This window comes from Corynebacterium macginleyi (assembly GCF_003688935.1).
GTDB classification, from domain to species: domain Bacteria; phylum Actinomycetota; class Actinomycetes; order Mycobacteriales; family Mycobacteriaceae; genus Corynebacterium; species Corynebacterium macginleyi.
The window spans coordinates 115,343-172,728 of the sequence record NZ_REGE01000003.1; the positions used below are offsets into that span (position 1 = coordinate 115,343).

56 protein-coding genes and 1 tRNA gene (2 of these 57 running past the window's edge) are annotated in these 57,386 nt (G+C 57.3%); 28 read left to right on the plus strand and 29 right to left on the minus strand.

Going from position 1 to position 57,386, the window contains the following annotated elements:
• Nucleotides 1–359, plus strand: the 3' portion of a protein-coding gene (locus tag D9V82_RS03845) for a transcriptional regulator (RefSeq protein WP_121911076.1). It extends 115 nt beyond the left edge of the window; 359 of the gene's 474 nt are visible here — the last part of the coding sequence; the start codon falls outside the window, past its left edge; it ends in the stop codon at nt 357–359.
• Between the two features lie 362 nt (nt 360–721).
• On the opposite strand, the gene D9V82_RS03855 is transcribed toward D9V82_RS03845, so the two are convergent.
• From D9V82_RS03855 to typA, 7 genes are all read right to left on the minus strand, one after another.
• Nucleotides 722–1,282 (minus strand): GtrA family protein, encoded by a 561-nt coding sequence (locus D9V82_RS03855; RefSeq protein WP_121911078.1) that lies wholly within the window; start codon nt 1,280–1,282, stop codon nt 722–724.
• 378 nt (nt 1,283–1,660) lie between these two features.
• On the minus strand, nt 1,661–2,749 hold the full coding sequence (dapC, locus tag D9V82_RS03860) for a succinyldiaminopimelate transaminase (protein WP_121911079.1): 1,089 nt from the start codon (nt 2,747–2,749) through the stop codon (nt 1,661–1,663).
• Nucleotides 2,750–2,752: 3 nt separating this feature from the next.
• Nucleotides 2,753–3,076, minus strand: coding sequence for a ferredoxin (gene fdxA / locus D9V82_RS03865; RefSeq protein ID WP_121911080.1), 324 nt, complete (start codon nt 3,074–3,076; stop codon nt 2,753–2,755).
• Nucleotides 3,077–3,130: 54 nt separating this feature from the next.
• Nucleotides 3,131–3,508 (minus strand): hypothetical protein, encoded by a 378-nt coding sequence (locus tag D9V82_RS03870; RefSeq protein ID WP_121911081.1) that lies wholly within the window; start codon nt 3,506–3,508, stop codon nt 3,131–3,133.
• A complete protein-coding gene (locus D9V82_RS03875; RefSeq protein ID WP_121911082.1) occupies nt 3,508–4,377 on the minus strand; it encodes a PIG-L family deacetylase in 870 nt (289 codons plus the stop codon). The genes D9V82_RS03870 and D9V82_RS03875 overlap by 1 nt, the downstream gene beginning before the upstream one ends.
• Nucleotides 4,367–5,986 carry an ABC transporter family substrate-binding protein gene (locus tag D9V82_RS03880; protein ID WP_121911083.1) on the minus strand — a complete coding sequence of 540 codons (1,620 nt, stop codon included), beginning with the start codon at nt 5,984–5,986 and terminating at the stop codon, nt 4,367–4,369. The genes D9V82_RS03875 and D9V82_RS03880 overlap by 11 nt, the downstream gene beginning before the upstream one ends.
• 351 nt (nt 5,987–6,337) lie before the next feature.
• Nucleotides 6,338–8,248 (minus strand): translational GTPase TypA, encoded by a 1,911-nt coding sequence (gene typA, locus D9V82_RS03890; protein ID WP_121911084.1) that lies wholly within the window; start codon nt 8,246–8,248, stop codon nt 6,338–6,340.
• A gap of 269 nt (nt 8,249–8,517) precedes the next feature.
• Here typA and D9V82_RS03895 point away from each other — a divergent pair, with 269 nt between their 5' ends.
• The 4 genes from D9V82_RS03895 to D9V82_RS03910 all read left to right on the plus strand — a co-directional run bounded on the left by D9V82_RS03895 (nt 8,518) and on the right by D9V82_RS03910 (nt 11,481).
• A complete protein-coding gene (locus D9V82_RS03895) occupies nt 8,518–9,246 on the plus strand; it encodes an Rv1157c family protein (protein WP_204084038.1) in 729 nt (242 codons plus the stop codon).
• Nucleotides 9,246–9,782 carry a ribonuclease FAU-1 family protein gene (locus D9V82_RS03900; RefSeq protein ID WP_121911085.1) on the plus strand — a complete coding sequence of 179 codons (537 nt, stop codon included), beginning with the start codon at nt 9,246–9,248 and terminating at the stop codon, nt 9,780–9,782. The genes D9V82_RS03895 and D9V82_RS03900 overlap by 1 nt, the downstream gene beginning before the upstream one ends.
• Nucleotides 9,783–9,785: 3 nt before the next feature.
• Nucleotides 9,786–10,727 carry a DUF808 domain-containing protein gene (locus D9V82_RS03905; protein ID WP_121911086.1) on the plus strand — a complete coding sequence of 314 codons (942 nt, stop codon included), beginning with the start codon at nt 9,786–9,788 and terminating at the stop codon, nt 10,725–10,727.
• A 508-nt stretch (nt 10,728–11,235) separates the two neighbouring features.
• A complete protein-coding gene (locus tag D9V82_RS03910) occupies nt 11,236–11,481 on the plus strand; it encodes a hypothetical protein (RefSeq protein WP_121911087.1) in 246 nt (81 codons plus the stop codon).
• A gap of 61 nt (nt 11,482–11,542) precedes the next feature.
• Here the strand turns inward: D9V82_RS03910 and D9V82_RS03915 are convergent, their stop codons facing one another.
• Nucleotides 11,543–11,722 carry a hypothetical protein gene (locus D9V82_RS03915; RefSeq protein WP_121911088.1) on the minus strand — a complete coding sequence of 60 codons (180 nt, stop codon included), beginning with the start codon at nt 11,720–11,722 and terminating at the stop codon, nt 11,543–11,545.
• A gap of 36 nt (nt 11,723–11,758) precedes the next feature.
• Nucleotides 11,759–13,642, minus strand: a complete 1,884-nt coding sequence (locus D9V82_RS03920) for a BCCT family transporter (protein WP_375231823.1) — start codon at nt 13,640–13,642, stop codon at nt 11,759–11,761.
• Between the two features lie 284 nt (nt 13,643–13,926).
• On the opposite strand from D9V82_RS03920, the gene D9V82_RS03925 reads away from it, so the two are divergent.
• Nucleotides 13,927–15,144, plus strand: coding sequence for a hypothetical protein (locus tag D9V82_RS03925; protein ID WP_121911089.1), 1,218 nt, complete (start codon nt 13,927–13,929; stop codon nt 15,142–15,144).
• Between the two features lie 15 nt (nt 15,145–15,159).
• On the opposite strand, the gene selB is transcribed toward D9V82_RS03925, so the two are convergent.
• From selB to D9V82_RS03940, 3 genes are all read right to left on the minus strand, one after another.
• Nucleotides 15,160–16,944: a selenocysteine-specific translation elongation factor gene (gene selB, locus D9V82_RS03930; RefSeq protein ID WP_121911090.1), complete on the minus strand. Its 1,785-nt coding sequence runs from the start codon at nt 16,942–16,944 to the stop codon at nt 15,160–15,162.
• Complete coding sequence (gene selA, locus D9V82_RS03935) at nt 16,945–18,273, minus strand: L-seryl-tRNA(Sec) selenium transferase (protein WP_259466242.1); 1,329 nt, start codon at nt 18,271–18,273, stop codon at nt 16,945–16,947.
• A gap of 23 nt (nt 18,274–18,296) precedes the next feature.
• A tRNA-Sec gene (locus D9V82_RS03940) sits at nt 18,297–18,391 on the minus strand.
• A gap of 76 nt (nt 18,392–18,467) precedes the next feature.
• Here D9V82_RS03940 and selD point away from each other — a divergent pair.
• Both selD and D9V82_RS03950 read left to right on the plus strand, forming a co-directional pair.
• Complete coding sequence (gene selD / locus D9V82_RS03945; protein WP_121911091.1) at nt 18,468–19,457, plus strand: selenide, water dikinase SelD; 990 nt, start codon at nt 18,468–18,470, stop codon at nt 19,455–19,457.
• A gap of 1 nt (nt 19,458) precedes the next feature.
• A complete protein-coding gene (locus D9V82_RS03950) occupies nt 19,459–20,040 on the plus strand; it encodes a hypothetical protein (protein ID WP_121911092.1) in 582 nt (193 codons plus the stop codon).
• A 17-nt stretch (nt 20,041–20,057) separates the two neighbouring features.
• Here D9V82_RS03950 and nrfD read toward each other — a convergent pair whose 3' ends face one another.
• From nrfD to pcp, 4 genes are read right to left on the minus strand one after another with little or no spacing between them, the layout of a single operon-like run.
• A complete protein-coding gene (gene nrfD / locus D9V82_RS03955; RefSeq protein ID WP_121911093.1) occupies nt 20,058–21,173 on the minus strand; it encodes an NrfD/PsrC family molybdoenzyme membrane anchor subunit in 1,116 nt (371 codons plus the stop codon).
• Nucleotides 21,170–22,228: a 4Fe-4S dicluster domain-containing protein gene (locus tag D9V82_RS03960; RefSeq protein WP_121911094.1), complete on the minus strand. Its 1,059-nt coding sequence runs from the start codon at nt 22,226–22,228 to the stop codon at nt 21,170–21,172. Before D9V82_RS03960 ends, nrfD begins: the two co-directional genes overlap by 4 nt.
• Entirely contained in the window at nt 22,229–25,504 is a 3,276-nt protein-coding gene (gene fdnG, locus D9V82_RS03965) for a formate dehydrogenase-N subunit alpha (protein WP_239088588.1), read from the minus strand.
• A 47-nt stretch (nt 25,505–25,551) separates the two neighbouring features.
• Entirely contained in the window at nt 25,552–26,148 is a 597-nt protein-coding gene (pcp, locus tag D9V82_RS03975; RefSeq protein WP_121911097.1) for a pyroglutamyl-peptidase I, read from the minus strand.
• A gap of 362 nt (nt 26,149–26,510) precedes the next feature.
• Between pcp and D9V82_RS03980 the strand changes: the two genes are divergently transcribed.
• On the plus strand, nt 26,511–27,872 hold the full coding sequence (locus D9V82_RS03980; RefSeq protein WP_121911098.1) for a dicarboxylate/amino acid:cation symporter: 1,362 nt from the start codon (nt 26,511–26,513) through the stop codon (nt 27,870–27,872).
• Between the two features lie 45 nt (nt 27,873–27,917).
• Here the strand turns inward: D9V82_RS03980 and D9V82_RS03985 are convergent, their stop codons facing one another.
• The gene (locus D9V82_RS03985) at nt 27,918–28,832 is read right to left on the minus strand and encodes a cation diffusion facilitator family transporter (protein ID WP_121911099.1); all 915 of its coding nucleotides are present in this window, start codon (nt 28,830–28,832) and stop codon (nt 27,918–27,920) included.
• 271 nt (nt 28,833–29,103) lie between these two features.
• Between D9V82_RS03985 and D9V82_RS03990 the strand changes: the two genes are divergently transcribed.
• Genes D9V82_RS03990 through D9V82_RS04015 form a run of 6 tightly spaced genes read left to right on the plus strand, consistent with a single transcriptional unit; the run spans nt 29,104 to nt 34,171 of the window.
• The gene (locus D9V82_RS03990; protein ID WP_147444089.1) at nt 29,104–29,799 is read left to right on the plus strand and encodes an HAD family hydrolase; all 696 of its coding nucleotides are present in this window, start codon (nt 29,104–29,106) and stop codon (nt 29,797–29,799) included.
• Between the two features lie 16 nt (nt 29,800–29,815).
• Complete coding sequence (locus tag D9V82_RS03995; protein WP_121911101.1) at nt 29,816–30,808, plus strand: phosphate/phosphite/phosphonate ABC transporter substrate-binding protein; 993 nt, start codon at nt 29,816–29,818, stop codon at nt 30,806–30,808.
• Between the two features lie 37 nt (nt 30,809–30,845).
• A complete protein-coding gene (gene phnC / locus D9V82_RS04000; protein ID WP_121911102.1) occupies nt 30,846–31,646 on the plus strand; it encodes a phosphonate ABC transporter ATP-binding protein in 801 nt (266 codons plus the stop codon).
• On the plus strand, nt 31,643–32,440 hold the full coding sequence (phnE, locus tag D9V82_RS04005) for a phosphonate ABC transporter, permease protein PhnE (protein WP_121911103.1): 798 nt from the start codon (nt 31,643–31,645) through the stop codon (nt 32,438–32,440). Before phnC ends, phnE (D9V82_RS04005) begins: the two co-directional genes overlap by 4 nt.
• Complete coding sequence (phnE, locus tag D9V82_RS04010) at nt 32,437–33,258, plus strand: phosphonate ABC transporter, permease protein PhnE (RefSeq protein WP_121911104.1); 822 nt, start codon at nt 32,437–32,439, stop codon at nt 33,256–33,258. The genes phnE (D9V82_RS04005) and phnE (D9V82_RS04010) overlap by 4 nt, the downstream gene beginning before the upstream one ends.
• 13 nt (nt 33,259–33,271) lie before the next feature.
• Nucleotides 33,272–34,171 carry a MurR/RpiR family transcriptional regulator gene (locus D9V82_RS04015; RefSeq protein WP_167449723.1) on the plus strand — a complete coding sequence of 300 codons (900 nt, stop codon included), beginning with the start codon at nt 33,272–33,274 and terminating at the stop codon, nt 34,169–34,171.
• Between the two features lie 18 nt (nt 34,172–34,189).
• Here the strand turns inward: D9V82_RS04015 and D9V82_RS04020 are convergent, their stop codons facing one another.
• On the minus strand, nt 34,190–34,723 hold the full coding sequence (locus D9V82_RS04020; protein WP_121911106.1) for a type 1 glutamine amidotransferase domain-containing protein: 534 nt from the start codon (nt 34,721–34,723) through the stop codon (nt 34,190–34,192).
• A gap of 97 nt (nt 34,724–34,820) precedes the next feature.
• On the minus strand, nt 34,821–35,906 hold the full coding sequence (gene ychF, locus D9V82_RS04025; RefSeq protein WP_121911107.1) for a redox-regulated ATPase YchF: 1,086 nt from the start codon (nt 35,904–35,906) through the stop codon (nt 34,821–34,823).
• A 29-nt stretch (nt 35,907–35,935) separates the two neighbouring features.
• Here ychF and D9V82_RS04030 point away from each other — a divergent pair, with 29 nt between their 5' ends.
• The 3 genes from D9V82_RS04030 to D9V82_RS04040 all read left to right on the plus strand — a co-directional run bounded on the left by D9V82_RS04030 (nt 35,936) and on the right by D9V82_RS04040 (nt 39,405).
• Nucleotides 35,936–37,423, plus strand: coding sequence for an AI-2E family transporter (locus D9V82_RS04030; RefSeq protein ID WP_121911108.1), 1,488 nt, complete (start codon nt 35,936–35,938; stop codon nt 37,421–37,423).
• Between the two features lie 36 nt (nt 37,424–37,459).
• Nucleotides 37,460–38,530 carry a DNA recombination protein RmuC gene (locus D9V82_RS04035; protein WP_121911109.1) on the plus strand — a complete coding sequence of 357 codons (1,071 nt, stop codon included), beginning with the start codon at nt 37,460–37,462 and terminating at the stop codon, nt 38,528–38,530.
• Nucleotides 38,531–38,595: 65 nt separating this feature from the next.
• A complete protein-coding gene (locus D9V82_RS04040) occupies nt 38,596–39,405 on the plus strand; it encodes a DUF6542 domain-containing protein (protein ID WP_239088589.1) in 810 nt (269 codons plus the stop codon).
• Between the two features lie 75 nt (nt 39,406–39,480).
• On the opposite strand, the gene D9V82_RS04045 is transcribed toward D9V82_RS04040, so the two are convergent.
• On the minus strand, nt 39,481–40,431 hold the full coding sequence (locus D9V82_RS04045; RefSeq protein WP_121911111.1) for a 4-hydroxy-3-methylbut-2-enyl diphosphate reductase: 951 nt from the start codon (nt 40,429–40,431) through the stop codon (nt 39,481–39,483).
• Nucleotides 40,432–40,584: 153 nt separating this feature from the next.
• Between D9V82_RS04045 and xseA the strand changes: the two genes are divergently transcribed.
• The 3 genes from xseA to D9V82_RS04060 are packed head-to-tail and all read left to right on the plus strand — an operon-like array spanning nt 40,585 to nt 42,509.
• Complete coding sequence (xseA, locus tag D9V82_RS04050; protein ID WP_121911112.1) at nt 40,585–41,826, plus strand: exodeoxyribonuclease VII large subunit; 1,242 nt, start codon at nt 40,585–40,587, stop codon at nt 41,824–41,826.
• 24 nt (nt 41,827–41,850) lie between these two features.
• The gene (locus tag D9V82_RS04055; protein ID WP_121911113.1) at nt 41,851–42,129 is read left to right on the plus strand and encodes an exodeoxyribonuclease VII small subunit; all 279 of its coding nucleotides are present in this window, start codon (nt 41,851–41,853) and stop codon (nt 42,127–42,129) included.
• Nucleotides 42,129–42,509, plus strand: a complete 381-nt coding sequence (locus D9V82_RS04060; protein WP_121911114.1) for a hypothetical protein — start codon at nt 42,129–42,131, stop codon at nt 42,507–42,509. The genes D9V82_RS04055 and D9V82_RS04060 overlap by 1 nt, the downstream gene beginning before the upstream one ends.
• Here the strand turns inward: D9V82_RS04060 and D9V82_RS04065 are convergent.
• Nucleotides 42,493–43,062: a DUF4245 domain-containing protein gene (locus D9V82_RS04065; protein WP_121911115.1), complete on the minus strand. Its 570-nt coding sequence runs from the start codon at nt 43,060–43,062 to the stop codon at nt 42,493–42,495. The two genes, D9V82_RS04060 and D9V82_RS04065, sit on opposite strands and share 17 nt — an antisense overlap.
• A gap of 216 nt (nt 43,063–43,278) precedes the next feature.
• On the opposite strand from D9V82_RS04065, the gene glpX reads away from it, so the two are divergent.
• The 4 genes from glpX to D9V82_RS04085 all read left to right on the plus strand — a co-directional run bounded on the left by glpX (nt 43,279) and on the right by D9V82_RS04085 (nt 48,208).
• Complete coding sequence (gene glpX / locus D9V82_RS04070; RefSeq protein ID WP_121911116.1) at nt 43,279–44,292, plus strand: class II fructose-bisphosphatase; 1,014 nt, start codon at nt 43,279–43,281, stop codon at nt 44,290–44,292.
• A gap of 108 nt (nt 44,293–44,400) precedes the next feature.
• Nucleotides 44,401–45,801 (plus strand): class II fumarate hydratase, encoded by a 1,401-nt coding sequence (locus tag D9V82_RS04075; protein WP_121911117.1) that lies wholly within the window; start codon nt 44,401–44,403, stop codon nt 45,799–45,801.
• A 221-nt stretch (nt 45,802–46,022) separates the two neighbouring features.
• Nucleotides 46,023–46,646: a TetR/AcrR family transcriptional regulator gene (locus tag D9V82_RS04080; protein ID WP_121911118.1), complete on the plus strand. Its 624-nt coding sequence runs from the start codon at nt 46,023–46,025 to the stop codon at nt 46,644–46,646.
• The gene (locus D9V82_RS04085) at nt 46,640–48,208 is read left to right on the plus strand and encodes an MDR family MFS transporter (RefSeq protein WP_121911119.1); all 1,569 of its coding nucleotides are present in this window, start codon (nt 46,640–46,642) and stop codon (nt 48,206–48,208) included. Before D9V82_RS04080 ends, D9V82_RS04085 begins: the two co-directional genes overlap by 7 nt.
• Nucleotides 48,209–48,506: 298 nt before the next feature.
• Here D9V82_RS04085 and D9V82_RS04090 read toward each other — a convergent pair whose 3' ends face one another.
• The 5 genes from D9V82_RS04090 to glyA all read right to left on the minus strand — a co-directional run bounded on the left by D9V82_RS04090 (nt 48,507) and on the right by glyA (nt 53,659).
• Nucleotides 48,507–49,085 (minus strand): GNAT family N-acetyltransferase, encoded by a 579-nt coding sequence (locus D9V82_RS04090; protein ID WP_183122418.1) that lies wholly within the window; start codon nt 49,083–49,085, stop codon nt 48,507–48,509.
• 81 nt (nt 49,086–49,166) lie between these two features.
• The gene (phoH2, locus tag D9V82_RS04095; protein WP_121911120.1) at nt 49,167–50,531 is read right to left on the minus strand and encodes an RNA 5'-3' helicase PhoH2; all 1,365 of its coding nucleotides are present in this window, start codon (nt 50,529–50,531) and stop codon (nt 49,167–49,169) included.
• 237 nt (nt 50,532–50,768) lie between these two features.
• Nucleotides 50,769–51,377: an LGFP repeat-containing protein gene (locus D9V82_RS04100; protein WP_121911121.1), complete on the minus strand. Its 609-nt coding sequence runs from the start codon at nt 51,375–51,377 to the stop codon at nt 50,769–50,771.
• Nucleotides 51,378–51,524: 147 nt separating this feature from the next.
• Entirely contained in the window at nt 51,525–52,199 is a 675-nt protein-coding gene (locus D9V82_RS04105) for a LysR family transcriptional regulator substrate-binding protein (RefSeq protein WP_121911122.1), read from the minus strand.
• A gap of 176 nt (nt 52,200–52,375) precedes the next feature.
• The gene (glyA, locus tag D9V82_RS04110; RefSeq protein WP_121911123.1) at nt 52,376–53,659 is read right to left on the minus strand and encodes a serine hydroxymethyltransferase; all 1,284 of its coding nucleotides are present in this window, start codon (nt 53,657–53,659) and stop codon (nt 52,376–52,378) included.
• A 116-nt stretch (nt 53,660–53,775) separates the two neighbouring features.
• Here glyA and coaA point away from each other — a divergent pair, with 116 nt between their 5' ends.
• A complete protein-coding gene (gene coaA / locus D9V82_RS04115) occupies nt 53,776–54,702 on the plus strand; it encodes a type I pantothenate kinase (protein WP_121911124.1) in 927 nt (308 codons plus the stop codon).
• 3 nt (nt 54,703–54,705) lie between these two features.
• Here the strand turns inward: coaA and D9V82_RS04120 are convergent, their stop codons facing one another.
• From D9V82_RS04120 to mca, 3 genes are read right to left on the minus strand one after another with little or no spacing between them, the layout of a single operon-like run.
• On the minus strand, nt 54,706–55,476 hold the full coding sequence (locus tag D9V82_RS04120) for an isoprenyl transferase (protein WP_121911125.1): 771 nt from the start codon (nt 55,474–55,476) through the stop codon (nt 54,706–54,708).
• 18 nt (nt 55,477–55,494) lie between these two features.
• A complete protein-coding gene (locus tag D9V82_RS04125; RefSeq protein WP_121911126.1) occupies nt 55,495–55,806 on the minus strand; it encodes a hypothetical protein in 312 nt (103 codons plus the stop codon).
• A gap of 3 nt (nt 55,807–55,809) precedes the next feature.
• Complete coding sequence (gene mca / locus D9V82_RS04130; RefSeq protein WP_121911127.1) at nt 55,810–56,700, minus strand: mycothiol conjugate amidase Mca; 891 nt, start codon at nt 56,698–56,700, stop codon at nt 55,810–55,812.
• A gap of 92 nt (nt 56,701–56,792) precedes the next feature.
• On the opposite strand from mca, the gene D9V82_RS04135 reads away from it, so the two are divergent.
• Together D9V82_RS04135 and greA are read left to right on the plus strand one after the other, a co-directional pair.
• Entirely contained in the window at nt 56,793–57,263 is a 471-nt protein-coding gene (locus tag D9V82_RS04135) for a DUF4307 domain-containing protein (RefSeq protein WP_121911128.1), read from the plus strand.
• Nucleotides 57,264–57,383: 120 nt separating this feature from the next.
• Nucleotides 57,384–57,386, plus strand: the 5' portion of a protein-coding gene (greA, locus tag D9V82_RS04140) for a transcription elongation factor GreA (protein ID WP_121911129.1). The gene runs 519 nt beyond the window's last position; the window shows 3 of its 522 coding nt (coding positions 1–3); it begins with the start codon at nt 57,384–57,386; its stop codon lies beyond the right edge, outside the window.

Consider the following 57,386-nt stretch of genomic DNA (forward strand, 5'->3'; position numbering starts at 1 on the left):
TTCTCGAGCTCATCGTCGCCGCCGTCTTCGCGTGGTCCCTCCCTGGCCGCCTCAGCCTCCTCGCCCTCCTTGCCATCGTCCCCTCCATGGCCGGCGCGTCCCTCAGCGCCGCCTGGATGCGCAGACACATCGCCACCCCTACGGTACGCCCCAATTGGACCTTAATCGCCCTTTACCTAATCCCGATGTTTGTCTGCTTCTCCGGCATCGCTTACCGCGGCTTCGCGCCTTCCGATGCCGCCCCCTACCTTATCGGCTCGGCCGTAGGTGCGATCACGGCCATCCTCCTCTCCCCCGCGCTCCGACGTAAGCAAAACCGCCGGGACCAGTCCCGCCTTGACGCCGAGCTCGAGGATTAGTTACCCACCGACCTCCATAGCACCACCCACCACCCGCCCTTCGCGCTCACCGCGGACGGCGGGTGGCCTTCATTTGCTCCTCTCCGTGAGAGCGAAGGGGCGGGTGTCGCGCACGCACTTGCTTGGCGACGCCCCTCCCCACCCTTGCCGCTCACCAGCGGCATAACGCAACCCCTGCATCCCGCGCGGGTGAGCGCGAAGGGCGGGCTGGGCAAGGGGCGGGCTGGGCAAGGGGCGGGCTGGGCAAGGGTCGGCTGGGCGACGAGGAGGGGGCGAGCGGAGTGTGCGGAGTGGTCGGGCCAATCGAGGCGAAGCGGCGGGTAGCTAGGGCGGCAGCGCCAGGCCGAGCTAAGAGCAGGTAGTTAAACCGGCGCAACCTCGTCGACAACGACCGGCTTATTCGGTGTAGACCGAAACGTCCAGATTTTGTTAATGATGAAGTTGATGGGCATCGCAACGACAATAGAGATGGCTTGCGCCCAATAGGACTTGGTCCGCAATCCAGTGGAGTTATCAAAGACATCTGTTGGCAGGCCCAGAGGCGAGTTGGGGTTCATGAGCAGCGTCAGGATGACCTGACTGACAATAAACGCCCCGATTCCGGTCAAAAGGAACGGGAAGAAACCGCGAATCCAGGACACTTTAGACACGGTCCGGAAGGTCCATATGCGGTTGAGCTGGTAGTTCCAGGTATTGGCCACGAGGAAGGAAATGGTGGCAAAGACGTGGTACCAGCGGATATGAAATTCAGAACCGAAGAGGTTCATAAAGGGATCCTCGGCAAAGATATCCGCCGCGCCGCATAGTTTCTGCGCAAGAAAGTATACAAAAAGGTTGACAACGGTACCCGAGCCGCCGACAAGACCAAATTTAAGGAATTGCCCAAAATTCGACGCAAAGCGCGCAACGCTGAGGTCTGCCATGGGCCGCCTTTCATGCCTAAGATTAATAATTACCTGATTGTAGTTCCTCAGCCCTGTGAACTGAAAAACTGACGCCCCGAATGTGATGAAGGATCTATAAAAGATATAGCTTCGTGCAGCTATTGAAGCGGACGAGAAAAAGTCATAGAGGGCAACCAGACGCGCCGTGGGATAGGTGTCAACGCCGATGAGCAAATGAACAAAACGGATCAGCCGCCCTACAGCTGGTGCGAGTCCTCTCAAGGAAGATCCGCTGGTACACCGGCCGAATGGCGGAATCGCGCGAGCAGAAAACCAGGCTGCCTGATAGGTGGTCACGGCGGTAGAGCGGCACGATATCGGCGTCACCAAAGTCCACGCGAAGGCGGGCGAGGAGCATCAAGCACCAGCGAGGCGTTTGATGGCGGCGCGCACCCGCTCATCGGTACCGTTCAAGCCGATTCGCACGTGTTGTGCGCCCGAGGGACCATAAAAATCGCCGGGGGCGGCGAGGATGCCAAGGGAAGCTAACCAGTCGATGGTCTCGCGACAGTCTTCACCGCGGGTGGCCCACAGGTACAGGCCGGCATCGGAATGGTCGATGGTAAAGCCCGCCTCGATCAGCGCTTGGAGCAGTTCGGCGCGGCGCGCGGCGTAGCGCTGGCGTTGGAGGGCTTCGGTGGGGTCATCGTCAAGCGCGGCAACCATCGCCTCCTGAATCGGTCCTGGCACGATGAGCCCGGCGTGTTTGCGCAGCTCTAAGAGCTCTGCGATGAGGTCATTATCCCCGGCAAAAAAACCGGCGCGGTAAGAGGCCATATTCGCGGACTTGGACAGCGAATGCATGGCGATAAGGCCGGTATTATCGCCGTCAGTCACACGCGGATCCAGGATGGATACCGGCGGGTTGTCGTCGTTCCAACCCAAGCCCATATAGCACTCATCGGAGGCGATGATGGCACCCGTCGAGCGGGCCCAGGCCACGATGCGGCGCAGCTCCTCTACCCCGGCGACGCGACCGGTGGGATTGGACGGGGAGTTGATAAATACCAAGGAGGCATCTTGAAAATCGTCGTCGGCGCGCAGCGGCGTAGCCCCGGCAAGGAGGGCACCGACCTCGTAGGTGGGATAGGCAACCGAGGGGAAAGCGACGGTCTCGCCGCGCATGCCCAATAAGGTGGGCAGCCACGCGATGGCTTCCTTCGTACCTACCACCGGCAGGACGCGGTCAACGTCCATGCGATAGCGGCGGTGAAGGGCGGAGGCGATGGCTTCGCGCAACTCTGGCGTGCCCTGTGTTTGCGGGTAGCCGGGGGCCTCGGCGGCTGAGGACAGCGCCAACTGGACGCCGGGCGCGACCGGATCTACGGGGTTGCCCACCGAAAGGTCAACGATTCCTTCTGGATGCTCTTGAGCCTTCTTTTTGGCGCCAGCCAGCGAGTTCCAGGGAAAATCTGGAAGCGATTGTCCTAGCGGTGTGCGGGCCATGAATTACTCCTGATTCTGTGGGGGCAGCGCGGCTATCATTGACGCATCGAAATCCTGCGGGCCAAGGGCTGCCGCTCCACCGGGAGAGCCCAAGTCATCGAAGAATGCTGCGTTAGCATCGTTGTAATCGATCCACTCATCGGGAACGTCATCCTCGTAGAAGATGGCTTCTACCGGGCATGCGGGCTCGCAAGCGCCGCAGTCCACGCACTCATCTGGGTGGATGTAGAGCATGCGCTTGCCTTCGTAGATGCAATCGACGGGGCATTCCTCAACACAGGCGCGGTCCATTACATCAACGCAAGGTTGAGCAATTGTATAAGTCATGGAGAATCCTTGAATCTTCCTGATCTCATGGGTGTGGGGATGGAATATAGTATGTCACTTCTGCTTGAGGAAAGGCCAAACGCCTCCGCCCATTCCCGCCAAAAACAGGAGCAGGCTGAGAATATCATTGCCCACTATGACATCTCCGGTAATCGGCACCAAGAGCATCAGCCCGAAAAATACCAGGCCCCAAACGATGACCGGGATAGCCGCGATGTACGTACTATCACTCCACAGCCGCGCGGTGCGAGTTAACACCACATTGAATGCGGCAGCGATGACGATAGTAATCGGGAATGCGATGCTCGCACCATTGGCCAGCGGGATCCGGGCGGTCAAGTAAATGACCTCCAGAAACAGCGAGAGCAGCGCGCCCAATGATAGCCAGATAAGCCCTGCAACTTGCTCGCCGCGGCTAAAATTCGTGCGCACTATAGTCCACCTAAAAGCTCGCGGGCGCCCTCGCCTCGACCGAGTTGGAAATATTCGGCGCACAATAAAGGCATGAGCAATCTATTGGATAAGCAATAGGCCCCGGGCACCGCGAGGGGTTCGTGCAGGGCGGCCACGGCGGCAGCGGGGTTGGTGGCAGAGGTTGTGCCGTCGGCCAGCCAGATTTGCGTGGCGTGGGCACGCATGGCGGCGCGTTTCGCGTTTAGGGCGGCACCGTCAAGCGCGAAGGTCAGATCTGCGTCGGCGGTGGTGAAATTGTCCAAGTACGCGGCATCGGGTTTGCACCAGCCCGCAGGCGCTTCGAGCTTATCCAGCCCGGCGTAATTAGCAGCACGGTCAAAGATCGCCCACCAAATGCGCGTGCTTGCCGATGCCGCCTTCTCCACCACCCTATGCACCGCCACGTGGTCCGGGTGGCCGTAGCCGCCATCTGGCCCGTAAGTCAAGATGGCGTGTGGCTGAAGCATCTCCAATTCCACGCGGAGCAGATCGACTGCCTCGTCCACGCGATTGACTAGCGCGCGAGGGTTATCATGAGAGGACGATCCCACCATGCCAGAATCTCGGAAGTGGCCAAATCCACCCAGTTGGATGCCCTCTGCTCCTAACAAGGAAAGGGCACAAGCCAGTTCATGAGCGCGGAAGCCGCCGAGCTGATCGTGTTCAGCGAGTCCTTGATAGGGCGCGCCGATGACCTCGCCTTCCTCGCCCAGGGTAAAAGTGATGACAGTGACCTGCGCGCCGCGCGCGGCCAGCGTAGCGAGGGTGCCTCCGGTAAAGAGCGTTTCATCATCGGGGTGTGCGTGCACCGCAACGACGCGGTAGCCCACCAAGTCCTTATCCCTCATCTATCCTCCAAACCGGCGCGGTAACCAGACCTTTATCCCAATCATCAACAGTTTGACCAGGGCCTACAATACCCTCGCCCAGCGCGTGCATACGCGTTTCATCTAAGAGCGGGACGTACAGCACGTCCTGCGCATTGATCTCGCGAATTCGCTCTAGCGCTGTGGAGGGGCTGATCCTTCCGGAGAGGATGTCGATGCGCATAGCGGCAGCATTATCAGGGCAAAACCCGGATAAATCCCCGGCGAGTGGCTGGTCTTCGGTGCAATTGAAAATATTGGCGGCCGAGAGCGAGGTTAAGGTGATGTCCTCCCAGGTCACCACCGCATCAACCTGTCCTTCAGGCAGCAGCTTAGAGGTAATGGTGGTAAGCCTATCGGTGGTGACCTCAGCGGGAATACCGTGGGCTCGGAGAATATCGTGGAGCGTATTTGCCGCAGCCAAAGCCGTCGGGTTAGTGGGATCGACGGCGAAGCGGATAGGCTTCTCGCTGGCGCGCTCGCGCAGGGCTGTCAGGTCCGCTTCCCCGAAGACCGGGTTATGCCCGACCTTCAGGTTGGATGCGCGGCCGGTGGCAAGCCGGGCTACCTGACCGGTATCGATAAGCGAGGCTAAACCCCGCCGAGCAGCCATATCTTCCAAGGCGCCCTGCTGGGTAGACATGTGCAAACGCAGCTGGCGTGGGCGAGTCACCGTCTTATCGCTCACGTGCCCCAGCAAACCAAGGGCCTCTTGGGAGGTTTGATCCGGGGTGAAATCCGCGAACCCAATCTGACCGGAGCGCAACATATTCAGCGCCTGGGTGCTATCGCGCACTTCGCGCAATTGGATGACATCGATGTGAGCGGGGTCAGCGCCCCAAAAGCGATCGTTGCGGTTAAGCGTGATGACCCCGCGGCTGCGGTCCACACTATCGACCAAGAAGCGGCCGGCCGAGGCGGGGATGTCATTGGCTAGTACCGAATCAAAATCGGAATTTTGCAGCAAATGGGAAGGAAGGAGCTGATTGAATAGCTGCTTCCAATCTTTGACTCGCTCGGCAAAGTCTGCGGTGACCACGCGCCCGCCCTCAGACGTAGTCACTGCGGAAATGGCGCGGTAGCCTGCCGGGTCCTTGACTCCTGCGGTCGTGGTCATCTGCTTCCACAAGTAGTTGAAATCTGCCCCCGAGATCGGGGTGCCATCGGACCACTGTGCGGGAGAGGCAATAACGTAGCGCACCCGCTGGGCCACCCCCTCCGGCGCGGTGACTTCCGCGGCAGATTCCAGGACGTCTGTATCCATGCGGCCCCAGTGAAAAGTCGACGGCAAAACCAGCTCGGCGATTTGTTCCACGAGCTCAGAGTTATTGGCCACCAGGTGTGGGTTGAGACCGGCACGAAGAGGATCAACGCCGATGGAAATGGTGGGACGCGAATTATCTTCCTCCGCGCGCGTCGGTTCATCTTCCGGCACCGCAGTGGTTGATTCCGCTTCTTGAGCGGTAGATTCTTGTTCCTCCGAGTCTTCTACCACCGGCGGTGGGCCAGGATTGGCCGAACATGCGCTGACAAACGCGAAACCGATAGCCATTGTGGGAGCAAGTGCACGGGCCTTGAGACTATTTTTCATCCCAGACTACTTTAGTACCTTCTTGCCGCCACACCGGGATTCTGCGCGCCGGTCTTCTTATTGGCTCGCTGCTGCACGAGACGGTGCACGTAGCGCCAAATACGTCATCCTTTTGAATATTCCCCACGAAATTAAGGGGGCCTATCCCCTACTCAAGTAGGACGCGCCCGAAATGAAACGCCGGGAGGTGTGCAACCGCATCAAAGAATTACCCAATCGTATTAAAGAATTAAAGCAACAGGTGAAATACGACAATGCCGCCTCCTCCGCTGTAAAAACTTTTGGCAGGAGAAGACGGCGTTTATCGCGGCGTTTGCGGTATCAACCGCAAACGCTACTTGGAACTGCAGGTTACTTCTTCATCTGCTTGGCGCGAGAAGCAGCCCGCTTGCGGTCGGTGGCAGAAAGTTCCAGCTTGCGCACGCGCAGCACGTCTGGGGCGACCTCGACACACTCGTCGTTGCCGCAGAATTCCAGCGCTTCTTCTAACGAGAGCGTGTGGGCTTTAGCTAGGGTGACCGTGGCATCTGCGGTGGCAGAGCGCATATTGGTCAGCTTCTTTTCCTTGGTGATGTTGATGTCAATATCTTCATCGCGGTTATTGGCTCCCACCACCATGCCTTCATAAGCCTCGGCGCCTGGCTCGACGAAGAAGTTGCCGCGATCAGCCAGCTGCATCAGTGCGTACTGGGTGATCTGGCCGGTGCGGTCAGCCACCAGGGAGCCGGTGGCGCGGGACTTGATTTCGCCGGCCCACACGTCGATGCCATCGGAGATGGAGTTGGCGATGCCGGCACCGCGAGTCTCGGTCATGAACTGAGTGCGGAAACCTATGAGGCCACGGGCGGGAATACGGAAAATCATGCGGACCCAATCACCCTCGCGTACGTCCATGGACTGCATCTGGCCCTTGCGAGAAGCTAGCAGCTGGGTAATGGCACCCTGGTGCTCCGATGGAGAGTCGATGGTGAGGATCTCATAGGGCTCATAAGTTTTGCCATCGATCTGCTGGGTAACCACCTGCGGTTTACCGATGGTCAGCTCGAAGCCCTCGCGACGCATGGATTCGATGAGCACTGACAGAGCCATCTCACCGCGGCCCTGGACTTCCCAGGTATCGGGGCGCTCGGTAGGCAGAACACGTAAGGAGACATTACCGATAAGCTCCTGTTCCAAGCGAGCCTTAACCATGCGGGCGGTCAGCTTGGTGCCGCCACCACGGCCTGCCATGGGCGAGGTGTTGACACCGATAGTCATAGAGATAGCTGGCTCGTCAACGGTGATGCGCGGCAAGGCCTCTGGGTTTTCCGGATCGGCGATGGTATCACCAATCATGACATCGGAAATACCGGAAATGGCAACGATATCGCCGGCGATGGCTTCTTCGGCCGGTTGGCGTTCGAAGCCGACGGTACGCAGCAACTCGGCTACCTTGACGGTCTTGGTGTGCTGGTTACCCTCATCGTCGTAGTGAATCCAAGCCACCTGCTGGCCCTTTTTGATGCGGCCGGCGTAGATGCGCAGCAGCGCGATACGGCCAAGGAAGTCGGAAGCATCGAGGTTGGTCACATGCGCCTGCAACGGGGCATCGACGGTTGCGGAAGGCTCGGGCAGGACATTGTAGATGACATCGAAAAGCGCCTGCAGGTCCTCGCCGTCAGGAATGTTGCCATCGCCAGGGTTCTCGGTGGAGGCAATACCGGCGCGGCCAGAGGCGTAAAGGACCGGGAGATCGAGAAGCTCTTCCGCAGCCGCTGCTGCTTCTTCGTCCTCGAGGCCCGCGGCGATTTCCAGCAGCAGATCCTGGGACTCGGTCACAACCTCGTCAATGCGGGCATCGGGGCGGTCGGTTTTGTTCACACAGATGATGACCGGCAGCTTTGCTTCTAGCGCCTTGGTCAGGACGAAGCGGGTCTGCGGGAGGGGGCCCTCGGAGGCATCGACAAGCAGCACGACACCATCCACCATGGAAATACCACGCTCGACCTCGCCGCCGAAGTCGGCGTGGCCCGGAGTATCGATGACATTAATGATGAGGTCTGCGCCGTCCTTGCCTAGACCCTGCCGGCGGATGGCGGTGTTCTTGGCCAAAATGGTAATGCCGCGCTCGCGCTCCTGATCGTTGGAGTCCATGACGCGGTCCGTGTGCTCACCGTGCTCGCCAAAGGCACCGGACTGCTCCAGCATGCCGTTAACCAACGTGGTCTTGCCATGGTCGACGTGCGCCACAATGGCAACATTACGGAACTCGGTATTACTCACTAGTTGGGTTCTCCTTCGCAGGATTTACAAGCGCTGGTGCGCAAGAAATGTTCATGAACGACGTCCTACGATACCCCCTAACAGGGCATAGTGCAGCATCGGGCAGCCAAGACGCGACCTATGCCACCTGTAACGCTTTGCTGGCCGGAAACGACCTAGTACTTGACACTTCCCAACGTATCGCTATCGTTATTAGAGTTATTTCTGGTCCTGATACCACTATTGGGCCGATACTGCTTTCCTCTACTATAGAACAAGGACCCGATACCGTGAGCAACGCCCAAAATTCCTGGCACTTAAGCGGGCGCACCGGCTATATCGCCGCTGCCACCGCCGCACTTATTGGCCTCGCCTCTCCCCTGGTCGCGCCCGCACAGGCCTTTGCCCCAGATCTCTCCTCGCTGGCACAGCAGTACATGCCTGCCAGCCCGTTGGATGAACTCGGCCGGCCCACCCCGGAGACCCAGGACCGTGTGCGCGCCTTTGCTGCACAGCCGTGGATTCCTGAAGACGCCCGCAATGCGATTCTTTCAAGCTTAACCTTCCTTGCTGGCACCGGCGAAGGTAATGGGGGCGTCGCCTTGCCTCAGGGGGATAACCCGCACTTCCGGCAATTTTATTGGCCCACCGTCTCCGCGCGCTGCATCGGCGGCACCGACGCCGCCACCGGCTCTGCCATCGCGGTTCCCGGTCCCACGCAGATTCCCGCCCCTGGCGCCGGCGAGGGCGAGACTGCTTTCCTCTTTACCGCCCTTGGCACCCCACCGGCAGCACCGGATCAAGGCGGAATGCACGTCCAGTGGTTCAATATCAATACCTTGCAAACCGGCATTACACCGCTGCACAATAACGGCATCAACCAAGATGGACCCACGACGCTCTCCGGCACCGGCCATACGGGCAAGGGCTTGGTTATCGCCATACTCTCCGGCTCGGTCAATACCACCGAAGCGCGCTGCGATTTCGCCCCTACCGTCGCCTTCCTAGACGCGAAGTAATGGCCGTTGATCTCCACCCAGTGAAGCAGGAGACTTTTAACACCGCAGACTTCACTAATACCGATCCCAAGGGCTACCTGCGCCACGTTGATACCTATACCGAAACTGACTTTGGTCTCTATATGGCCCGCGGCGCCAACCACCCACGGTTCGGTTACCTCGAGTCCTGGCTGCTACCAGGCCTTAACCTGCGCGCAAATATCTTCCACTTCCGCCCCGGCATTGAGGTGGAGCAGGACTTTTATATTGACGTAGCCAAAATCCAGCGCCAGGGCGACGAGTGGATCACCCGCGATCTTTACGTCGACCTGGTGACTACCACCGGCGAGCCCATCACCGTGCTCGACATCGACGAGCTCTCCGCAGCAACGTCAGCGGGCCTCATTTCCGCAGAAGAAGCCGAACTTGCTATCGACGCCACCTTAAACGCAGTCGAGGGCATTACTCGCCATGGCGACGATGCTATGGCCTGGCTCGCCCACCGCGGCATAGACTTGTTCTGGTCAGATGATATAACTTTAAGCCCCGAAGGATAAACCATGGCTGGTGGCCTTTTTGCCCTGCTTGACGATGTCTCCTTGATAGCCCGCGCCGCCGCCTCTAGCGTCGACGATGTGGCCGCCTTAGGTGGCAAGGCATCCATGAAGGCGATCGGTGTCGTCGTCGATGATGCCGCGGTGACCCCGCAGTACGTGCAGGGCATCAAACCGCAGCGCGAGTTGCCTATGATCTGGCGTATCACCAAGGGCTCGCTCATCAACAAGCTGGTTATCATCCTACCCATCGTAATGATCCTGTCGTGGATCGCACCGTGGGCGCTCACGCCCATCTTGATGTGTGGCGGAGCCTATTTGTGTTTCGAGGGCGCAGAAAAGATCCTTTCTTTCTTCCACTCCACCCCAAGCGATGCCACCGATACTGTCCAGCACAAGGGCCCTGAGGCCGAAGATAGCCTGGTGAAATCCGCCATTACCACCGACCTCATCCTGTCTGCTGAAATCATGGTGATTTCCTTAAATGAGGTGATCGATCAGCCCTTCTGGCTACGCCTCGGAGCGCTCATTGCTGTAGGCATCCTCTTAACCCTGGGCGTCTACGGTGCCGTGGGGCTACTGGTCAAGATGGATGACATCGGTCTGGCCTTAACCCAGCGCCGCGATGGCAAATCCCCGCTAGGCAATGCCTTGGTCAAGGGCATGCCCATCGTGCTAGATATCATCGGCGTCATCGGTACCGCCGCCATGCTGTGGGTAGGCGGGCATATCGTCACCACGGGCCTGCACGAATTCGGGGTAGACCAGCCGCATGGGCTTATCGAGGCCGCCACTGAACATTTCCACAATGGCGGGTTGAGCTGGCTTACCGAAACCGCCTTGTCCATGGTGTGTGGGCTTATCCTCGGCCTTATCATCGCTTGCATCGTCATGGCTGTTAAGGCCTCAACAGGCTCACCATCTGCCACCTCGGCGGCGCAGCACTAAAGATTTCATAAACTGCATGGACGATCCTGAAGCACTCATATTTGACTCCCCCGTTATTCTCACTTGCAGAGGCTAAGCCGCCGGCATAGGCTTTCGTATAATTTTTCTTGTGGCACAAAACACATCAAGATGCCGTTGTAATCACTAAGGGGGCTATGCGATATTTTAATTATGCTTAATAGTTCTTAATCCTTTCTGTATAGGCTGCTATGGCCGTAATTACGCCAGCGGGTGCGGCCAACGCTATCGAAGCAGAAACAGGCACCTCCACACAAGATCACTCCTTTCAAATCATCGAAGGAGGGGACGTCCAACACGTGGATCCGGCAGCATAGAATAATCGGATCCGGAAACTATATAGAGACGGAGAGCGTGCAATATGAGTCCCTTCGACCATTTACAACTGGAGGGTCGATTATCAAAACCGTAACGGCGGGAAGATTCAGCGCACGTTTGTTCATTGCTGATAGATTCCGTGGGGAACAGTGCCACCACATAGGCTAGGAAAATGAAAATCTTTTTTGGGATTGTCGAGCTGTCGGCCCTATTAATTACCTGCGTCGCATTTGCTATAGGGTTTAATGCAGTACACAATGCGCTCATGTATATCCACACAGGAGATGCATTGGACGAAGCAACACGGCTGCTTGAGCAAGCTCAACAGATGTTCATCGCAGTCGTGGTGTTTGGAAGCATTTTCTTAGTTTTGTTCTTAACTAGGCTCCTCAAATCAGCCAATCAAAAGGATATGTAACTTTTGCAGTAAGTAAGGATCTCTCGTAGGATGCTTCTCTTAAGTGAAGAGTCTTTCCATTTTAAAGGTCACTTTCCGGCTGCGACCTACGCACTGGGCTTGGGGCCGCAGCCATAAACGCGGGCCCTGGCTGGTGCTTTCCCGCCGCCAGCACCCCGCCGATGGAGGTGGACAGGCCCGAGAGCAGGACCAATCCAAAGGCGAAGGCGTGGGGTTGCCCACAAATCGTGGACAAAATCATGGTCTGTGACCAGTACCTAACTAAAATTCTCGGTCCTTAATGAGCAGGCGGGGTCTGGGCATCGTCTTCCGCGGTGCCAGATACGAACTCGCCATCCGCCACCGAAGGATCTTCATCCACGTAGCGGCCGGACTCGTAGTCGTAGCCGATGGCATGGCCTTCCTCATCGGTGCGCGCGTACCACTCAGTGACCTCGGCGGCGGTGGAATCAAATTCGCCACCGGTGGCGTAATCGGAATCTCCCGCGGTGGGCTCAACAGCCAGGGCAAAATTATCGCCGTAATCGCGTACGCCGTGGATGACCGCATTGGAGACAGCCTGGTGCTCGTAATAGTGACGGATGGAGGCTGGATCGTCTTGCAGTTCCTTCATGAGGGCAATGCACATCAACACGATGATGACGGCAAAGGGAAGCGCTGTAATGGTGATCAGGTTTTGCAGGCCTTGCAGAGCATTTTTACCGCCGGACATGAGGATGACCACGGCGATGCCTGCCATGCAGAGAACCCAAAAGACGGTCACCATGGGTTTTGGCTGTGGGTTGCCACGCTGGGTGAGCTGGGAATTGACCAGTGAAGCCGAGTCCGCAGTGGTGATGAAAAATACCACGAGCATGACAATGACCAGCGGGGCCATCCAATTCGATCCGGGGAAATGGCCTAGGACGTTGAAGAAAATGTCTTCGGCCGCCGGCAGGGAATCGATGGTGCCATCGGGAGCGATATCGCCATCGCTGCGCTGTAGCCAAATGGTGGTGCCACCCAAGATGGTGAATGCGGCGATGATGATGGCGGAAGGAATAAGCAGCACGCCGAGGATGAATTGGCGGATGGTGCGCCCACGGGAAATCTTGGCCACGAATACGCCAACGAACGGCGACCACGATACCCACCAGGCCCAGTAGAACGTGGTCCACGAGGACAGGAAGGACACCATTTCTTCACCCTCGCCCATATTGGCGGACAACATTTCGGGAGTGTTATCGAGGTACTCGACGATGACTGCGGGCATCATATTGGCTAGCAAGGCAGTTGGTCCGATAACGAAGAAGAAAATCGCGATGCCCAGCGCCAATACCAGGTTGATATTGGATAACCACCGCACGCCCTTAGCCAGACCAGACACGGCGGAAAAGATCGTACCAATGGAAAGCACAATGATGATTACTAAGGCCGCGGTATTGCCGGCGGTAGACCAGCCGCTGACGATTTCCACGCCGCGGCCGATCTGCAGCGCGCCAATGCCCAGGGTGGCCGCGGTACCAAAGAGCGTCGCGATGATCGCCAGGCCATCGATAATGCGCGCCGGTGTGGAATCGGTGGAGCGGTTGCCAAATAGCGGCATCAAGATGGAGCTCATCAGGGGTACGCGGCCGCGCCGGAAGGACACATAGGCCACGCACAGTCCGACGATGGCGTAGATTGCCCACGCATTAAGACCCCAGTGCATGGCCGATTGGGCCAGCGCGCCAAGCACCGCTTCATCGCTGGCGGCTTCATAGGCACCAGGGCGCGGCGAGAGGTAGTGAGTAAGCGGTTCATAGGGGCCAAAGAAGATAAGTCCAATGCCGATACCTGCGCCAAAGAGCATGGCGGCCCAGCTAATCGTGGAAAACTCTGGCTTTTCACCATCCACACCAAGCGGGATTTTCCCGTATTTGGAAAAGGCCAGAATCAGCAGCAAGAACATGAGGAAGGTTGCCAGGGTAGTAAAGACCCAACCTAAGTTGCGCATGACCCAGTCCAAGGCCGTGGAGGAGGTATTAAAAACCTGTTCGGGGGCAAGCACACCCCAGACCACGAAGGCGATAACGAAACCGCCGACGACGCCCAGAATGGTCTTATCCACGCTGTATTTAACTTTTTGCTCCTCAATCGACACGCCAGGAACCAAAGCAGGGTGAATATTGTGCGGGTACATGATGTCGTGCAGAACGCGCTTGGCACCGCGCACGCGCTTTTGGTTTTCTTCCGTGTTATTGACGTTCTGCAGTCCACTCGTGGTTCCGATAGTGGGCCGGGGCGATGAATTAGATGGCAAAGCCCTACTCCTATCTCCTTCTTCACTATTCAAATTCTGGGCATCATTGATACGTTAACGAACATTGCCCAAAACCACCGCCTAAGCGATGTTTTACCCCCACATGCGTAAAATGAAACTCGTACGTTAAGTCCGCTTTAAAGCTTTGGAGCTGCTGTCATCATATGGTGCCCTACCCCCTTGCTACCAGCTACTTCGGCGTCGAACACGTCGCAATTTTAGAACATGCCATCTCCGGCACGGTGCTCAGCATTCCTGGCGTGGGTAGTCAGCCTACTCTTATCGATGTCTCCCTAGAGCCCGATACCTACTCCAACGGCTGGCGGGTGCGTTCAGATTTTGGTTTCATCGGGTTTCTCGACGAGGTAGAAGCAGCCGCATACCCTGACCTGCACCGGTTAAAGACCTCGCAGGCCGCCCCGCACACGATGGCCACAGTCGGCATTGTAGATGGCGAACTCGAGGTTGCTGTCTCCCTCGGTCTGTGGCCGTGGATGGTGCCAGTCAACGACCAGCCGGCCGAATCGGTGCTGCTCGCCGGCGGCCACGGTGCAGTGGTTGATAGTGCGGCGGGAGACCTGACCGATTCCCAGCTAACCCACCTTGATACGCAGCAATTCTTTGTCACACTCAAGGTCATCGATGATGCCGTCGTGGCCTCGTGTGGCGATACTGTGCTCGGTCCGTGCGGCGCGTTGAGCCAGTTGCCGGGTCTGCGCGCCGCGTATGCGGCGGCGCAAGAAGCCGGTACTGTATTGGCCGCCCGTGCCTATAGCGGTGGCGGGATGATCGCTGTGGATATACCTGCGGTGGATGCCACAGATGCCGAATTATTCTCCCCGGCGGTGCCACACTTGCGGGTATCGTCTGCCCGCACCGCGCTTCCCGGTGCCACCACATCCCGCCGGGCCACCCCAGCCCCGCCCGAGTACTGGGAGTTCGCGCTGGAGTCCGCCGACATTGCCGGCGATCTTCCCACTGGTTCCCGGCGCCCAGTCAGCCCGAGTGCCAACAAGGATTTGGGCTCCGCCGAAGCGTCGCCCGCAACGCCCAGCGCTACCCCGGAAGACGGTGCTACCCCAAGGGACGGTGCTACCCCAGAGAACGACGCTGCCCAAGGGGACAGCACCAAGGAAGACAAAGAAGGACCGACTACCCCACCTGCGCCTCGTAACCGCGATGAGGGTGAGGCTGCGGCACCGCCTGCTAGCAGCGGCTTGGCCGACTTGGTCTCGTCGATGCCGGGCTCACAGAATCTGAGCTGGCGGGCGCTTCCCGTGGCTGAGGAACCGGGCCGTTTTTCTTCCCAGTCTGCCCGGGTGCGTGCCCGGCGCGTGGCACGTGAGCAGTCCCGCCCGCGCGGCGGAAATCACCGCAAATAAGTCAGCCGGACTTGCTCAGCGCAGCGTGCGCGTGCCGCCCTCGCCGCGGCGGGTAATACCGTGGGCATCGAGATATTCCAAGAGCGGGATGGCTACCCTGCGGGTGGTCCCTAGCGCTTGCCGGGCGGCAGACAAGGTAAAGGGCTGATCGAGTCGCGCTAGGTGCTCCCGCGCTTTGTGCGGCGCGTCCGGTAGGACAATGATGCCGTCTTTCAGGCGCAGCAGGCGCCCGGCGCGTTCAGCGGCGGCCAATTCTTTACCTTTAAGTCCCAGCTCTTTTAGTTCGTGGGCCGCCGGTGCCGCGAAGGGATCTTTTTCTAAAGTGCGCTCGACCTTTGCCACGGCGGGCTCGGCGGCACCAAGGTCCACGGTATGGCCCGGCAAATGTGTAAGACCTGCCGATTCTTCCGCGTGCGCGGCAGCCACCGCCACGGGCAGTAGGCCCTCTTCCTTCAGGCCCAAGGTATTGAGAGCCGCTTTGCGCGGCATGCCTCGTGCAAGCGGGTTCGCCGCAGCATGCTCCTGCAGCGCGGTAGTCAGGGTCTCCTTCCAGCGCGTTACCTGGCGGGCGGCAATCCACCACTGGTGGAAGCTAATGATGCCTGGCGGGGTGGCGTCGGTGGAATAACCATCAATCTCTAAATCCGCGCGCCGGGCATAACCCTCGCGCTGCAGGTAGTAGGACGGATTGCGGAAAGAGGTCAGCTCCGCCAATGCCTCGGCCCGCTTGCGGGCAGCGCCACGGCGGCTTAGCTCCGGCGGGCGCACATCGATGACCTCCGCTCCGGCGCTAACATGTAGGCCACCGGGGCTGCGGAGGACCAGGCGGTCTAAGATAACCAGCGGCAACCTGCGCGATAAGCGCAAGCGGGCGAAGTCCGCAGATAGCGGCCGCAGGTGCGCTTCTACCCTGGCGGTACCGCAGTGAATCACGAGGTTATCGGGCAGTTCATCAAGCGCGGTGCCAAAGGTGCGGTGGACGTCTACCACATCGATACCGCGCCATGCATCAGGTGTAAGTAGCAGGTCACCGCGGTGGATATCGGCGGCATCGACCCCGCGGAGGTTGACTGCGGCACGTGTTACGGGGCCCAAGGATTCCCGCGCGGTATTTTCGCTGTGCAGGCCACGGATTTCGACGGGCTTATCCCCTGCCACAGTAGAAATCACTAGGTTATCGCCGGTGCGCAGCGCCCCGGCGCTAAGTGTCCCGGTCACGACGGTTCCCGCGCCCTTGACGCTAAAGCAGCGATCGATCCACAGCCGCACCGGGGCATCTATCGCGGGTACGGGCACGCGGGCGAGCAATTCATCGAGCGCCGCTCCCAGTTCCGCCAGGCCCTCGCCGGTGTGGGAGGAGACGGGGATGATGGGGGCATCGGCAAGCGGCGTGGCAGAAAAATGTGTGCGCACCTCGGCGGCAACCTCCGCGCGGCGCGTTTCATCGGCGCGGTCGCTGCGGGTCAGGGCGATAATCCCGTGCTCAATGCCCAGCGCGTGCAGCGCATCGCGGTGGTCGGTGGATTGGGCCTGCCAGCCCTCATCCGCGGCAACCACGAAGAGCACCACGGAGGCTGGGCCCACCCCGGCGAGCATATTGCCAAAGAACTTTTCATGGCCGGGGACATCGACAAACGCCACGTCCGCACCAGAGGGTAGCGCCGTCCAGACAAAGCCCAGGTCAATGGTGAGCCCACGGCGCTTTTCCTCGGCCCACCTATCCGGATCCATATCCGTTAAGGCGCGCACCAGGCTGGACTTGCCATGATCGACATGTCCGGCGGTCGCGATAACGTACACCTACATCACCGCCCGGATAGCCGCGATGAGCACCTCGTCCTGGTCCTCGGGCACGCAGCGCACGTCAATAAGGCAGCGGCCCTGGTGCTGGCGCGCCACCACCGGCGGGCTGTGCTGACGCAGCTTTGGTGCAAGTTCCTCCGGCAGGGATACAGCAACACCAGGCAGTGGGTACTCGGGGGCTCCTCCCCCGCCCACTCGGCCGGCGTGGTCGACTACGTCGCCACCCACCGCGACGGCGATCGCCTCGGTGCGCTCGCGGTGGCGCGCCGGGTCTATGTGGAGGGCCCGATTAACCGCATTCGCAGGCGTCGTGATGGCGGCCTCCAAGGCGTTGAGCCGCAGTTTATCTATGCGCACCGCTCTCGCCAACGGGTGCTTTTTCACCGCCGCAATCGCCTCCTTGGTACCCAACAAAATGCCAGCTTGCGGCCCACCCAAGAGCTTATCGCCCGAGGCGATGACAATATCTGCCCCCGCTTGCAGCTGCGCGTGAATATCGGGCTCGTCTGGCAGCACCGGATCGTGGGTAAGCAAACCCGAGCCGAGATCCACAATGAGGTTCGTGCCTTGTTTCTTCGCCAGCTGTGCCAGCTCACCCACGCCCACAGAGGAGCTAAACCCCTCAATCCGAAAATTGGACGGGTGCACCTTCACAATCGCCCCGGTCTCCTCCCCCAGCGCGGCTTCATAATCGTGCAGGTGCGTCCGGTTCGTCGCGCCCACCTCGCGCAGGCGCGTCGCGGTAGATTCAATAAGCTCCGGCAGGCGGAAACCCGCGCCGATCTCGATGAGCTCGCCGCGCGAAATGATGACCTCCTTACCCGGGGCCAGCGCGGCCGTGGCTAGCAATAAGGCCGCCGCGCCATTATTGACCACCAGCGCATCTTCCGCGCCGGGGCACGCCGCCAATAGCGCCTGGGTGGCACCGGCACCACGCCGAGATGAGCGCCGCCCGGTATCTAAATCCATTTCCACATCGGTATATCCGGCCGCGTCCTGCAACGCGTCGATCGCGGCCGCGGGCAGTGGGGCACGGCCTAAGTTCGTATGTATGATCACACCCGTAGCGTTGATAACCGGGTGCAGGGAATGGGTACTGTGCCGCGCCAAGCGCCGCGCTATTTCTTGCTCCACGCCGGCAACCGGGACGTCCCCGCGTCGGGCCGCGGCCAACACGCCGGTAAGCGTGGCGCGGATGGCGTGTTCAGCGATTGTCTCTCGCGCGCTTTCTACCGCGTATAGGCGCAAAAGCTCATCCATGCGGGGTAAATTCCGGCGGGGATCACGGGCATTATTCGCGGGGCGACCAACAGGTTGGCTCGGCACTCGTTTTCCTCCTTGCGCGCGTATGGCGGAGACGGACAGGAATCGAACCTGCCAGACCGAGATGCTCGGCCTCACCGGTTTTGAAGACCGGGACGCCCACCAGGACGCGGACGCCTCCGCCTGGCTATTTTACAGGTCTCCCGCGTACTCCATCGCCGCCACCCCACCACTTTCTGGCGGGTAAAATGACCAGCATGTCAGAGCAGATTGATCTCACCTCTTTCGCAGCCGGAGGCGGATGCGCCTGCAAAATTCCCGCCGGGCAATTGGAATCGGCAGTAAAAGGGCTCATCGGCAAGGCCGATCCCAATGTCCTGGTCGGCCTCGACGATGGCGATGATGCCGCAGCGGTTAAGATCGACAACGGCCTCGCTGTGATTTCCACCGCAGACTTTTTCACCCCCATGGTCAATGATCCGTATACCTGGGGCCAGATTGCCGCGGCCAATGCGCTCTCTGATGTCTACGCCATGGGTGGCACCCCCATTACCGCCATCAACCTCGTGGGCTGGCCCAATGAGAAGCTCGGCCTTGATGTCCTGCGCGAGGTGCTGCGCGGCGGCATGGATAAGGCCACCGAGGCGGGCATTTCCATTACCGGCGGCCATTCCATTACCGCCCCGGAACCGTTGTACGGTATGGCGGCGACGGGCATCGTTGATCCCGAAAAAATCATGCGCAACGATGCCGCGGAGGCCGGCCTGCCCATTACGCTGACCAAGCCCATCGGCGTGGGCATTTTAAATAATAAGCACAAGGCCACCGGCGAGGTATCCCAGGCCGCCATCGATTCCATGACCGCGCTCAACCGCCAGGCCGCCCAGGATGCGGTTGCCGCCGGTGCGCGCGCAGCCACCGACGTCACCGGTTTTGGGCTACTGGGCCACCTATACAAGATGTGCCGCGCCTCAGGCGTATCGGCTGAGCTGGACTTTTCTGCGGTGCCCACCGTGGACGGCGCCACGGATGCCCTTGCGGAAGGCTTCATCCCGGGAGGCTCGCGCCGCAACCTGGATTGGGTGCGCCCGCGCCTGCAGCCCTCCTCCCTTTCGGAGGGAGAGCTGGTGCTGCTTGCCGATGCCCAAACCTCCGGCGGTCTCCTCATCATTGGCGAGGTCCCTGGCTACCCGGTCATCGGTCGCACGACGCCGCTTTCTAACGATTCCTATATCACCATTTACTAAGATGAATCACCGCATTTTTAGCCTGCCCCTTGCCATCCTCGCCCTCGGCGCGGGTCTAGTCGCCTGCGCTGACGGGACTACCAACCGCGGCTGCTCACCCATCGAATTATCGGAACTGCGCACGTCCCTGCCGGACACCCTGATCGGCGCTAACCAGGATCCCATTTCCAGCAGCGATGAAGATGACTCCTTTTCCGTGCTCTATGGCGGCGATTCGCCGGAAAAGATAAGCGTGCTGGGCACGAAATACGAGTCCGATAATGAGGCCGTGTGCCCCGCTGACCCAGATGCGGCAGCGGAGCGTTACTTGGAGCTGGTCGAAGAGGACATCGACAAGCAAAATGCCGCTCAGGGGCGCGCTGGAAATAAGTACCAGCCATTCGATTTCACCGCAGCGGACCGGCATTTCTATTGTTCTGCCTGGGAGGTTGAGGGTACCATCTCGACTACCTGCGTGACCACGGTGCATGACGCGGCAGTCAACTACTACCTCCACCGCGATTCCGAGTCCTTGGAGGCGGAGCAATCGCGCATGCAGGATATTGGCGAAGAACTTGCAGGTTCCTTTACCAACCTCGATTAGGGTGAGCTAGCCACACACTAACCTGCACTGAGCACGTCAGTAGCAAGCCCTTGCTCGCGCCGACGCCGCTCCGCGCGGCGTTTTTGCGGACCCATTGTGGTTGCCGGGTTCTTGACCGCCTCCAAGCCCGCGTTGAGCACACCGAAGCGCGTACACGCGGATCCGGCAAGCAATGCAAGGCCCGCGGCCACCGACACGGCACGCGACTTTGTCACCGCCGCTACCGCGCTGCCCACGCCGCCAGCTGCAATCAAGTATTCCGAGGCACGCATGAGTTTACCTGGTGATCCGTGGTGCAATTCCGCGCGTGGCTCCGGCTCCATATTATTTTCCAGCACCTTCGTCGCCGCGATATCGCTGACCGCAGCTGCCATGCCCAAGGCACGGGCGGGCCCGGTGTAGTGCACCGGGGTAGTTATCATCGCCATACCGGAGGCCGCTGCCGAGGCCGAGGATACAAAAACATAGGGCAGGTGCCGCTTCATGTCGTTCCAAACCGGGTTGGAGGTATTAGACAGCAATACCGCCGTGTATCCAGCCAGCGGGCCACCGAGCACACCGGTTACCACCCCAGCAGGGGTAGCGGCCTTGCCCAGGCTCGCGCGCAACCATTTCGGAAGCGGCAACCTCCGCTTAGTCGCTTCATCCACCTCTGCGGCTGCCGGAATCGCTGCCGCAGTGGAAAAACCGGCCAGCAGCCACGAGCCGAGCGACATCGGCGAGGTCACTTTGAAAACGCGGAACATATTCAATGCGCGCTCTGGTCGGCCCAGATCCAAAATCAAAAAGACCGAACCGGCGGCCGCTGCGCCAAAGGCCGCAACCCGTGTAGTCCTGCGCAATGGCGCGTTGCCTGCTGCATGTGCACTGCTGGCCAGAAGGCCCGATCCGCCGGCAATGCCGCCCAAGAAGAGATACCCACCGATGGGCCACTCCCACGGCGGGGCCTTAACCACGGGCCTGCCATAGTAAGAAGAAAACTCGAAGTCTTCTGCCATCCGTTCTTCTTTTAAGCCGTCCTGCGCACCCGCTCCCGGGCGCTTGCGCTTCTTCTTGCGCTTTGGCCCATCGAAATTGCGGTAGCGATTCCGTCGCTCCGGCTGCGGGGGCCGGTACTCATCGAAGCCGCTCATCTGCGCCCTCCAATCACAAAGGAACCCGCCACGGCCAGCACCATCGCCCCAATGGCTTTGGCCGCTGTTTTATACATGCCGGGCAAATCCGCGGTGGGCACGCGCGGATCCGGTGGCAGGCCATAGACCTCTGGCGAATCCAGTAATAAGAAAATCGAGCCGGTTCCTCCCACGCCATCGTTGTCATTCGCGCCATAGAGTCGCGCCTCCGTTATGCCCTGTTCGTGTAGGACACGCACGCGGTCCTTCGCTGCGGCCAGCATGTCCTCGTAGGTGCCGAACTGGATGGAATCGGTGGGACATGTCTTGGAACACGCCGGCTGCTCACCCTGTTTCAGGCGGTCATAACACATGGTGCACTTCTGGGCCACACCCACGTTCTTAATCGGCATCGCCTCGCCAGGGGTGTGGTCGGTCCCTTGGGGATTGCGATGCTTGAGCTTTTTGAGCACATTGATGCCGGCGTGTGAATAATTCTGATGCTCCACCGTCGCGGTTTTGTCGTATTTCAATGACACCCCGCCATCATCGCGGCGTTCGATGACTCCAAAGGGGCAACCCGCTACGCACGTTCCGCAGCCATTGCACACGTCATCCTGTACTACCACGGTGCCAAATTCGGTGCGGAAGAGCGCACCCGTTGGGCACACGTCCAAACACCCTGCATGGGTGCAGTGCTTGCAGACGTCCGAGGACATTAACCAACGGAACGTATCCGTATCCGGCGCAGTGGTATTGACTTCGTCCCGCTTTTCACCGATGGTAGGCATGCCTAGGGAAATTAGTTGCTTTCCCTCTTCGCGCGCCTTTTCGATGCGGTCATTGTTTTGTTCCACAAAGGCCACGTGGCGCCACGTATTGGCACCTAAGGCTTCGGTGTTGTCATAAGAATCACCGGTGACACCGTATCCCTCTACCGGGTTGCGGTTCCACTCCTTGCACGCCACCTCGCAGGCCTTGCAGCCGATGCACACGGAGGTATCGGTGAAAAAAGCCATGCGGCGGTAGGAATCATAGCCGTGCCGAGCTGCGTCCTCGGTCAGTAGATTAGACATTTACTTACCTTCTTCGCCCTCACTTGCAGTCCCGTCGTCACCACTACCTGCCCCAGACTGACCCCGTCTTTCGGGCTGTAGGTTATAGGTAAATGAGTCCGGAAACGACAACAAATCGTTGCCGGAATCCACGCTTAAGTGCGCCCGCTCCTGATACTGCTTGAGCAGCTTCAAGCGGCCTTCTCCCCTCGGCCGACGTCCGGGTTGAATATCACAGGCACCAATCTTTGAGTTCTGAATGAACACATTTGGTTCGAGCGTCAGACCCAAGAGATCGTTAGCGCCGTCACCGGCCACAGCAGTCGTCTCAGACTCGCCGTAGTGGAAGGGCAGGCCAATCTGGTGGAACTCTTCCCCGTTAATCGTGAGCATCTGCATGCGATCGGTGACCAAAACCTGCGCCTCAATTACACCGCGCGGCGAGATAATCGTCGCCCACTCGCCATTTTCCAGGCCACGCTTTGCAGCCAAGTCCTTATCCACCTCACAGAATAGGCCCGGCTGCAGCTCCGCCAAAAAAGGCAGGCGGCGCGACATGGCACCCGAGGTATACATCTCCGTTAGGCGATAGGTAGAAAATACGAACGGGAAAACCTCGGCACCGGGCATGCCCGGTTCTGGGCGCTGGAGGTTATCCGGGCGCTTGATGGTCAGACGCGTCGGTGATTGCTGCTGCTTATACAGCACATTAGTCACCGGAGATTCCTGCGGCTCATAGTGGGTGGGCAAGGGGCCATCGGAAAGCCCGGAAGGCGCAAAGAGCCAACCGCGACCGTCCGCCTGCATAATGAAGGCGTCCGTGCCGTCGAGGGCATCCGGACCGACGGCATCTGCAGGTGCCCTGTAGTCCGGCGACTTCGTCACCGGGAAGTCAGGAACGTCATCGCCTACCCATGTGCCCTGAGCATCGTCCCACCAAACGTACTTCTTGCGCTCGGACCACGGGGTACCATCCGGCTTGGCCGATGCACGGTTGTACAAAATGCGGCGGTTAGCAGGCCAGACCCAGCCCCACTCGGGTGCGACCTCGTTCTGCTCCGACCCTGGGACCTTGCGCGCGGATTGGTTAACGCCATCCTTGTACACGCCGGTGTAGATCCAGCAGCCGCCGGAAGTAGTTCCGTCATTTTTCATCTCCACGAAGGCGGGCAATAGTTCGCCCTTCTTGGGCCCATCCAGGTAGTAGCCATTGATCTCTTTGAGGATGTCCTCCGAGTTCGGCTCTCCTTCCTCATTTTCCACGTAATCCCACGTCACCTTCTGGAGCGGGAGATCACGCGGATCAGTGGAATCACCGAGGCGTTCCTTGAGTTTCTTTCCCAACTGGTAAAAGAACCATAACTCGCTCCTGGCATCACCTGGCGGCGGTGCCGCCTGGAAACGCCACTGCAGCATGCGCTGGGTTTGGGTAAAGGTACCGGCTTTTTCCACGTGAGTGGCTGCGGGCATTAAGAAGACCTCGGTTTCGATATCTTCCGTCTTGAGCTCGCCGTTTTTAATCTCCGGCGCGTCCTTCCAGAACGAAGCGGTTTCGATTTCCTGGAAATCGCGCACAACCAGCCACTTTAGCGATGCCAAACCGCGGCGCTGCATTCCGCCATTAGACTGCGCTACCGCCGGGTTTTGACCGAAGACGAAATATCCATCTACCTGACCATTAAGCATCGCTTGCAGGGTTTCATACGTAGAATGCGCACCGGAAATGCGCGGCATGAGATCATAGCCCCAATTATTTTCATCGTTCGCCGCATCTCCCCAGTAGGACTTCATCAAGGATACGGCGTAATTCTCACCAATCTGCCAGAAACCCTTTTGGGACTCATCACGAATCTGATCCACAAATTCAGACCACGTCTGCTTCTCTACACTCGGCATGGGCAGGTAGCCGGGCAGGGAGTGAAACAGCGTCGGGATATCGGTGGAGCCCTGAATAGAAGCATGTCCACGCAAAGCCATGATTCCGGCCCCCGGCCGGCCTACATTGCCCATCAAAAGCTGCAAAATGGCGGCGGTACGGATAAACTGCGCTCCCAAGGTGTGCTGGGTAAAGCCCAATGCATAAGCAAAACACGTGGTGTGTTCCGGATCGGAATTCTGCGCAATCGAATCCGCCAAGTAGTAGAAGTCTTCCTGCGAGATGCCGCAGGTTTCTTCTACTAGCTGTGGGGTATAGCGCGCATAGTGGCGCTTGAGAATCTGAAATACCGAATTCGGATGCTGCAAAGTGTCATCGCGCTCGACATTCCAAGAAGAACCTCCGGGCTTTTGCACGTACTGCCACGAATCAGTCACGTACGTGCCCGTTTCCGGGTTATAGCCAGAAAACAGTCCGTCCAGTTCCTCGGTGTCCTGATAATCCGCAGAGATGATCATCGGCGCGTTAGTGTACGCAACGACATAATCCCGGAAATACAACTCATTGTGGAGCATGTAATTAATGACCGCGCCCAGCAGCACTACGTCGGTACCGCCGCGAATACCAATGTGACGGTTGGCGAACGAAGAGGTACGCGTATACCGCGGGTCCACATGAATGATGCGGGCACCACGCTTTTTGGCTTCTACGACCCACTGGAATCCCACCGGGTGACACTCGGCCATATTCGACCCCTCGATGACGATGCAATCAGCGTTCGCCATATCTTGCAGCGGTTGGGTGGCGCCGCCGCGACCAAACGATGTTCCTAAACTAGGAACTGTGGCGGAGTGTCATATGCGCGCCTGATTTTCGAGCTGCACCGCACCGGCGGCGGTAAACAACTTCTTGATGAGGTAGTTTTCTTCGTTATCCAAGGTCGCGCCGCCAAGGCCAGCCACACCCATGGTGCGATTCAACGGCCGCCCTGAATCATCGGTGTCTTGCCAACCATTCCGGCGCGCTTCCACGAAGCGATCCGCGATCATGTCCATCGCGGTGTCTTCATCCAGCTCCTGCCACTCGGTGGAGTGTGGTGCGCGGTATTTAATCTTGGTCAAACGCGTTGCGGAGTTGACCAACTGCTCCGATGCCGAGCCTTTGGGGCACAACCGCCCGCGCGAAATTGGCGAGTCCGGATCGCCTTCAATCTGAATTACCCGGTCATCTTTGACATAGACGCGCTGGGCGCAACCAACGGCGCAATACGGGCACACGGACTGCACCACGCGGTCAGCATCCACTGTGCGCCCGTGCGTCTCCTTGCTCTTGGTTGATTGTGCATTGATATCCCTGCCAAACAGATCGCCACGACGCAGCTGGCGTACCACAGGCCAGTTGAGAGGACTTAAGCGAGACATAACTTTAAATCTATCTTTGGGCAAAAAATATCTCTAGCAAGGTGACCCTAAGCATTTTTTGCCACTGCGCTAATCGCACATTCCACGCCCCTCACGACATCCGCGAGCTCCAGCATCGGGCTGTTTTCCTTGGCCTGCTCCTTAATAAACGGCACATGAATAAAGCCCGCCTTAACCTGCGTATCTTTGAAATGGTGCAGCAGGCCGTAGAGCAGTTGGTTACACACAAACGTTCCCGCAGTAGTCGAAACCCGCGCTGGAAGCTCGGCATCCTGAATCGCTGCGACCATTGCCTTAACCGGCAGGGTGGAAAAGTACGCGGCTGGGCCACCGTCAACCACTGGTTTGTCGCTTGGCTGATTGCCTTCGTTATCCGGAATAGAAGCGTCCGCCAAGTTAATACCTATCCACTCCGGAGTGATGTGGCTCCGCCCACCAGCTTGCCCCAGGCTAACCACCGCGTCCACATCTTCTTTCTCAGCCACTGCAACTGCTTGCTTCAGTGCTTCACCGAACACAGTCGGCAGCAGGTGCTTAATTAGCTGTGCACCGCCGATGTGATCCGGCAGCCGATCCAATGCGCGTTCCGTAGGGTTAATTTCTTCGCCGCCAAAGGCATCAAAAGCCGTTACCAGAATCTTCATTATTCCAGTATGGCAGCTGACCGTGCTCCGTTGTTATGAGTTCACGCTGTTGTCTTAGTTTCCTCATAATCGCCCACCGCCCTTTCGCGCTCACCGGACTGGTAGCACCGGCGGGAATGACACGCGCGGTGAGCGCGAAGGGTGGGGTTGGCGGGTGAGGTTGGCGGATGGGCTGAAGGTGAAAACGTCAACGGCAGTCACAGTGCAGTCCCCTCCGCCGGTCGTAGCAGTAACGGATCTAGAGGCGAGACCCTATTTCTTTGCGGTTTGACGCGGGGGATAAAGTGAGACTAGTCGAATTTGAACAGAACCGTACTTAATAAATAGTCAGACCAGTTCATTTTATTAATAAAGGACATTCTATGGCACAAAAAATTTCCTCTCGCCCCAAGCTGCCTCGTTGGGCTACAGGGTTTGGCGCGCAAGTCATTGCGGGCCTTATCATCGGCCTCATCCTAGGACTGATTGCATCTGGGATGGATACTGATCCAGATAATCCAGGGTGGCTGACCAACCTTCTTAGCGGTATCGGTGACGCTTACGTCCAGCTACTAAAAGTCATGGTTCCGCCGCTTATCTTCGCCGCAGTAGTCACTTCGGTGGCCAACCTACGCAAGGTCGCGAATGCCGCATCCCTAGCAATTTCTACGTTGGTGTGGTTCGCCATTACAGCGTTCTTCTCCGTCATCGTGGGTATCGTCGTCGCTTTAGTCATGAAGCCCGGCGCGGGCACGAGCGTCGATGCCTCCACCGCAGACGATCCGTCTCACGTTGGCTCCTGGACTGCCTTCTTCGATCAGCTGTTGCCGCAAAACTTCATTGGTCTTAAGGCTTCTGCCAGCGATGGCGACATATCCCTTAACTTCGGTGCACTCCAGCTACTGGTTATCTCTTTGGCTATAGGTATTGCAGCTGTACAGACCGGGAAGTCTGCCACTCCCTTCCTGCAGTTTACGGAATCCTTCCTCAAGGTTATTCAGAAAGTCCTGTGGTGGATCATTCGCCTAGCGCCGATTGGTACTGCAGCGCTCATCGCTAAGGCCGTTGCTACCTACGGCTGGGATGCTCTTGGCTCTCTCGGAAAATTCGTATTGGTAATGTATGTCGGCTTGGCAATCGTCTTTGCCGTGATCTACCCGGCAGTGCTGAAATTCAACAATATTTCGGTCACGGGCTTCTACAAACGAATCTGGCCTGTAACGTCCTTGGGCTTTGTCACCCGTTCTTCCATGGGTGTCATGCCCGCAACGCAACGTTTTAGCGAACGTGCCTTGGGCGTGCCCTCCGAGTATGCATCCTTTGCAGTGCCACTCGGCGCCACCACTAAGATGGATGGCTGTGCCTCCGTCTACCCTGCTGTTGCTGCAATCTTCGTTGCCCAATTCTATGGTGTGGACCTAGACTTCACTCAGTACCTGCTCATCATTTTCGTCTCCGTCATTGGTTCTGCGGCTACTGCAGGTACCACTGGCGCGACGGTCATGCTCACGCTAACCCTGTCAACATTAGGTCTTCCGTTGGCCGGCGTCGGCTTACTGCTAGCCATTGAGCCCATCATTGATATGGGCCGCACGGCGCTCAACGTCACGGGTCAGGCATTGTGCGCGACGGTCGTCGCCAAGCGCGCAGGCATCCAGAACAAAGAGGTATGGGATGAAGCCGAAAACGGCGTCAAACAGATCATGGAAGAAAACGCCGACGAGGAAGTAAGCCTCAAGGCTTAAAGAAATGTGAATAAACGCTCAGGGCACAGCGCCCTGGGCCTTTATTTATTGCCGAAATGGAAGTGGGCGGCGATGCTCGACACCGGCCGGCTCCACGTGGATAAATACGCTGCATCCGGCGAAAAGCTCGTCGAGGGCGACTTCTACGTCATCAGCAATCTCGTGGGAGTACAACACGCTCCAGTCTGCCGGTACCTCCATGGTCAGGTAGACCATTCTTTGCCGGCCCCAGGCTACCGTGCGTCGGTCCGTGAAGGTCACAGACTTTTCTGTCTCCAGTTCAGCTAAAAGATTCCAAATTTGATCCTGTTCTTCCGGGGGAAGAGCCTCAGACAGCAGGCTACTAACGGACTCGCGCAAAATCTGGAAACCCGTCCACAAAATATTGATGCCAACAGCTAAGGCGACGAGCGCATCGAGCCACAGCCAGCGCGTAAGATACACCGCCGCCATGCCAACGAGTACGCCCGATGAGGTCCACACATCCGTGATCAGGTGATGCCCATCCGCGGTCAGCGTCGCCGACCGGTAGCGCTTGCCCGCCTTAATTAAGGCCAATCCCACAGCCAAATTGAGTAGCGCGGACAATAGGGACAGTATAAGACCCCAACTGCCCTGTTCAACGGGCTGGGGAGTAAAAAGGCGCTGAATTGCGGTGTAGATGATGGCCCCTGCGGCGAGAAAGATCATCGCCCCCTCAACTAATGCGGAAATATACTCCGCCTTGCCGTGCCCAAAGTGGTGGTTGTGATCGGCAGGCTTTGCGGAAATGCGCAAAGCGCAATAACCCGCGATGGCCGCTACGAGGTTCACGAGGGACTCAATGGCATCAGAGAAGAAGCCAGCCGATCCGGTCAGCCACGCCGCTAAAGATTTTAAGACAATCGTCACGACCGCAGCAGCCATGGACAACATCATAAAACGCTCTAAAATGCGCTGCTCGTATTTAATAGAAGACAAGGTCTACTTACTCTCCCCTTCGGCAACCAAAATCAGTCCGAAGGTCTCGTTCGCATCGAATGCATCAATGCTGAATGGCCGGGCTTTGAGGCCAGTATGTCGACCAGTCATCGTGGCGCGTATAAACACCGTAGGAACTACTCCCCTTCTGGGTTGATAGGTTAGCAGACGGGGGTAAAGGGAAAAATACAGCCAAAATTTACCTGGTATTCACCGCTTCCGGTCGCGAAGTACTAAACCCCAAATTATTTTGTACTTTATGTCCACAGACATGAATTCACGTTCTCCGCAGGGCACAGCGCCCAAGCCACCAGTGCTGCTCTTTGACTTTGATGGCACCGTAAGCCTGGGGCACGGCCCCGTTCTGGCGTATGCCGAGAAAATTGCAAAATCCACTGGAATTTCTACCATCCTCGATACCGCCAAAGACATCCTGGCTTCCCAAGAGTCTCCCATCACCGTGAAGACCCCCGAAGGTACCTATCATCCTCGCGATGGCTACGACTTAGTGCGCACCATCTCCGCCCAATTCGACGTTTCGGAAGCAATTTGTCAGGAGGCTTACCTCGATTCACGCAAGAATCTTGCCACAACCGGCATCATTGCCCCAGCTGGCTTAGCAGACTTCCTCAGCGAATATCCGGGGAAAGCACTGTTGGCCACAAACTCGCCTCGTACAGGACTTGATGACGCACTTAAATCTTTAGGACTCCTTGGCGTATTTGATGAAATCCACACCAGCGTTGGAAAGCCGGAGGGTCTGAAACAGATCCTTGAGTCCCATGATTTCGGACCTAATGTCATTGCATTCGGCGATATCTGGGAGTTTGACCTAGCCCCCGTCATCGATCGCGGTGGACAAGCTGTCCTTATCCAATCCCAATTCTCTCCGTCTAATTCCGCACGTCCCACCTGGCGAGTTGAAAATATTGGCTCGTTTTTGTCACAACATCTTTCCCACATTTAAGAAAGGCCTCCCTGTCATGCGCCGTCTACGCACTGTTGCTGCCTCTGTATTCGCCCTCTCGATTTCACTCACTGCTTGTTCTTCCGATTCTGCAGATAAAGATGGAGGTTCCGATGAACAACCAGATAAGCTCACGCTAGCTTTAATTCCCAACGAGAAAGTCAATGACTTGGTGACTACGGCCAAGCCATTGACTGATTATCTATCGGATGAGCTAGGAGTTGAGGTCGAAGGTGTAGTCACCAAGGACTACCAAGCAGCCGTCGAAGCCATTGGCTCTGGCCAAGCAGATATCGCCATCGCCTCCGCTGCCCAATTAGCTTCCGCCGAAGATATGTATGGCGCCCATGCCGTACTGCAAGACGAGCGGTTTGGTGCGGCAAACTACGCCGGCCAATTCGTCACCAATAACCCAGATAAGTACTGCGAGGATAAACCTGTCAAAGCAACCTATAATGCCAATGACACCGAGTACTTGTACTGCAATGGCACTGCCACGGCAAAAGAAAATAAAGGCCAGGGGCCGAAGGGACTGGAAGCACTAAAAAAGATCGAGAAAGACACCCCAGTAGCCATGCTGGGTGCAACATCTCCTGCCGGATACCAGCTTCCAGTAATGGCATTGGAGAATCAAGGTTTAAGTGTCGATGATTTGAAGAAGGTACCAGTCACTTCTAATGACGCTTCCATCATGGCCGTCTACAACGACGACGCTGAGGTTGGATTTAGCTTTTGGGATGCTCGCTCCACCATCGACGCCAAGGAAGCACCGGATCTGGCGGACAAACTCGTCGTCTTTGGCTTGACGGAGATGTATCCCAACGGTGGTGTCGTCATCTCCGACGATGTGCCCGAAGACATGCGCGATGAAATCACCAATCTGATGGACGGCTTCTCCGAAGTAGACCCAGAGACCATGTCCAAAATTTTCGACATTACTGATTGGGTTCCAATCCAGCCTGATGCCATTGAGAAGGCACGCAAGGTGAACGAACGCTTCTCTCAGTAGCCCCTTTCCCACCACGCTTGATTCAGAAAGGCTGACCATGGCCACTCCCTCCACCGAAGACGCTTGGGGAATTCGCTTTGAGGATGTCTCGGTTCGCTACCCAAACGGGACCCTCGCCCTAGACAGGGTCTCCATTGATATCGCTCCCGGAGAAATCGTAGCCATTGTCGGTCTCTCTGGATCTGGCAAATCTACTTTCATCCGCTGTATCAATGGTCTTATCCAACCCACCAGCGGCAGAGTATTCGTCGGTCCGCACGAAATCTCTGCGGCTAATGGAGCGAGCTTAAGAAAACTACGCGGTCACATTGGAATGATTTTCCAAGAGTTTAATCTCGCGGATCGTGCAAGCGTCTTCTCCAATACTTTGGTAGGACGCTTCTCGCATAATCCCACCTGGAGGACGATATTGGGACTTTCCACAGCAGCAGATAAAGCGGAAATAGCGGAAGCGCTAGACCAAGTCGGTATCCTCGATAAGGCGTGGAATAAGGCGGGAGCGTTATCCGGCGGGCAAAAACAGCGCGTCGCCATCGCCCGCACGTTAGCACAGAAGCCGGGCATAATGCTTGCTGATGAACCCGTCGCTTCCCTCGATCCTCCCACCGCCCACTCCGTCATGCAGGACCTGCAGCGCATTAATGCCCAGCGAGGTCTTACCACGTTGGTGAATTTGCACCTCGTCGACTTAGCACAGCAATATGCGACTCGTATAGTCGGTATTCGTAATGGGCACATCGTCTTTGATGGTGCCGCCGCAGATTCCGAACTTGCTGACTTTGAAGAAATCTATGGCCGTAAAATTCAAGAAAACGATCAGCTAGGAAGCACTGCATGAGTGCACCGGTCCTCCCGCCACAACCGAGACACTGGCAGAAAAAAGCGCTTGGTGCGATCGCTTTTATTGCGATAACGATTACGACATGTATCCCGAACTGGGGTGGAATCGAAATTGACTTTGCGCAAATCGCGCAAAATTGGCGAAATGGTGCCGACCGCCTGGCATTAATGTTTTCCCCCGATTGGTCCGTGCTCACCCGCACCAAAGAACCAATGCTAGAGACCATCGCCATGTCCATCATCGGTGCAGCGATTTCTGCAGCTATCGCACTTCCCTTATCCCTGTGGGCTGCGCGCCCCACAAACCCCTCTACTTGGGCGCGCACTCTGGTACGCGGGATCGTCAATGTGGTGCGCGCTGTACCCGATCTCGTCTACGCCACGATCCTTGTGGCCATGGTCGGGGTAGGCGCGCTACCTGGCATTATCACTCTGATCTTGTTCGATATCGGGATCGTCGTAAAGCTTGTTTCAGAAGCCATCGATTCGGCCGATGATTCCTATATGGAAGCCGGCCGCGCAGCAGGCGGCACCCAACCCCAGATCAATCGCGTTACAGCGCTGCCACAGACAATGCCTACTTTTATCAGTCAGGTGATTTACTCCCTGGAGCTGAACGTCCGCATTTCTGCAGTCTTAGGTTTGGTGGGAGCTGGTGGTATCGGCTTACTTATCGATGAAGTCCGAGGCTTTTACCGCTATGACGCGCTTGCGGCCATTGTTTTAGAACTCCTTGTCGTCATCATCGCCTTGGAGGTTGTGTCCGTCAGCTTAAGAAAGAGACTCCGATGACCGCCCTTGCACCGCCCCAAACTGGTTCCACAGCACTTCCTTCGCAGAGACGCAGCCCTTGGGTTTACCTAACCTGGGGAGTCATTATTGCCCTTATCGCGATAAGTTGCGGCTATATCACAATTGATATGGCGGCCCTACGAGGACTTCCCCAGAGCATCCCTCATTATCTGTATTTAATGTTCTCGAATCCGGACTGGTCAAAGCTGCAAGAAGCCCTATTTCAAACTTGGCGATCAGTGGCTATGGCGTGGATTGGCGCTCTCATCGGCGTCATTATTTCCACAGTTTTGGGTATTTTAGCGGCCAATACCGTCTCCCCATCGTGGGTACGCTTACCGTTGCGCGGCATATTCGCCATTATTCGAGCCGTCCCAGAAATAATCATTGCCATAATTATCCTCACGGTTACCGGATTAACACCTTTTACTGGCGCCTTAGCCTTGGCGATTGGGGGCGTCGGAACACATGCGAAATGGACTTACGAAGCTATTGAAACCGCACCCACTGGGCCGGCAGAGGCTGTCCAAGCTTCGGGCGGAACTTTAGCGGAAATGGTGCGCTGGGGTACATGGCCCATAGTACAGCCGGAACTTGCCTCTCTTGCGCTTTACCGCTTTGAAATCAATGTACGCACCTCTGCGGTGCTCGGGCTCATTGGAGTGGGTGGCATCGGCGATATGCTCACTGGTTATACGCAATATCGGCAATGGGATGTAGTCGGGGTACTACTCATTGTCGTGGTGATAATTACTATGACTATTGATGCCATTTCTGGCGCCTTGCGCCGCCGCCTCGTTGCGGCCCGATACCAATAGAATCACAATAGTTATGCTGCACAACACGCCCCTTTCCGCCCACATTTTGACTCGCATGCCTGGGCTACCGCCAATCGAACAGCGCGTAGCTCGAACGATATTGCAGGACATGGAATTTGCTCTGGAGGCAACGGCAGACCAGCTTGCGACTAAAGTTGGCACTTCTCGAACCTCAGTGATTCGAACAGCACAAGCGCTGGGATATGACGGCTACCAGCAATTGCGTGTATCCCTCACTCATGAATTAGCACAAAGGCCCCAACAACCGACAGAAGAAAAGGATAAAACCTTCGTTGGCCACATGCGCACGGAAGTAGAATCTTTCCGCAGTTATTTGCATGGTTTAACTGCGTTGCTCGATGAGGAAGACTTATCCTCCACGGTCTCCGTTTTAGCCACCGCCAAACGCGTCTTGGTAATTGGAAACGGCCTTTCTGCACCGGTAGCGCAAACAGCAGCGCTCCGACTAACCAGCATCGGCCGACCCGCAGAGTTTATTAGCGAGCCAATGGGGCAGCACATTTCCGCTTCTCTGCTAGATAGCGATTCTGCTTGTCTGGTTATTTCAGGCTCAGGATCAACCTCCTTAACGCTCAGGGCAGCGGTGGCCGCCCAAGAAGCTGGAGCACCCATTATCTCAGTGACTTCATTTTCTTATACAGCCCTTGCACGCATGTCGACGCATATATTGCTCATTCCTTCACCAGATGGAACATTCCGCACCGAGCTCGAAAATTCCTCGCGCGTAGCGTTTTTATTAGTCTTAGAAGCTCTTATTTCCCTTGTCGATGAGCAATTAGGAAGTCGATCGGCCAAGGCCCGCGAGCGGGTGGTTTCTGCCATTGAGGCCGCCATAGACGAGAAACTCCCTACGAACCAGGAGGTTTCTCACACTCTGGTTCGTAAGGAGTAATTGAGCCTTTAGCCTAATTTAGTGCTGACCCTCGGCGAATTCTTCGACCAACTTCGCGTTGAATGCGGGCAGGTCATCCGGGGTACGGGAGGAGACCAAGCCCTGGTCGCAGTGGACCTCCTCGTCAACCCAGGTAGCACCGGCGTTGCGGAGGTCAGTCTGCAGGGACGGGAAGGACGTCAGGGTACGACCCTTGAGTGCCTCTGCATCTGCCAGGATCCAGCCACCATGGCAGATGACACCCAAGGGGCGGTCCTCGGCCATGTGCTTGCGCACGATGTTGACGGCTGCTTCATCCAAGCGGATGAGGTCAGCATTATTAGTTCCACCAGGAAGGATGATGCCATCAAAGGTCTCACCTTCGGAGTCCTTGGTCGTAGCATCAACGGTGATCTCGGTACCGTTCTTGCCAGTAATGGTGCCGGCCTTAGGTGCCAAAACCTTCACGGTAGCCCCGGCCTTCTGCACGGCCTCTAGCGGAGAGGTCAGTTCAGAGTCCTCAAAGTCATCGGTAGCAACGATTGCGATAGTCTTGTTCTCTAGCTCAGCCATTATTATGACCTCCTTTTGTTGTTGAGTACACAAATAGGATAACTCTAAATTCGTACTCTCGCCACGTGTACCATCGCGACCTGCAACAAACTAGGATTTAGCCACCGATCTTGAAGTCACACACGTCGCCATCGTGCATGACGTAGTCCTTACCTTCTTGGCGCACCTTGCCAAGGGCTCGCGCTTCGGCCATGGAACCGGCTGCGACAAGATCGTCGAAGGAGACAATTTCGGCCTTGATGAACTTCTTTTCAAAGTCGGTATGAATAACGCCGGCGGCTTGAGGTGCGACAGCGCCCTGCTTAATTGTCCACGCGCGGGCTTCCTTTTCACCGGCGGTAAGGTAGGTCTGCAGTCCCAAGGTGGAGAAACCAGCCTTGGCCAAGGTAGCCAAACCGGGCTCTTCTTGACCTACGGCTTCAAGCAGCTCGCTCGCCTCGGCCTCATCTAACTCCAAGAGCTCCGATTCAGTCTGTGCATCGAGGAAGACACAATCTGCTGGGGCGACGAGCTGGCGTAGCTCGTCTTTCTTAGTGGCATCAGTAAGCACAGCCTCATCCGAGTTGAAGACATAGAGGAAGGGCTTAGCCGTCATCAGATGCAGCTCGCGGACGAGGGAGAGATCGATCTCGCCGGTCTTGGCAGCGGCGAAGAGGGTCCGGTCATCTTCCAGGATTTCCTGCGCCTTCTTGGTGGCCTCCACCACAGGTGCCAAATCCTTATTCTTCCGGACATCCTTTTCCAGGCGCGGCAGGGCCTTCTCTATGGTCTGCAGATCCGCCAGAATAAGCTCTGTATTAATAACGGAAATGTCGTTCGCGGGATCTACTTGGCCATCGACGTGGATGACATTGTCATCAGAAAAGGCGCGCACAACTTGACAGATGGCGTCGGCCTCGCGGATATTGGCCAGGAACGCGTTACCCATACCCTCGCCTTGCGAGGCGCCAGCGACGATGCCGGCAATATCCACGAAGGATACCGTCGCCGGCAAGATGCGCTCCGAGTTGAACATCTTAGCGAGGGCGTCCAAACGGGGATCCGGCAGCTCCACCACGCCCACGTTGGGCTCGATGGTGGCGAATGGGTAGTTAGCCGCCAGAATTTCAGAACGGGTCAGGGCATTAAACAACGTGGACTTGCCCACATTGGGCAAGCCGACGATTCCTAGGGTAAGACTCACGGGGCTAATCCTAACGCACCTACTACGTTATGAGGCAAGATGGTGGGGTGAGTTCTGATAAGCAACCAAAACCCGAAAAGCCGCAGGCAAGCCTCGGTGATAAATTGGACGCTGACTTCGACACCAGCCAATTGGGGGATGTATCGCCGCATCCCCCGGGCAATCAGGTCGATCGCTGCGTCATTGCGGGCGAAATGGTGAAATCTACCTCCCTGTGGGCGGTGCGACTGCTAGTAATTGGCGTTTTCCTTTTTGCGATCTATCACGTCCTCGGCAGTTTCTGGCAGGGCATTCTCCCGGTGCTCTTGGCCCTTATTATCTGTACAGTCTTAAACCCCATCGCGCGGTGGATGCGCACGAAGGGCTTACCCGCGGGCCTCGCGGCGATCATAACGATCCTGCTTTCCTCGTCAGCCGTCGGAGGGCTCATCGCTTCGGTGGCGCCGGACTTCATGCGGCAATCCCAGTCGCTCTACCTACAAACGGTCTCCGGCATCCAGCAGCTCCAGCTATGGGCTCAAGGCCCGCCCTTGAACCTCGATAGTGATGATATGAGCACTTACATCGACGAGGCCGCAGGATGGCTACAGCAGCGCGCCGGCGTCATTGCCGGGTCCGTATTCACGGGCATTGGCACTGCCACTTCATTTTTCTTCACGGTATTCATCGTGCTGGTACTCACCTTCTTCTTTCTCAAGGACGGCACCAAATTCTTGCCGTGGCTGCGCGATGCCACCGGCCGGCGCGCCGGTTGGCACCTCACGGAACTGCTCACGCGAGCCTGGAATACCCTGGGCGGATTCATTCGGGCACAGGCCTTGGTCTCGCTTATTGATGCCGTCTGTATTGGCCTTGGCCTCGTTGTTATCGGGGTGCCGTTGGCGATGGCTCTGGCGATCATTACCTTCGTCGCCGGCTTCATCCCGTTCGTAGGTGCCATCGTCGCTGGCGCGCTCGCGGTGGTTATCGCCTTGGTGTCTTTGGGCTTGACCCAAGCCCTTTTGGTCTTGGGCCTAGTTCTTTTGGTCCAGCAGCTTGAAGGCAACGTTCTTTCACCGTGGCTGCAGGCAAAAGCTATGAACCTGCACCCGGTTATCGTTGTGGTCTCCGTGATCGTCGGCTCCGCGCTGTTCGGGCTCATTGGTGGATTCTTGGCCGTACCGACCGCCGCCATGATCGCGGTCTCTTACCGCTACGTGCAGGACATGATGAAGCTTAAGTCCGGGGAAAAGAGTTCCTCCGAGCTCAACTACTCCACCGTCGCAGGCTATCTCATCGGCCTCTATACCGAAGAGCAAGCACAGTACAAGCGCGAGCAGTGGCGCAATGTACCAGACCACGTCTCCCCCGATATCGCAGACGCGAATTCCGCCTCCGAAGGCGCGCCCACTAAGCTCGATGATTCCGTGGACGTCGATTCCACCCCGAAAGGCTCTGACAAACCAAGCATGCCCTACAATCTGCGCCGGGCGCGGGACGTGTTCGAAAATCTTTTGAACGGAGATTCGAATAAATAGTATGCTGTGTCGGCAGCTCGTGTCACAGTGAAACCTATGACTTCCACTGTGCCCGTGCTACTGCTGTTCATCGGTCTACTACTAGGCGCCGTCTTAGGATGGTTGGCCCACTCCCATTCCGCCTTCCGGTCGGCGCCGAGCGAGGAACACCGGGAGTTGCGAGAATCCCAGCGCCGCCAGGCCGAGCTGCAACCGCTCGAAAAGGCCGTGGATAGGCTCGGTTTCCAACTTCAGGAATTGGAAGAAGACCGCACTGCCCACCTGGCCTCCCTGTCCAGCCAAGTACAGGCGGTGACCCGCGCCTCGTCCCGGCTCACGGAACGCACGGATCGGCTCGTTACGGCGTTGCGCTCGCCCAATGTGCGCGGCCGGTGGGGCGAAATTCAACTCGAGCGCGTCGTCGAACTCGGTGGCATGACGGCGCATGTGGACTTCGATGCCCAAGTCTCTGCTTCTTTAAATGGGCGCATTGTGCGCCCGGATATGCTCATCAATCTGGCCGGTGGCAGACATATCATCGTCGACGCCAAGGTCCCGTTTTCCTCCTACCTCGATGCTCTGGAAACCGTGGATCCAGAACAACACTCCGGCTACCTGCGCCGCCACGCACTTCAGCTGCGCAGTCACATCCAGGCACTGTCTCATAAGGACTATATCGAGGCCTTTCAACCCACGCCGGAATTCGTAGTCCTATTCATACCCGCGGATCCCTTCCTCGATGCGGCACTATCGGTCGATCCTGAGCTCATCGAGTTCGGTTTTGAGCGTAACGTGGTCATCGCCACTCCAAGCTCCCTCTTCGCACTCTTGCGCACGGTCGCTATGAGCTGGCACCAGGAAGATATTTCCGCCAAGGCAAAAGAAGTCCAGCGCCTCGGACGCGAGCTCTATTCACGGCTCAATATCCTTTCGGATCACTATGGCAAGGTGGGCCAGAACCTCGCCAAGGCGGTAGAGGCTTATAATTCCACGCTGTCCTCGCTGGATTCGCGCGTAGGCGTGACCGCCCGCAAACTTCACGATATGGAAATTCCCGGCCGAGCGAACAGACCCCCTCGGGCGCCGTCCCCCATTGATACATGGCCGCGCGGGACAAATTCTTCCTAAAATCTAGACAGTTTTACTGCGTGGATATAGCCATTGGTCCGCGCCAAACGGTAGGATTTTGCGACGTGTCACTAGCCAAACAACGAAAGCCTCCCGCCGCGCAACGTCTGAGCATGCCGAGCATCTCGCTGCTGAAGGGCCTTGGGCTACTGGCGGCATTGTTGCTCACCGGCGCATTGATTTCCATTCTTGCAGGCTCCATAGGCTGGATGTACTTTTCCTTCCTCATCATCAGCTCTTTGCTTATAGCACTCGTCGTTGAGGAGCGGGGATTATTCCTATCCATCGCGTCCATCCCCATTTTGTATGCGGTAACTGTGGTGACAGCAGGAATCTTCATCACCAAGTCCGGTGCTCCAGAAGGCACCAGTTTTTCCAAAACATCGCTACTAACCTCCGTGTATCCGCTAGTCCAAAACTTCTTGTGGCTGCTGATAGCGTTTCTCGGCGCGACCGCAATTGGTATCTTGCGCTGGATACGCTTCCGCAGGACGGCCCAGAGCGCCGTGAATCAGCAAAAGGTCTCACGGCGCGCAGATACCAAGCGGTACCGCCACAGCCGTTCTGAGCGGCTCTCCGTCGCGGAACTCATGGCTCGCGATAGATCCGAAAACCCGCAGGCTCATTCCCCTCGCGCTTCTCGCCATAGATTGCAGGGGCAGGTACAACCGCCGCGGAAGCCTCAGGATCGTATCCGCGGCCGCGACCGGGAAGAGCGCCGTCGTGAGCAGCAAGCGCAACGCGAAAATCGGTTGCAACCGGATCCGCACCGGCGCGCCGGGGACGCGACACCACCGGCCCCCAAGCCAGGTCCCCCCTCTCCAACAAAAGACGCTGCCAAGAAGCAGCGTTGGGAAGATAACCTGTACGAATAGACACAACTGCCAGCCCCGGCATTCTTTGAGAACCCGCCGGTGTCACAGTTTTTCGTTGTTTTAGGCGATACAGCGCTAGGTGCGCGCGGGGCGCAGATCGCGCGGCAGCGCGAAGGTAATGGTTTCCGTGGAGGTGGTTACTTGCTCCACGTCATTAAAGCCCCGATCATCCAAGTATTCAAGGACCTCGCGCACCAAAAGTTCCGGCACGGAGGCACCACAGGTCACACCAACGGTCTCCACACCGTCTAACCACGATTCGTCGATCTCGTCGGCGAAGTCTACCAAGTGTGAGTCGCGCGCGCCCGCTTCGAGTGCGACTTCTACAAGGCGCACCGAGTTCGACGAGTTCTTCGACCCCACCACGATCACCAGATCACACTTCGGCGCGATGGCCTTAACGGACTCTTGCCGGTTTTGGGTAGCGTAGCAAATGTCATCTGACGGTGGGTTTTGCAAATGCGGGAAACGCGCGCGCAGCTTATTGACGATGACGACGGTTTCATCTACCGAGAGCGTGGTCTGTGAAAGCCAGATGAGTTTTTCATCCTGCAGGTAGTCGGGCAACTTGTCCACCCCTTCGACACCATCGACCAGGTGTGTGACCTCGGGAGCCTCGCCCGCGGTGCCTTCTACCTCTTCGTGGCCTTCATGGCCTACGAGGAGGATGTGGTAGCCGTCGCGCTCAAAACGCTGCGCCTCCTTGTGCACCTTGGTGACCAAGGGGCAGGTAGCATCCAGGGTCAATTGCTTGCGCTCCTGCGCCTGCTGGCGCACCGCCGGGGAGATACCGTGGGCGGAGAAAACGAGGTGAGCCCCCTCCGGAGCCTCGGCCGCTTCTTCAACGAAGATGACTCCGCGCTTGGCCAAAGATTCAACGACATAACGGTTATGAACTATCTGTTTGCGCACATAAATGGGTGCGCCATATTTTTCTAGCGCCTTTTCTACGGTCTCGACGGCGCGATCTACTCCAGCGCAGTAACCGCGCGGTGCCGCGAGGAGAACATTTTTACCATCAGTCATGCCTCCCAGAGTATCGAAAGGCAAAGCAAAACAATAGTAAGGTCTATCTAGTAGCAAAAGTGCCCATCCAGGCCACCCAAGCGAGACATGGCTTACTCAGAACACCTACACTAAAGGGCACCGTAAGGCGCTTGAAAAGGAAAGGGGGGCTGCGTGAACCAACCGGCAAATACTCCAGAGACCCCGTGGCCTGTGGGCCAGGTCAATGACCGAGTGAAGGATTGGATTGAGCGGCTGGGATTTCTGTGGGTGGAAGGTCAATTAACCCAGATCAATTACAAGCCCACGTGGAAGCTGTCCTATCTCACCCTGCGCGATGTCCAGCAGGAAAAGTCGGTGCAATTGACCTGCTCTTCTTCAATGCTGCAGAAGTTGCCCACACCGATTAAAGACGGCGACCGCGTGATTGTGCATGGAAAGCCCGCTTTTTATGCCGGCCGCGGATCCTTTTCTTTATGGACCACGGAAATTCGCCACGTCGGTATCGGCGATTTATTGGCACGCATTGAAAAGCTGCGTGCACAGCTTGCCGCAGAAGGCCTTTTTGATCCCGCCCGCAAGCGCCCGCTTCCCTACCTGCCACAGAAAATCGGCCTGATTACAGGACGCGGTTCAGCCGCCGAGCACGATGTAATGGCGGTGGCCCGCGACCGATGGCCGGCCGTTCAATTCCGGGTTATCAATACCGCGGTCCAGGGGACAAATACCGTTCCCGAGGTGATTTCGGCTCTGCGGGAGCTTGACGCCGATACGGAAATTGACGTCATCATTATTGCCCGCGGTGGCGGCTCCGTCGAAGACCTCTTGCCCTTTTCTGAGGAAGCCCTACAACGCGCCGTCGTAGCCGCCAGCACCCCGGTGGTCTCTGCGATTGGCCACGAGCCGGATAGTCCGGTGTTAGATAACGTGGCGGATGTCCGCGCGGCCACACCCACGGATGCGGCCAAGCGCGTGGTCCCGTCCGTAGTAGAGGAAAGGGCCGCCATCGCAGAGGCGCGATCCCGCATGGCGGCGGCGCTGCGCGGCTGGGTAGAACGTGAGCGCCGTGGATTGGACACTATCCGCTCCCGACCGGTATTGGCCGATCCGTTGACGCCAATCCGCGCCCGACGCGAAGAGGTAGAGCGAATGCGCACGAGTATGCGTCGTGAGCTGCGGGTGCTATTGGATCGCGAGGCTCGACACGTGGAGTCACTGCGCGCACGGGTTTCTGCTTTGGGCCCCTCAGCCACACTTGCCCGTGGGTATTCTATTGTCCAGGTCTTACCCAAAGATGGCAGCGATCCGGAGGTAGTTAGCTCTTATGAGCAATCACCGCCCGGCGCGCAATTGCGCATTCGCGTGGGCGATGGTTCTATCACCGCCGTTTCCATGGCCTCCCGGGCCGCTGATTAGCCAAAAGTAATAGGAGAATTGCTGATGTCAGAAGAAAACATTGGTACTGGCCAGCCGGGCCGGGATGCCTTTGCCCCCGTAGAGGAATTGAACTACGAACAGGCGCGCGATGAGCTTATTGAGACTGTGAAGATATTAGAGCTTGGCCAGATGGGCTTGGACGAGTCACTGAAGTACTGGGAACGCGGCGAGGCGCTTGCCCGCAGATGCGAGTCCCACCTAGAGGGTGCCTCCAAGCGCGTGGAAGATGCCCTCGAAAGGGCGGAAAACAGAGAGCAGCAGGCCGCGGAAGGTGAAGATTAGTGCAGATTTATGGTTATCCGGGAAAGCGGATTGATTTCGTGTCCAAATCGGCATCGGCGGGCTCCATTATGGGCGGCGATTCCCGCGCCCTGGTAGAGGAGTTTTTCGGACCGGCACATACCAGTACCCAGGTTTCGGCCACCGAGGAGGAACTGGGGTACTTCTCCCAGTCCATCATGCTTCTGCTTGCCGATGCCAAAGTGGTCCAAGTCTCCATCCACCCGCAGCGTTCTCAGCTCGAGCGCGTGGATGTCTACCTAGAAAAGACCCGCTTGAGCGGGCTGGATGCCGCTGCCTTAAAAGAAACCGCCAGTTGTATCGAGGGAGTCACAGTGGAAGCAGACGCCGAGGGGCTCAGCGAGGTTACTTTCCGCTTATAGGTTTGGCCTTGATGAAAGCCTGGGTGGCCGCCGCAAATTCTTCATCGGGGGCTGCACCAGAGATGATGAGGCGGGCATCGCCTAGATTAATGATCCACAAACGACGCACCGAATCGTCATCGCTTGCCAGAACGCGCACTTGGTGGCCAGCTACCTCGCGCGTAGAAGTCAGCCCGCGGTAGTTAGCGTCGTATTTTTTACCCGCGTCTTCTGCAGAAACCTGGGTTTGGGTGGATTCCACGTAGTTTCCGTCTGCGGTAAGCCAGCTGACCACGGTGGCTGTTTCGCCGCCTAGTTGCGAACGGCGGGCGGCATTAGCCTGCCAGCCTTCGGGCATCTGGGGATCTCGGATAGCACCTATGCCTGCACGGGCCTGCGTATCCAGGAAGGTCTCCTCGTCTACTTCTTGGACTGGGCCCCGTGTTGTTTCCGGATTCACCGAGCAAAGCCCGGTGGCGCCCACCACGAGCAACATCATGGCGACCACTACGAAAAGGGACAAGGTGATGTCACGAGCACCTTCGAAAATCTTCGGTCTTTGTTCTGCTGCCACGCGCCTTAGTATCGCATGAGCCACCATGCGAGTGCCACATGCCTCCCGCGCGTGCTCGTTCGCGCAGATAATGCTGCCTCGAGAGAGGAATACCCGCAAAAGGGGCCCCAAATCGGACCTATTGGCGCCAAAAAGTGCCAGAATAGGAAGCGTAGAGTACTAAGCGCGTGGGAATTACCCCCCACGGCGAGAAAACATGGAAGGCAACCACTACACATGTCCGAAAATACTTCTTATTTGCCCGACCGTAACTTGGCCATGGAGCTGGTGCGCGTGACTGAAGCCGCCGCCTTGGCCTCTGGCCGCTGGGTTGGTCGTGGCATAAAGAATGAGGGCGATGGCGCGGCAGTCGATGCCATGCGCAAGCTAATTAACTCCGTGGCAATGAAGGGGGTCGTGGTCATTGGTGAGGGCGAAAAGGATGAGGCCCCGATGCTCTTCAATGGCGAAGAAGTCGGTACCGGTGAAGGCGCGGCGATGGACATCGCCGTAGACCCCGTCGACGGCACGCGGTTGATGGCCGAGGGGCGTCCGAATGCCATTTCCGTAATTGCCGCCGCAGAGTGCGGCACTATGTACGACCCGTCTGCGGTCTTCTACATGAAAAAGATCGCCGTAGGTCCAGAAGCCGTCGGATCTATCGATATCAACCAGTCCGTGCAGTGGAATATCAAGTCAGTGGCGAAGGCAAAAGGCCTACGCACTGCGGATGTCACCGTGGTGGTTTTGGACCGCCCACGCCACGAGAAGCTCATCCAGGAAATCCGCGAGGCAGGCGCCAAGGTGCGCCTCATCATGGACGGCGATGTAGCAGGCGCCATCGCCGCTTGCCAGGATTCCAACTCCATTGACATGTTGATGGGCATTGGCGGCACCCCCGAAGGCATCATCACCGCCTGCGCGATGCGGTGCATGGGTGGTGAAATCCAGGGCAAGTTGTGGCCGAAAGATGAAGAGGAAGCAGAAAAGGCCCGCGCCGCCGGACATAACTTGGATAAGGTACTGGGAACCAATGACTTGGTCTCTTCCAAGAACTGCTATTTCGCCGCCACCGGTGTCACCAATGGTGACATGCTCCGGGGTGTCTCGTACCGCAATAATGGTGCCTCTACCCGTTCGCTGGTCATGCGTTCTAAATCCGGCACCATTCGCTACGTCGATTCCTTCCACAAGCTGTCTAAACTGCAGGAATATTCCGTGGTGGACTACTCGGATCCGACCAAGAACTAAAACTCACCCCCATATGGCGGGGCACGCTTGGGTTTGCGTCCTCTTACTTTTAGCTTTTCGCCATACTAGGGGGTAGACGCACACGATCAGATAACCGAGGTGATTTTCATGACCGAATACCGTACCGAACATGACACTATGGGCGAGGTTAAAGTTCCCGCTAATGCCCTGTGGCGCGCACAGACCCAGCGCGCGGTAGACAACTTCCCCATTTCCGGCCGCGGCCTAGAAGCTGCGCAGATCCGTGCGCTTGGCCTTCTCAAGGCAGCATGCGCCCAGGTCAACAGGGATTCCGGCAGCCTCGAAGCAGAAAAGGCAGACGCCATTATTGCCGCTGCGAAGGAAATTGCAGAGGGCAAGCACAACGATGCCTTCCCCATCGATGTCTTCCAGACCGGCTCCGGTACCTCTTCCAATATGAACACCAACGAAGTCATCGCTTCCCTGGCACATAAGCAAGGCGTCGAAGTTCACCCAAACGATGACGTCAACATGGGTCAGTCCTCCAATGACACCTTCCCCACCGCCACCCATGTGGCAGCCACGGAAGCGGCCGTCAATGACCTCATTCCGGGCTTAAAGGTCCTGCACGAGTCCTTGACCAAGAAAGCGAAGGAATTCGCAGACGTCGTCAAAGCCGGCCGCACCCACCTGATGGACGCAACTCCCATCACCTTAGGCCAGGAATTCAGCGGTTATGCCCGCCAGGTGGAGCTTGGCATCGAGCGTATCGAGGCTACGCTCCCGCGCTTGGGCGAACTCGCTATCGGTGGTACCGCAACCGGTACCGGCCTGAACACCTCCGCTGACTTCGGCAGCAAGGTGACCGAGGAACTCAAGAAGCTCACGGGCGTTGAGAACCTAAAGGAAGCAGAAAACCACTTTGAGGCACAAGCGAACCGCGATGGACTTGTAGAGTTCTCCGGCGCCATGCGCTCGGTGGCCGTATCTTTCAACAAGATTGCCAATGACCTACGCATGCTGGGATCTGGCCCATTGACCGGCCTAGCAGAAATCCACCTGAAGGACCTGCAGCCTGGTTCCTCCATCATGCCGGGCAAGGTCAACCCGGTTATCCCTGAGGCGGTCACCATGGTGGCCGGCCAGGTAGTAGGCAATGACGCAGCCGTTGCTTTCGGCGGCGCGCAGGGCCAGTTCGAGCTCAACGTCTTCATCCCGATGATGGCACGCAACGTGCTCGAGTCGGCCCGCCTGCTAGCTAACTCCGCCCGTGTCTTCGCCGAGAAGTGCGTCGACCACATTGAGGCAAATGAGGAGCGCATGAAGCACTTCGCGGAGTCTTCTACCTCTATCGTAACCCCGCTAAACTCCGCCATCGGTTACGAGAACGCCGCTAAGGCCGCAAAGCACGCCCTCAATGAAAAGATCACCGTCCGCCAGGCCGTCATCGACCTGGGCTTTGTTGACGGCGAGAACCTCACCGAAGAAGAGTTGGACAAGCGCTTGAATGTATTGAGCATGACCAACCGCGACCGCGACAGCATCTAATTTAGCCCGCGTTTAACGCTCTAAACCCCGCTCGAAAAATCCTTCTGAGCGGGGTTTTCACATGGCTAGGCACACTTCCCGAGGAGGGGAAGCGCGGGCAAAGAAAGAGCCACCGGGTAAGCACAAGCTGTGACCTACAACAATGATTCGGCTGACCCATCGACAGCATCACCCATTTTTGCACTTGGTGTAATTTTACACTGAGTGTAAAGTTGCATTCTGTGCAAGAAGACTTATCACTACGTGAGCAAAAACGCCTAGAAACACGGCTACGCATTGAGGATGCTGCCACCGAGTTGGTGGACAAGCATTCCTTTAGCGAGGTCACTATTGAAGAGATTTGCGAACTAGCCGGTATATCTCGGCGCACCTTCTTTAATTATTTTGATTCAAAGGAATCCGCCGTTCTCGGGGCACCAAGCGCTGATTTCACCGAGGACATGCGCGAGCGCTTCCTTCATGAACCCACCACGAACATCCTGGATCTAGTCCTTAACTTGGTGGAAAAGCACATGGAGGGCTATCAGGTTGAACCCACGATCCTGGAGCGGCGCAAGCGCATTGCTAATGACCCAGATGCCGCGGCCGCCTCCATTAGCCGCAAGCGGGCGAAATCCTTCGAGCTCATTAGGCTCATCGAGAAGCGCCTTAACCGGGAACCGGACCTGCGCATTCTCCAAGGCCATTCCGTAGAAACCGAGGCCATGGTCATTGCCGGTGTAATCCGCGAGGCCCTCTGGCTGTCCATCGCCGCCCCCGATTGCGATTGCAGCGACGCCTTCAGTTCGCGTCTCAAAGATTCACTGACTTTGATCAACGATGTCATGAAAGGGATCCGATGGTAGATACAGCCGAAAAGGCTCCTGGGCAGGCCCAGTCGCGGACGGATAACCTGGGGCTCATTTTCTCCGCGCTGGTGCTCACCATGTTGATGAGCTCGCTGAGCCAAATGATTTTCTCTTCCGCGCTGCCAACAATTGTTGGTGAGCTTGGCGGCGTTGACCACATGAGCTGGGTCATCTCCGCATTCCTTGTCACCATGACCATCGCCATGCCGATTTCCGGGAAGCTGGGTGACATGCTGGGGCGCAAGTGGCTCTACATTGGCGGCATCGCCGTCTTCATTGTGGGCTCCGCCATCGGCGGTTGCGCCGGTTCCATGACGGTGCTTATCGTCGCCCGCGCCGTGCAAGGCTTCGGAGCCGGTTTCATGATGATTTCCTCGCAGTCCATCGTCGCCGAAGTAACCTCTTCGCGCGAGCGCGGCAAGTTCATGGGCATCATGGGCGGCGTCTTCGGCCTGTCCTCCGTCCTTGGACCCGTCTTGGGCGGCTGGTTTACTGATGGCCCCGGCTGGCGCTGGGGCATGTGGATGAATATCCCACTCGGCATACTGGCTATGGTGGTCTGCATCCTGGTGCTGAACCTGCGCGTAGGGCAGGCAAATATGAAGCGCTTCGACTGGTTCGGCGCCACTTTCATCGCCGTTACCACCGCTTCCCTTATCCTCATGACCACCTGGGGCGGCACCGAGTATGACTGGAACTCCCCGATGATCCTTACTCTCGGCGCCATTACCCTTGTCGGCGCAATATGTACGATCTTCGTGGAATTGCGCGCCACCGAACCACTTATCCCAATCTACTTATTCAAAAACCGCAATATGACCCTGACCACCCTATCCGGTGTCATATTGGGCCTGGCCATGTTCGGCGTGCTGGGCTATATGCCCACCTACCTGCAGATGGTTCACACCCTATCGCCCACCAACGCTGGCCTGATGATGGTTCCGATGATGATTGGGTTTATCGGTACTTCCACCGGTGTCGGCTTCATCATCGCCCGCACCGGCCGCTACAAGATTTACCCGCTCATCGGCCTGGCTATCACCGCCGGTGCGCTGTTGTGGATGTCCGCCCTGTCGGTAGAGACTTCACTTAAGCAGCTAGGCATAGAGTTCCTAGTTTTCGGTATCGGTCTGGGCATGGTGCTGCAGGTACTAGTGCTCATCGTCCAGAATTCCTTCCCGCTTTCCCAGGTGGGCACGGCCACCGCAGCGAATAATTTCTTCCGCCAAATAGGTTCTGCCCTAGGAGCTTCCCTGGTTGGCTCCATGTTCATCAACAACATGCAAGATGAAATGGCCAACCTCCTGCCGCAGGCTATCCAGCAGCTGGGCCCTGGAGACACGGCCTACGCCGAAAAGTTCAATGCTGCTAATGGCAATGCTAATAGCCTTACCCCAGATCTCGTTTCTTCCCTGCCAGAGCCACTCGAGCAGGCAGTAGTAAATTCCTATAATGAAGGGCTGACCCCAGTCATAGCGCTCATGGTTCCACTCGTCATCGTCGCCCTCCTCATCCTGCTTCCCCTGCGCGAAGAACGGCTAAAGGAAACAATCGGTTAATTGCCGCTCAACCTCGCAAAAACCTCCGCTACCAGCAAGAAATTGTATGCGTTGCACACTGCGGTGCTGCTTGCCGATGCCCCCCTTAGAACCCACCTCTCCTCTCAACCCGCCCCTCGAACGGCCATGGCCTCGCGCGAAAGAAGGAACGTACCCGCGCAGTCGCAGACTGCGTATCTCACCAAGCCCGGTCACACACCGGCAGTGGCAGAAAACAAATAAAAGCCGTAGCGGCCGGGTTTATACATTCCCTTTGGCATAAGCTACGGCCTTTGTGCTGTAAGAAGGCATAGTGCCTTTAGCGGTTCTTTTCCTCTGGCTTGGGAAGCAAGAGCTCGTAGACATCGGTATCGCGCCACTGACCGGCCAATTCACCATAGGTCATCTTGGCCATATGGGAGTAGGTGCCGACCTTTTCAAAACCGCGGGACTTGTGCAGACCCGCAGAGCCCTCGTTTTCCGGGAAAATCCAGGAGTGGATGGCCCACTTGTGCAGGTCTTGGCATACCTCAATGAGGCAATCAAGCAGGGCCCCGGCAATGCCACGACCTCGGGCAGCGGATCCCAGATAGATGGAATCTTCCACGACGCCATGAAAGACGGTGCGCGAGGAAATCGGGGCGGCCGACACCCACCCCAATACCTTCGAATCATCGTCCGCCTCAACGGCCACGTGGACCGAGGCCATGATCTTGGAGGCCGTAAACTCCTCGTACGTCAAAGATCGAGTTTCGTAGGTGGCGTGACCAGTTTTCAAGCCTTGCTCATAGATCTCCCTCATCTGTGGGTAATCGGCCGAAGTGAAGGGACGGATACGGAAATCTCTTTTCTTATCGTCCGCAGACGTCTGCTTGGCGTTCTCGCTCATAAGCACCATTATTACTGTTCTTGGATGATTGTTGCTATAAAGAATTCAGAAAACTCACTGTCCGCGTCCGAGCTACTAGCCTGCGCTTGCTTAGTCATTGCCCTCCAATAGATCGGTTACCAGTTCCGCAATGGCGGAGCGCTCGGATCGTTTAAGGGTAATATGCGAAAAAAGCTCATGGCCCTTAAGCTTTTCGATTACCGCCTGTACCCCATCGTGGCGGCCCACCCGCAGGTTATCGCGCTGGGCGACATCATGGGTGAGCACCACTCGCGAGCCTTCCCCTAAGCGCGAAAGCACGGTGAGCAAAACATTGCGCTCCAGCGACTGCGCCTCATCCACGATGACGAAGGCATCGTGCAGGGAGCGCCCCCGGATATGGGTCAGCGGAAGGACCTCGATGAGCCCGCGCTCATGGATTTCTTCGAGAACATTGTCAGAGACTAAGCTTTCTAAAGTGTCATAGACCGCCTGGGACCACGGATTCATCTTCTCTGATTCAGAGCCCGGCAGGTACCCCAGCGATTGCCCGCCGACGGCGTACATGGGCCGGAAGACCACAATGCGGCGGTGTTCTCCGCGCTCCAAGACAGCCTCTAACCCGGCGCACAAAGCCAGCGCTGATTTTCCGGTGCCGGCCCTACCCCCGATGGAGACGATGCCGACCTCCGGATCCAGCAGCAGATCCAGGGCGATGCGCTGCTCCGCCGAACGCCCCTGCAGGCCAAAGGCACTTCGATCACCGCGCACCAGGCGCACCGCCCCGCCTGGCATGATGCGACCCAAGGCGGATTGCGCTCCGGCAACCAAAGTGATGCCGCAATTTACCGGCAAGTCTTCTACTGGGGTGCCATCATCCGTAAATACCCCATCGAGCAGCACGTGCCCATCGCGGTAGAGGATATCGATGACATCGACGGTGGTATAGGCGGTGGCTATGCCCGAATACCCGGTCACAGCCACATCCTGGGCGTGGTATTCATCGGCCGGCACGCCCACGGCGCCGGCTTTAACCCGCAGCGGCACGTCTTTGGTGACCAGGACCGTGTCCTTGCCTTGGTGTGCCAGATTCAAAGCACAAGCCAGAATGCGGTGATCGCCTTCCGGCCCACGGAATGCCGCTGGTAAGAGCGACTGGTCTTGATGATTGAGCTCTACCCGCACGGTACCACCGGCCACATTGACCGGGACGGGCTGGTCGAGGGCCTCATATGTAGCGCGCAGCTCTTCCAAAAAACGAAGAGCTTGGCGGGCGAACCAGCCAAGCTCCGGATGATGACGTTTTCCTTCTAATTCAGAGATAACCACGACGGGAAGGACGACCTCGTGCTCAGCGAATTTTCGCAGCGCCCACGGGTCAGATAATAGAACCGAGGTATCAAGGACGTAAGTCTTTGTAGCGACCTCATTAACTGCGGTGCTTAGTGGAGTAGAAAGTACAGAGGGGCGAGTCATGATGGCAGGAATCTTCCTTTGCAAAACGGTAGACAGCTGTTCTTCCTTGTTTATCCCCCAGAGCCGCTAGTACTGCGCTCTCTTAGGGGACTGCCACCCAACCTAAGCACCCAAGGTTGAAATCACATGGGTGGAAGATGAATTTTAAGAAAACGACAAATCCCTGCGGGAAAACCCGCAGGGAAGGTGACTAGAGGTAACCGGCGTACCGCTCAAACCGCCGCCGGTTTTGAGCTTTTAGGCGTCAATATCAGCCCGGAATTTGCCGTCGTCACCCTGCGTCCAGGAGATCGTGCCATTGCTAAACTTCTGGGTCCAACCTTTCTCGCTGGTTGCCGCAGCCTCCGGTTTGGTAGGAAGCCCCACGGAGGAGGCGAGGCCACCCTCATTCACCCAAGTTTCTGCAATCTTGCCTATGACCGGCTGTACACCAGTCTGTTCGGAGTAAGCCAAGTACTTGCCGCCCTCGAAAGCAACTAAAGTTCCCTCATCGGAGGACTCCACGTTCTCTACCTCGCCCCACTCGGCCTGCTTTTGCTCGACCGCAGCTGCGAGGTCAGCGGGAACTTCTTCATCACCATGAGCGGTGGTAATGGTCTGGGTGTCACCCTTGGCACCATCTGCTTTATCGTCCTTGGAACCGGTTGCTTCTGCGGCGGCGGATCCAACGGCCTCGGTAGCTTTGGAAGCGGCCGAGCCAGCAGCATCCGTGGCGTCTGCGGCTACGGAACCAGCGGCATCCTTGGCATCATCGGCAGCTTCCTTGGCGTCCGAGCATGCGACGAGAGCAATGGATAGGGTTGCGGCTGCAAAGCCACATACAAAACGACGTGTCATCTTGCGCATTTTTAGATCTACCTTTCGATTTCTTCAGCCAAAAATTAGTTCACTGTAGTTTTTAGCCGCCATTGTGGCGAACGAAGCCAACGGTATACGCGATCTGCACTGTGGGGCCACTCTGTACATCGGTTTTTGCGCGGATTAGATGTCAGTTTATCGCCGTTTGCGCTGTTTAGGACGTTTCTTTGGTTTTTGTAACGGATTGTTAACAATCCTTCGAGATTGTTTGGTTTTGGCTTTTTCACGGGCTGTGCGCTTCGGCTTTTCCTGTCTAGAAGAGCGGGCGGTACGGCCCTTGGCGATGCCCACAAAATCCTGAATAGCCTCATTGTCATGGGATTTCCGCCAGACCAAGGCGATTTCGGTGACCGGCACCTCACTGCCTGTCAGCGCGAGCGGTACCACCTGTTTCTTACTGAGGATTTTAAGCAGCGGCAGCGGTGCGATGGCGATGCCCACATTGGCTGCGACCACTTGCAATGCCTCGCGTACGGCGGCGATATCGACTTCACCGGAATCAGTGAGCTGGTAGTTGAGGTGTTCATCGGAGACATCGGCAAGCGCGAGCGCCTCGCCCACCTCCGCATAGACAGAGTCTTTGGGAACCGCAATGCCGGGGGTCTCCTCATACAGGCGCACCACGTGGAAGGAGTCATCCACCCGACCATCCGGCAGGCGCATGAGCGCCACATCCACGTTGCCGGAGAGCAATTCTGCCATGCTGTCATCCGCATCGATGGTGAATAAACCACCGTGCGCAGTAGTATCCTGAAATCTCCGAAACCATTTTCCAGCTTGTGTACCGGTAACAAAAGCTAAGCGCAGCATAAAGCACAGTCTACTGACGATGTTACGGTCAAAACCTGAGCGAACCACATAATCAACAGTGACCGTCCGGTACCGCGATGCGCACACTATTCCCCGCAGTGGCTGCAGAGAGCCCACGCTACACTGGCGCAGGCTCGCGACCACGACGCCCACCAAGACGCCGCAGACGATAAGGACTAAACCAGCTTCCAGTCCTCGAGACCCTCATACAGCGGGTAGTCCATGGCGATCTTATCGACGCGCTTGCGAAGTGCCTCCACGTCGGCGCTGGTGCCCTGTGCCAAAGCAGTACCAATGACGTCTGCAACCTCGGTGAAGGCTTCCGCATCGAGACCACGGGTAGCCAGGGCGGAAGTGCCGATGCGCAGGCCAGAGGTAACCATCGGCGGGCGCGGATCATTGGGGACCGCATTGCGGTTGACGGTGATTCCTACCTGGTGCAGGAGGTCTTCTGCCTGTTGACCATCAAGTTGCGAATTGCGCAGATCCACCAGGACGAGGTGGACATCGGTGCCGCCAGAGACGACGTCAACGCCGGCTGCCCGCGTATCTTCTGCCAAGAGGCGATCGGCCACGATTCGCGCACCCTCGAGGGTGCGCTCCTGGCGCTCCTTGAACTCTTCACTGGCCGCAATCTTCATAGAAATAGCCTTTGCCGCCACCGCGTGCATTAGCGGTCCACCCTGCTGGCCGGGGAAGACGTTGGAGTTCAGCTTCTTTGCGTAGTCCTGCTTGGCCAAGATCATGCCAGAGCGCGGACCGCCCAAGGTCTTGTGCACGGTGGTCGAGACGATATCGGCGTGCTCCACCGGGTTCGGGTGCAGACCCGCAGCAACCAGACCCGCGAAGTGGGCCATATCTACCCACAAGTAAGCTCCCACCTCATCGGCGATTTCACGGAAGGCCGCGAAATCCAAGGTACGGGGGTAAGCGGACCAGCCGCCGATGATAACCTTTGGCTTTTCCCTGAGTGCCTGCTCACGCAGCTTATCCATGTCGACGCGCATGGTCTCTGGATCCACGCCGTAAGCTGCGACATCGTATAGCTTGCCGGAGAAGTTCAACTTCATGCCGTGCGTCAGATGTCCACCGTGGGCTAGAGACAGGCCGAGGATCTTATCGCCTGGCTCTGCGATGCTGGACAGAACGGCGGCATTAGCCTGAGCGCCGGAATGCGGCTGCACGTTGGCAAATTCCGCGTTGAAAAGCGCCTTCGCACGGTCGCGGGCGAGATCCTCAACAACGTCGACGTGCTCGCAACCGCCGTAGTAACGACGCCCGGGGTAGCCCTCGGCGTACTTATTAGTCAAGACGGAGCCCTGTGCCTGCAAGACAGCGCGCGGCACGAAGTTCTCAGAGGCGATCATTTCCAGGGTTTCGCGCTGGCGGGAAATTTCTCCCTGAATAGCGCCGAAAACTTCTGGGTCAAGATCGCGCAGGTCAGTAGTAAAAGAAGCCATATAAACTAGTCCTCTTCTCGGTAGGAAGCAGTATGAGCCATTACACATCATATCCTTTGGACTACCGTACAGGGGCAATTTTTCACTCCCCTATCGTTGCGTGAGACAATTGAGCCATGTCGCGCAACCTGGATTCGAGCCCCTACCTCGACTTTAACCGTCAAGCCTGGCGTGAACTTCGCAAATCCATGCCGCAGGTGCTGACAGAAAACGAGCTAGACGAGCTACGGGGCATTGGCGATCGCATAGATTTGGACGAGGTAGCAGACGTCTACCTTCCACTCTCCCGTCTCATACACATGCAGGTCACCGCCCGACAACAACTCACCGCTGCAACCGAAGCCTTCCTGGGCAACCCACCAACGCACGTGCCGTTCGTCATCGGTGTGGGCGGTTCCGTGGCCGTGGGTAAATCCACCACCGCCCGCCTACTCCAAGTACTGCTCCAGCGCTGGGACTCTCACCCAAAGGTTGACTTGGTGACCACGGACGGGTTCCTTTTTCCCAACCAAACGCTGAAAGACCGCGGATTGATGAAGCGTAAGGGTTTCCCCGAATCCTATGACCGCCGCGCACTCATGCGCTTTGTCACCGACGTCAAGTCAGGAAAACCCGTAGTCAAGGCGCCGCTGTACTCGCATATCGCCTATGACATCGTCAAAGATCGCTGTCAAGAGGTCAACCAGCCCGATATCCTGATTTTGGAGGGCCTCAACGTCCTGCAGACCAGCCCCACCCTAACTATCGCAGATCTCTTTGATTTCTCCGTCTATGTCGATGCCCGCACGGACGATATTGAACAGTGGTACATCGATCGCTTCCTCACGCTGCGCCACACCGAATTCCGTCGGCCCAATGCGCACTTCGCAGCCTACGCCGATATGGACGATGAGCAGGCGCGCGCCCTGGCCCGCGAGATTTGGCAATCCATTAACCTGCCGAACCTGGTGGAAAATATTCTTCCCACACGCGTGCGCGCCTCACTGGTCTTAAAAAAGGGTTCACACCACCTCGTCGAACAGGTACGGATGCGGAAAATTTAGCCGCTACTTGCCAAAACGGCGCGAACGCTGGGAATAGTCACGCAGCGCGCGCAGGAAATCCACCTTCCGGAATGCCGGCCAATAAGTATCGGTGAACCAGATTTCTGAATAGGCTGCTTGCCACAATAAAAACCCGGAAAGGCGCTGTTCGCCGGAGGTACGAATCACTAGGTCTGGATCCGGCAAACCCTTGGTGTACAGGTGTTCCGTGATCGAATCCGCGGTAACTCTATCTGCCATGCCTGCCGCACTCGTGCCCTTTTCGGCCTCACTGCGCACCAGGTTCTGGACGGCATCAACGATTTCCTGGCGCCCTCCGTAGCCGACGGCCACATTGACAATAATACCCTGGTTATTCTTTGTTTCCTCAGCGGCATCTACCATGCGCTGTGTTACCGGTACGGGCAACAGATCCAAGTTGCCCACAAGACGCACCTGACAATCCAGATCTCCCCGGGATAGGTGCGCGACCACATCAGAGATGATGTCAAAAAGCAGCTGCACTTCCTGCTGGCTGCGTTTGAGATTCTCTGTGGACAAGAGGTAGATAGTTACTACTTCAATATCGGTATCGCGGCACCACGCGATCATCTCTCCAATTTTCTTCGCACCCTGGCGGTGACCATGGCTAATATCCGTAAACCCGGCTTCCCGCGCCCAGCGGCGGTTGCCGTCGGCCATGATCGCCACGTGCTTCGGCTGCGGTCTACCCTTGATAAGCCGCACCAGGCGTGCTTCATACAAGGGGTACATCAGCCGCTTGAGAAATACCACGTTGATTACTCCAGCCGCCTAGAAAATCGACTTCTTGCGGTTGTCGTAAAGACCAGCTTCCTTGAGAGCCGCATCTACCGCTTCCTCATCGAATGGATCGATTCCGTGATCCTCAGCGAACATGGTGCGCCGACGGAAGCGCGAAAAGCGACGGTGAAAGTTCCAGCCTGCTACCAGCACAGCAACGCCCATGAGGGCCAAGATAAGCAGCCCGATGGGAGAGGCCTTGCCAAACTCGGGCCCCATCGGTCCGCCCTCAGCACCTTCTAGGCCTTGTGCAAGGACATTGACATCGTGCACGACAAGGAAAAGGGAGTCATAGACGCTCATGGCTTAAGTCTCCTCGTTCTTTTCGATGCCCGCAAATAAATCATTTTCCGGCAGCGAGGTTGATACTCGGGTCTTAGCTAATTCAAACTCTTCCGTTGGCCACAAGCGCTGTTGGACCTCCACGGAGGTGGCCAAGAATGCACCCGCGGGATCGATTTGCGTCGCGTGCGCCCGCAGCGCATCGTCCCGGTTTTGGAAGTAAGCAGCGCACTCCACCTGCGTGGTAACGCGAGCCATAATATCACCAAAAGCCGTATCCCAGCGGGCCAACATGGGACCATAGGGGCTGGGCTTTTCTTCTTCAACAAGAAGATCGTGGAACATCTTCATGCGTTGGTACACAAAGCCATGCGTGTAGTACAGCTTCAACGGTTCCCAGGGCTCGCCCAATTCTGGGTGATAGGAAACATCACCGGCCTTTTCCCATGCGATCATGGAAGCTCGGTGGACCATGAGGTGGTCCGGATGCGGGTAGCCACCATTTTCATCATAAGTAATGATGACGTGCGGGCGGAAAGAACGGATAACGCGCACCATTTCCTGGGCCGCTGCATCATCGCCCATCAGAGCAAAGCAGCCTTCCGGCAAGAGATCTTCCATGCTCTTGCCTTCCTCAAGATCTGGCAAGCCAGAATCAACGTGACCTAACCACTGGTGTTCAACCCCAAGCGCGCGGGCTGCCGTAGCCATCTCCTCGCGGCGTACCTCAGCCATGTTTTCCTTAACACCAGGACGGTCCATAGCCGGGTTAATAATGTCACCACGTTCACCGCCGGTGCAGGTCAGCACCATTACATCCGCACCTTCTGCAGCATAACGTGCTGTGGTCGCAGCACCCTTGGAGGATTCATCATCCGGGTGTGCGTGGATTGCTAGGAGGCGAAAGTCGCTCACTGAAAATCCATCCCCTTTTGAACTAGCTTTTAGAACAGATGTCAATCTTAGTAGATACAGGGAAAATGGTACTCCTCGGTTAAAGTAGGACCATGACTTCCGCCGGAAAATCTCGCTCCGCCGCACGCTACGGCTCGCGCGATACTGCACAAACGAACTCTGGTAGTTGGACCAATAAGGCGTTGGTGTTGATTTTCGCCGCCATGCTCGTCACCCTGGTCTACTACGGCTTCCAGTATTTTCGGGAAAAAGAATCCGTCAATGCACAAATTTCCATGGTGACCCAGAAGGTTCTTAGTGATGACAACATGCGCGTGTGGGTCGACGTAACCCGCAATCATCCTGATGAAGATGCCTACTGCATCGTGCAGGCCTACGATTACTCCAAGTCTGAGGTAGGCCGCCGGGAATTTGCCGTTCCCGCTGGCGGAAATGAGACGCACCGCTTTGCCGTAGATGTCCCCACTAATGCCCGCGCCGTAGCCGGTGGCGCCTATGGCTGCTCCGGCAATATCCCGGATTACCTCGATATGGACAATCCCGACTACGCGGAAAGTCGCTAGATCCATGTGCTAGGCTTTATACAGCCTAGAACTGGGCATTTGCCTGGTTGCATACTTAACTTCGGTCCCGCCATCATCGCGGGACTTTAACCACTATTCCACAGCACGGAAGGTTTTAGAATG

Coding starts and splice junctions, on each gene's coding strand:
- D9V82_RS03915 (WP_121911088.1), bottom strand. CDS start 11,722: ATGATTTTGTCCACGATTTGTGGGCAACCCCACGCCTTCGCCTTTGGA.
- phnE (WP_121911104.1), top strand. CDS start 32,437: ATGACCGCCCTTGCACCGCCCCAAACTGGTTCCACAGCACTTCCTTCG.
- D9V82_RS04085 (WP_121911119.1), top strand. CDS start 46,640: ATGGTAGATACAGCCGAAAAGGCTCCTGGGCAGGCCCAGTCGCGGACG.
- glyA (WP_121911123.1), bottom strand. CDS start 53,659: ATGGCTTCTTTTACTACTGACCTGCGCGATCTTGACCCAGAAGTTTTC.
- D9V82_RS03950 (WP_121911092.1), top strand. CDS start 19,459: ATGAATCACCGCATTTTTAGCCTGCCCCTTGCCATCCTCGCCCTCGGC.
- glpX (WP_121911116.1), top strand. CDS start 43,279: ATGTCCGAAAATACTTCTTATTTGCCCGACCGTAACTTGGCCATGGAG.
- D9V82_RS03910 (WP_121911087.1), top strand. CDS start 11,236: ATGAAAATCTTTTTTGGGATTGTCGAGCTGTCGGCCCTATTAATTACC.
- selD (WP_121911091.1), top strand. CDS start 18,468: ATGTCAGAGCAGATTGATCTCACCTCTTTCGCAGCCGGAGGCGGATGC.
- phnE (WP_121911103.1), top strand. CDS start 31,643: ATGAGTGCACCGGTCCTCCCGCCACAACCGAGACACTGGCAGAAAAAA.
- D9V82_RS04020 (WP_121911106.1), bottom strand. CDS start 34,723: ATGGCTGAGCTAGAGAACAAGACTATCGCAATCGTTGCTACCGATGAC.
- D9V82_RS04125 (WP_121911126.1), bottom strand. CDS start 55,806: ATGAGCGTCTATGACTCCCTTTTCCTTGTCGTGCACGATGTCAATGTC.
- D9V82_RS03995 (WP_121911101.1), top strand. CDS start 29,816: ATGCGCCGTCTACGCACTGTTGCTGCCTCTGTATTCGCCCTCTCGATT.
- pcp (WP_121911097.1), bottom strand. CDS start 26,148: ATGAAGATTCTGGTAACGGCTTTTGATGCCTTTGGCGGCGAAGAAATT.
- D9V82_RS03875 (WP_121911082.1), bottom strand. CDS start 4,377: ATGAGGGATAAGGACTTGGTGGGCTACCGCGTCGTTGCGGTGCACGCA.
- D9V82_RS04015 (WP_167449723.1), top strand. CDS start 33,272: ATGCTGCACAACACGCCCCTTTCCGCCCACATTTTGACTCGCATGCCT.
- D9V82_RS03960 (WP_121911094.1), bottom strand. CDS start 22,228: ATGTCTAATCTACTGACCGAGGACGCAGCTCGGCACGGCTATGATTCC.
- D9V82_RS04100 (WP_121911121.1), bottom strand. CDS start 51,377: ATGCGCAAGATGACACGTCGTTTTGTATGTGGCTTTGCAGCCGCAACC.
- D9V82_RS04105 (WP_121911122.1), bottom strand. CDS start 52,199: ATGCTGCGCTTAGCTTTTGTTACCGGTACACAAGCTGGAAAATGGTTT.
- coaA (WP_121911124.1), top strand. CDS start 53,776: ATGTCGCGCAACCTGGATTCGAGCCCCTACCTCGACTTTAACCGTCAA.
- D9V82_RS04075 (WP_121911117.1), top strand. CDS start 44,401: ATGACCGAATACCGTACCGAACATGACACTATGGGCGAGGTTAAAGTT.
- fdxA (WP_121911080.1), bottom strand. CDS start 3,076: ATGACTTATACAATTGCTCAACCTTGCGTTGATGTAATGGACCGCGCC.
- D9V82_RS04090 (WP_183122418.1), bottom strand. CDS start 49,085: ATGGTGCTTATGAGCGAGAACGCCAAGCAGACGTCTGCGGACGATAAG.
- dapC (WP_121911079.1), bottom strand. CDS start 2,749: ATGGCCCGCACACCGCTAGGACAATCGCTTCCAGATTTTCCCTGGAAC.
- D9V82_RS04055 (WP_121911113.1), top strand. CDS start 41,851: ATGTCAGAAGAAAACATTGGTACTGGCCAGCCGGGCCGGGATGCCTTT.
- phoH2 (WP_121911120.1), bottom strand. CDS start 50,531: ATGACTCGCCCCTCTGTACTTTCTACTCCACTAAGCACCGCAGTTAAT.
- D9V82_RS04035 (WP_121911109.1), top strand. CDS start 37,460: ATGACTTCCACTGTGCCCGTGCTACTGCTGTTCATCGGTCTACTACTA.
- D9V82_RS03900 (WP_121911085.1), top strand. CDS start 9,246: ATGGCCGTTGATCTCCACCCAGTGAAGCAGGAGACTTTTAACACCGCA.
- nrfD (WP_121911093.1), bottom strand. CDS start 21,173: ATGAGCGGCTTCGATGAGTACCGGCCCCCGCAGCCGGAGCGACGGAAT.
- D9V82_RS04135 (WP_121911128.1), top strand. CDS start 56,793: ATGACTTCCGCCGGAAAATCTCGCTCCGCCGCACGCTACGGCTCGCGC.
- D9V82_RS03905 (WP_121911086.1), top strand. CDS start 9,786: ATGGCTGGTGGCCTTTTTGCCCTGCTTGACGATGTCTCCTTGATAGCC.
- phnC (WP_121911102.1), top strand. CDS start 30,846: ATGGCCACTCCCTCCACCGAAGACGCTTGGGGAATTCGCTTTGAGGAT.
- D9V82_RS03855 (WP_121911078.1), bottom strand. CDS start 1,282: ATGGCAGACCTCAGCGTTGCGCGCTTTGCGTCGAATTTTGGGCAATTC.
- D9V82_RS03880 (WP_121911083.1), bottom strand. CDS start 5,986: ATGAAAAATAGTCTCAAGGCCCGTGCACTTGCTCCCACAATGGCTATC.
- D9V82_RS04030 (WP_121911108.1), top strand. CDS start 35,936: ATGAGGCAAGATGGTGGGGTGAGTTCTGATAAGCAACCAAAACCCGAA.
- D9V82_RS03980 (WP_121911098.1), top strand. CDS start 26,511: ATGGCACAAAAAATTTCCTCTCGCCCCAAGCTGCCTCGTTGGGCTACA.
- D9V82_RS04045 (WP_121911111.1), bottom strand. CDS start 40,431: ATGACTGATGGTAAAAATGTTCTCCTCGCGGCACCGCGCGGTTACTGC.
- D9V82_RS03925 (WP_121911089.1), top strand. CDS start 13,927: ATGGTGCCCTACCCCCTTGCTACCAGCTACTTCGGCGTCGAACACGTC.
- D9V82_RS03920 (WP_375231823.1), bottom strand. CDS start 13,642: ATGTACCCGCACAATATTCACCCTGCTTTGGTTCCTGGCGTGTCGATT.
- D9V82_RS03990 (WP_147444089.1), top strand. CDS start 29,104: ATGAATTCACGTTCTCCGCAGGGCACAGCGCCCAAGCCACCAGTGCTG.